This is a genomic window from Bradyrhizobium icense, from assembly GCF_001693385.1.
GTDB lineage: Bacteria > Pseudomonadota > Alphaproteobacteria > Rhizobiales > Xanthobacteraceae > Bradyrhizobium > Bradyrhizobium icense.
In genome coordinates, this window is sequence record NZ_CP016428.1 from 3,563,837 (window position 1) to 3,619,123 (window position 55,287).

Below are 55,287 nucleotides of genomic sequence, written 5' to 3' on the forward strand. Positions count from 1 at the left end.
GCTGCGCGCGGTCGAAGGGCCAAATTCGAGAACAGCTACAATCCCGCCCGGGATCGAACTTCCCGAATGCAGGACGAAGCCTCGGGAGGCATTGGTGAAACCGTACGCAATGCTCGAAGCGCGGCTTCCGACACGATGGGGGATGCGGCGGATACGATAAGCGACCGGTTCGAGGAAGGTGTCTCCGGTGCGCGGGAAATGTGGGACCGGCTGGGCAGGGCCCTGCCGCGGAGGGAAACGCTTGCTCAGGCGCAAACCTCGCTTTCCGATCTCCTCGAACGGCAACCGCTGGTCCTCGGTGCCGTCGGTCTGGCGATCGGCGCCACCGTGGCCGGGGCGTTGGCGAAGTCCCGCGTTGAAGACGAATGGGTCGGCGACCTCAGCGATAGTCTGAAGGCGGACCTAAATACCCGCGCCGGCGCCGTGTCGCAAAGCGTGAGAGAGGCTTCCGACACGCTCAAGGCCGAGTTCTCGGATGCCGGTGCCGAACTGGTCGATCGGGTCCAACAGGCGGGTCACGATGCGATGGACGCCGCTCGAGAAAAAGCGGACACGACGTCCCGGTCGACCAGTATCGGTTAAAACGCTAGCAAAATCAGTGGCTTGTGAGAAATTCTGTCGCGTTCCCAGAACTAGCCGAAAAATGCGGTGAGGACTGCCATGTCCGATCTGGCGGGAGCCTCGCCCCGCAGGTCGGCGTCGATGACCCGGCGGCACGCATCTACGGTGAGAGTGTCGCCGAGATCGTTCGCAGCGTCCAGAATGGTCCAGGCGGTCTCGCCCGAAGGCCTTTCGTAGTCTTGACCCAACAGTGCCATGGTCGTCTCACTCCCCAGTGGAGCAAACAGGATACCCAAGAGCTTTTAAAATCAGGATCGCGGCCTTGTGTGCATTTGAGCCGACCCGGTACCGACGGTTAACCAATGGCTCCACCCCGTTTGAGCTGGCCGACGGGGGCGCGGCACCCCGTACCTTGACCTTTTGCCCGGCCGGCAGTAGATACCCGCCACCTGCTGCCGGCCCGTTAAATGCGGATATCCGGCGCGGCTTTGGATTCCCCCGAACAATCGAGCCCGCTTGGCGGCTCATCCTTCGAGAGAGGGCTGGGCACTAGAGGGCTGTTCGGATTCGCTTTAAATCACAATCGTCTCACGAAGGACGCGGTAACCAACGATGGCTTTCAGCCCGTTCAAATTCCTGCAGGAAGTGCGCTCGGAGACCGCCAAGGTCACTTGGCCGACTCGCCGCGAGACGACGATCACCACGATCATGGTGTTCGTGATGGTTGCCTTGGCTTCGATCTTTTTCTTCATATCGGATTTGATCATCCGCTACGTCGTCACCTTCCTGCTGGGCGTCCAATGATGAGCACCGGAACCCTTACGATGGACAAGCGCTGGTATATCGTTCACGCCTATTCGAACTTCGAGAAGAAGGTCGCGGAATCGATCCGCGAGCAGGCGAAGCAGCGCGGCCTCGAGGAACTGTTCGACCAGGTGCTGGTGCCAACCGAAAAGGTCACCGAGGTGCGCCGCGGCCGCAAGATCGACGCCGAGCGCAAGTTCTTCCCGGGCTACGTGCTGGTGAAGATGAAGCTCACCGACGAGGCGTTCCATCTCATCAAGAACACGCCCAAGGTGACCGGCTTCCTCGGCGCCGAAAACAAGCCGATGCCGATCTCCGAAACCGAGGCGATGCACATCCTGCAGCAGGTGCAGGAAGGTGTTGAGCGGCCGAAGGCCACGGTGTCGTTCGAAATCGGCGAGAATGTCCGCGTGGCCGATGGTCCGTTCGCGTCGTTCTCCGGCGTGGTTGAAGAAATTGACGAGGCGCGTTCGCGCGTGAAGGTCGCGGTGTCGATCTTCGGCCGTGCTACGCCGGTCGAACTGGAATTCGGTCAGGTCGAGAAGGTCTGATCGGAACGGCGCGAAGCCTGTCTTCGCGTCAACTAAGGCCGTGGAAGGGAGAAGGCGGTCGCCAACCGCGCTTCAACCGAACCACGGGCCCTGAAACCGCCGGCCCCGGCCGGCACAACAGGAGTGATACATGGCAAAGAAGGTGACCGGATACCTGAAGCTTCAGGTCCCGGCCGGTGCGGCAAATCCGTCGCCGCCGATCGGCCCCGCGCTTGGTCAGCGCGGCCTCAACATCATGGAATTCTGCAAGGCGTTCAACGCGCAGACGCAGAAGGAAGAAAAGAACACCCCGATCCCGGTGGTGATCACGATCTACGCCGATCGTTCGTTCACCTTCGAGATGAAGACCCCTCCGATGTCGTTCTTCCTCAAGCAGGCCGCCAAGATCCAGTCCGGTTCGAAAGCTCCGGGCCGCGACAAGGCGGGCCAGGTGACCAAGGCGCAGGTGCGCGAGATCGCCGAGAAGAAGATGAAGGATCTCAATTGTGATTCCGTCGAATCGGCCATGAAGATGGTCGAGGGCTCCGCCCGTTCGATGGGTCTGGAAGTTGCGGGGTAACGGGCCATGGCAATCGGAAAACGTTTGAAGAAGGTCCGCGAGGGCATCGACCGCGAGAAGCTGTATCCGCTCGCGGATGCCATCAAGATGGTCAAGGAACGCGCCAAGGCGAAGTTCGACGAAACGATCGAGATCGCAATCAATCTCGGCGTCGATCCGCGTCATGCCGACCAGATGGTTCGTGGCGTCGTCAGCCTGCCGAACGGCACCGGCCGTACGCTGCGCGTCGGCGTGTTTGCCCGTGGCGCCAAGGCGGAAGAGGCCAAGGCTGCAGGTGCTGACGTCGTCGGCGCCGAAGATCTGGTCGAGAAGGTGCAGGGCGGCAACATCGATTTCGATCGTTGTATCGCCACCCCCGACATGATGCCGCTGGTTGGCCGTCTCGGTAAGGTGCTCGGCCCCCGCGGCATGATGCCGAACCCGAAGATCGGCACCGTGACCATGGACGTCGCTACCGCCGTGAAGGGCGCCAAGGGCGGCTCGGTCGAATTCCGCGTCGAGAAAGCCGGCATCGTGCAGGCCGGCGTCGGCAAGGCGTCGTTCTCCGAGGAAAAGCTGGTGCAGAACGTGAAAGCGCTTGCGGATGCGGTGGCGAAGGCAAAGCCCGCCGGCGCCAAGGGCACCTACATCCAGCGCGTGGCGGTCTCCTCCACCATGGGCCCGGGCGTCAAGGTCGAGCCGGGCACGCTGCTCGGCTAGTCCGTGACGGTTTAAGTGAATTGCAGGGGGCGGAATCGGGTGACCGATTCCGCCCTTTGCGTTTGACGTCGCGTTTTCGTAGTCGTTGCGCCGCCGGACTTGGCAAGAAGGAAAAAGAATGCCCGAGAAAGTCCTGATCTATTCGCGTTTTCCCAAAGCGCAGATGGAACGTTTTGGCGAACGCTTTGAGTTGTTGAACGCCGCGGGCAAGCCGCCCAACGAGGTGTTCTCGGCCGATCAACTCGCCGATATTCGCGCGCTGATCACGGCGGGCGGGACGCCGCTTCGCAGCGATGCTATGGACATGATGCCGACACTGGGCGCGATCATCTGCTACGGCACCGGTTATGACGGCGTCGACCTCGACGCTGCGGCGAAGCGCAATATCGCCGTGGCTCACAGCCCCGGCGCGAATGCGGCATCAGTCGCCGATATCGCTGTCACCCTGATGCTGGCCGCCACGCGACGGCTGCTCGTGGCCGACGATTACGTGCGGGGCGGGAGTTGGGCAGCCGCAAAGCCGTCGCCGATGATGCGCCCGCAAGCGGGCATGCTTGGTCGCAGAATCGGTGTCTACGGAATGGGGGAGATCGGCCGAAAGATCGCCGCACGCGTCGCCGCCTTCGAGACCGAGGTCGGCTATTTCAGCCGGCGCCAGCACGATGTGCCGTATCGGTATTTTCCGAGCCTGGATGCGCTGGCCGAATGGTGCAGCGTCCTGATGATCGCCGTGCGGGCAGGGGCGGATACTCATCACGCGGTGGACGCGAATATTCTGCAGAAGCTCGGCAAGGACGGTTACGTCGTCAACATTTCACGGGGCTCGGTGATCGACCAGCCTGCGCTAATCGCGGCGCTGACCGATCAGACCATCGCCGGCGCCGGCCTCGACGTATACGCAAAGGAGCCGCATACGCCGGACGCCCTGACGGCGCTGCCCAATGTCGTGCTCTCGCCGCATATCGGTGGCCATACGCTGGAGTCGCATGTGGCGATGCAGAACTGCGTACTCGCCAATCTCGACGCGTTCTTTGCCGGCAGGCCGTTGCCGTACAAGGTGCCGTAGTTCACACCACGGCTGATTCAGCCGTTCATGATCACGGCGCGGGTTCGCCGCGCGGCATCGTGCTCGCCGACGAGCGCGGCGGGGTCGGTCGCCAACACCGCTTCGGGCAAGGCCAGCGGCTCGATGCCTGCGAAGCGGCGATAGGCGGCGCCCATGATGGCAGCGGCAACGACGACCAGCGCCAAGAGGGGTGTTGGAAACAACATCAGCAGCGCAACGCAGGCAATCACGCCGACAACGGCGCCGATGATGGCGTAGTCCATTCCAGCCGTGCGCCGGAAAGCGCGGGCGGCGGCGTGTGTAACGCTGACAATGATGGCCGACGGGATGGCCGTTGCGAGCAGGGTTGCCATGAAGAAATAGGCCGGTAGCGCCATTTGCGAAATCTGGTTGGCCCAGGCCGGATTCTGCGAACCACCGGTGTCCCATTGCGTCAGAAAGAACGTCACGAAGGGAATTGTGATCAACGCTACCAAGGCGGCCGGCACCATCGAGGCGATGGCGGTTGCAGCCATCGAGGTGCGGACCTGAACCGGTCCATCGAAGTTTGCGGGAATGGCCGGTGTGAGTGCGGCATCGGCAATTGCAGTATCGCCGTGACGGCCCCGGAGCATTTCGCGGCCGGCAAACTGGGCGTACAGAGTTGCGCTGATCATGCCGACGATGATCGGCAATATCGATGCGGTGAGGTGAGTGCCGTCCAGCGCCGGCGCGATATTGAGGTCTTGCGACAACGCAAAGGCATAGCCGACCGCTGCGGCGGCGCCGCCCATCAGCCCATAGACCATGCGCGTGGCGAGGCCGAACGAACGCAGCAGCCAGTGCCCGGCGGCAAGCAGGACGGCATCGACCGCGACGCGTGTCACGAAAATCTGAAATGCGCGGTCCGGAGAGGGCGGTTCGAGCTTGTTGGCCAGGAATACGCCAAGACCAAGCACCGACATGATGCCGTGGAATATGACGAGCACGATCAGTGCCGCGATAAAAGCACGGGCGGAATTACGGATAACGGGCATGGCGACGCTCTCCCTAGCGCGACAACGGAAGGGGGCGTCCGGCGCAGCTCGGTCTGAAACTGCAGGCGAGCGGTTGTGCTGCGGTTAACGCACGACCTCAGCGCTGCAGATCTGAACGGCGACATTAGGAGGCGGTTAGCGCAATTGTTAAATTTGCTTTCAGTGCATCCCGGCTGCCGGCGAAGACGAGCGAGACGACCCCGTGTGACGGAACCGGCCAAAGAAAATTCGGAAGCTATTTTCTGACCAAATTTTGTGGGCAAGGCTGCCTGCCAACTGGTCTGAATTTTGCTCTTGGCAAGCCGGGAAAGACTCGGTAAACAATGGCTTCCGGGCGTGCTAGCCGTTGCTGGCACGTCCGTGCTCGCATTCCGAAAACCCGATACGGTAGGAGATCATTCCTTTCAGGACATCCGCATGGATTGCTCGAAAGGAAGGAAAACTCATCGCTTCGGTCGAGTGCGGCAGGGGTCCTTCGGCTTGCCGGAAGGCCTCGATCCTGTCCGAGACTGCAGGCGCCCGCGAAGGAATTCAAGTTTCTTCAATGGCTTAATCTTTACAGCCTGCATAGACGGGTGAAGACCGGATTTCGCTTTAACGCCGCTTTGCAGCGGCGCCAGGGCTGATTTGGTTCGAACCTCGACACCCCGCGCCATCTGGTTCGGGAGGGCAGGCTTTTCAAATGTCGTCTGCCCGGCGTGTCCTTGAGACTGGTGTCTAGAGGTCAGGTTTGGGTGAGACGATGGGTGCAACCCGGTGGTCTCGCTCGTAAGCGAAGGCCGCCAACCGGAGAGAGCTTGCTGTGGAAAGAGCGGCAAAAAAGGACGCGGTTGAGGCGCTGAACGAGGTCTTCAAGACCACGAGCGTTGCAGTCGTCGCCCATTATTCCGGCCTCACCGTGGCCCAGATGCAGAAGCTGCGTACGCAGATGAAGCAGGCGGGGGCGTCGGTGAAGGTCTCGAAAAACCGTCTCGCCAAAATTGCTCTTGAAGGCACGGACGTCGTTGCCATCGGTTCCCTGCTGAAGGGGCCGACCGTGATCGCGACTTCAAACGATCCGGTAGCGGCGCCGAAGGTTGCCATGGAGTTCGCCAAGACGAACGAAAAGTTCGTCATTCTCGGCGGCTCGATGGGTAAGACCGTCCTGGATGTGAACGGCGTGAAGGCGCTTGCCTCGCTGCCGTCGCTGGACGAACTGCGCGGCAAACTCGTTGGCCTCATCGTGGCGCCGGCGACCAAGATCGCGCAGCTTTCCACCGCGCCCGCGGCCAAGCTCGCGCGCGTTGTCCAGGCATATGCCTCAAAGGGCGAAGCGGCCTGACCCTTCGCTAATCTCAAACCTGGTTCGAAACCAAACGTTTAAGGAAATAGATCAATGGCTGACTTGCAGAAAATCGTCGACGACCTCTCGAGCCTCACGGTGCTCGAAGCTGCCGAGCTCGCGAAGCTCCTCGAAGAAAAGTGGGGCGTTTCCGCCGCTGCCGCCGTTGCGGTTGCCGGCCCCGCCGCTGGCGGCGCTGCCGCTGCTCCGGCTGAAGAAAAGACCGACTTCACCGTCGTTCTCGCCGCTGCCGGCGACAAGAAGATCGAAGTCATCAAGGAAGTCCGCGCCATCACCGGCCTGGGCCTCAAGGAAGCCAAGGACCTCGTCGAAGGCGCTCCGAAGCCGCTGAAGGAAGGCGTGAACAAGGAAGAAGCCGACAAGATCAAGGCCCAGCTCGAAAAGGCTGGCGCCAAGGTTGAACTGAAGTAACGCAAGTTGCTTCGGCGAAATCCCCGGACAGCGAGGCGTCAGCCGAGCGCGATCCGGGGATCTGCCAAGGACGTGGATGGCCGGGGAAAGCCCCGGCTATGGCGGAGGCGGTAGAATTCAGTGCAAAAACTGGCGCGATGGGGTAACCCGGAGCACTACGTACACAGAAAAGTGTGGGGATTCGCGGAGTTAGCTCCTCGAATCTCCACGTTTCCGCCCCATATCAGGGCGGCAGCAGGAAAAGGCGGTAGGCGGCGGGACGGCAGGGTTCCCGGCGTAAGCCGTTGGGAGACAGTCAGATTTCGGGCTTTTTCAGTCCGTGAAGCAACCAGTTGTGACGGGCGGGTGCAGTCATGCGCCCCGCGCGTCGTTTTGCGTTTTGAAGGTCTAAAGTGCGGGTTCAGGATTTAATTCCTGAAAGTGGGCTTTGTTCCTTTTGAGCGATTCGACAATTCAACCCGGGGGCGATGGCAGTCGCGCTTCGGAAGGTTCGCCTACCAAGGCGACGAAAATGAGAGGCCACGATGGCGCAGCAGACATTCACCGGTCGCAAACGGGTCCGCAAGTTTTTCGGACACATCAAGGAAGTCGCCGAGATGCCGAACCTGATCGAGGTTCAGAAGGCGTCCTACGACCAGTTCCTGATGGTCGACGAGCCGGTCGGCGGACGACTGGACGAGGGCCTGCAGGCGGTGTTCCGATCGGTATTCCCGATCTCGGACTTCTCCGGCACCTCGATGCTGGAATTCGTCCGCTACGAATTCGAGCCGCCGAAATACGACGTCGACGAGTGCCGTCAGCGCGGCATGACCTATGCTGCGCCGCTGAAGGTGACGCTGCGCCTGATCGTGTTCGATATCGATGAGGAAACCGGCGCCAAGTCGGTGAAGGACATCAAGGAGCAGGACGTCTACATGGGCGATATCCCGCTCATGACGATGAACGGCACCTTCGTCGTCAACGGCACCGAGCGCGTCATCGTTTCCCAGATGCACCGTTCGCCCGGCGTGTTCTTCGACCACGACAAGGGCAAGACCCATTCCTCCGGCAAGCTGTTGTTTGCCGCGCGCGTGATTCCGTATCGCGGTTCCTGGCTCGACATCGAGTTCGACGCCAAGGACATCGTGTTCGCGCGCATCGACCGCCGCCGCAAGATTCCCGTGACCTCGCTGATGTACGCGCTTGGTCTCGACGGCGAGCAGATCCTTTCGACCTTCTACAAGAAGATCAATTACAAGCGCGCCAAGGACGGCTGGCGCGTGCCGTTCGACGCCACCCGCTTCCGCGGCTACTCCACCATCAACGATCTGATCGACGCCGACACCGGCAAGGTGGTGCTCGAGGCCGGCAAGAAGCTGACCGTGCGCGCGGCGCGCCAGTTGCAGGAAAAGGGCCTGAAAGCCCTGCGCCTGTCGGACGAAGAGCTGATCGGCAATTATCTCGCCGAGGATCTCGTCAACCCGAAGACCGGTGAAATCTACGCCGAGGCCGGCGAGGAGCTCACCGAGAAGTCGCTGAAGGCGCTGAACGAGCAGGGCTACAAGGAGCTGCCGCTGCTCGACATCGACCACGTCAATGTCGGCGCCTACATCCGCAACACGCTGCATGCCGACAAGAACATGACGCGTGAAGACGCGCTGTTCGACATCTATCGCGTGATGCGTCCGGGCGAGCCGCCGACCATCGACTCGGCACAGACCATGTTCCAGTCGCTGTTCTTCGACGCCGAACGTTACGACCTCTCCGCGGTCGGCCGCGTCAAGATGAACATGCGCCTCGAACTCGACGCGCCCGACACCCATCGCACGCTGCGCAAGGAAGACATCCTGGCCGTCATCAAGACGCTGGTCGACCTGCGCGACGGCAAGGGCGAGATCGACGACATCGACCATCTCGGCAACCGCCGTGTGCGTTCGGTCGGCGAATTGATGGAGAACCAGTACCGCATCGGCCTGCTTCGCATGGAGCGCGCGATCAAGGAGCGCATGTCGAGCGTCGACATCGACACCGTGATGCCGCAGGACCTGATCAACGCCAAGCCGGCCGCCGCCGCGGTGCGCGAGTTCTTCGGCTCCTCGCAGCTCTCGCAGTTCATGGACCAGACCAACCCGCTGTCGGAGATCACCCACAAGCGCCGTCTCTCGGCGCTTGGACCGGGCGGTCTGACCCGCGAGCGCGCTGGCTTCGAGGTCCGCGACGTGCATCCGACGCATTACGGCCGCATCTGCCCGATCGAGACGCCGGAAGGTCCGAACATCGGCCTGATCAACTCGCTGGCGACGTTCGCGCGCGTCAACAAGTACGGCTTCGTCGAAACGCCCTACCGCAAGGTGAAGGACGGCCGCGTCACCGACGAGGTCGTGTATCTCTCGGCGATGGAGGAGGGGCGTTATCGCGTGGCGCAGGCCAACGTGCCGCTCGACGCCAAGGGCCGCTTCACCGAGGACCTGATCGTCTGCCGTCACGCCGGCGAAGTGCTGCCGATCACGCCCGACAAGGTCGACTATATGGACGTGTCGCCGAAGCAGCTCGTCTCTGTCGCCGCGGCGCTGATCCCGTTCCTCGAGAACGATGACGCCAACCGCGCGCTGATGGGCTCGAACATGCAGCGCCAGGCGGTGCCGCTGGTCCGCGCCGAGGCGCCGTTCGTCGGCACCGGCATGGAAGGCGTGGTGGCCCGTGACTCCGGTGCTGCGATCGCCGCCCGCCGTTCCGGCGTGATCGACCAGATCGACGCCACCCGCGTCGTGATCCGCGCTACCGAAGATCTCGATCCCACCAAGTCGGGTGTCGATATCTACCGGCTGATGAAGTACCAGCGCTCCAACCAGTCGACCTGCATCAACCAGCGTCCGCTGGTGAAGGTCGGCGACATCGTCAAGAAGGGCGACATCATTGCCGACGGTCCGTCGACCGATCTCGGCGAACTCGCGCTCGGCCGCAACGTGCTGGTCGCGTTCATGCCGTGGAACGGCTACAACTTCGAAGACTCGATCCTGCTCTCCGAGCGGATCGTGAAGGACGACGTCTTCACCTCGATCCACATCGAGGAGTTCGAGGTGATGGCCCGCGACACCAAGCTCGGACCTGAGGAAATCACCCGCGACATTCCGAACGTTTCGGAAGAAGCGCTGAAGAACCTCGACGAAGCCGGTATCGTCTATATCGGCGCCGAAGTCCGTGCCGGCGACATCCTGGTCGGCAAGATCACGCCGAAGGGCGAAAGCCCGATGACGCCGGAAGAAAAGCTTTTGCGCGCCATCTTCGGCGAAAAGGCTTCCGACGTCCGCGACACCTCGCTGCGCGTGCCTCCGGGCGTGCAGGGCACGATCGTGGAAGTGCGCGTGTTCAACCGGCACGGCGTCGACAAGGACGAGCGTGCACTGGCGATCGAGCGGGAAGAGATCGAGCGTCTGGCCAAGGACCGTGACGACGAGCAGGCGATCCTTGACCGTAACGTCTACGGCCGACTTGCGGAGCTGCTGGAAAACCGCCAGGGCATCGCGGGTCCGAAGGGCTTCAAGAAGGACACCAAGATCACGCGCGCCGTGCTCGAGGAGTATCCGAAGTCGCAGTGGTGGATGTTTGCGTCACCGAACGACAAGCTGATGGCCGAAATCGAGGCGATGCGGAAGCAGTACGACGAATCGAAGAAGGGCCTTGAACAGCGCTTCCTCGACAAGGTCGAAAAGCTGCAGCGTGGCGACGAGTTGCCGCCCGGCGTGATGAAGATGGTCAAGGTCTTCGTCGCGGTGAAGCGCAAGATCCAGCCCGGCGACAAGATGGCCGGCCGCCACGGCAACAAGGGCGTGGTGTCCAAGATCGTTCCGATCGAGGACATGCCGTTCCTCGAGGACGGTACGCACGCGGATATCGTGCTCAATCCGCTCGGCGTGCCCTCGCGTATGAACGTCGGCCAGATTCTGGAGACGCATCTCGGCTGGGCCTGCGCCGGCCTCGGCAAGCGCATCGGCCAGACCATCGACGGCTATTATCAGAAGCAGGACCTCAAGCCGCTGCGCGAGACCCTGAAGAAGATCTATGGCGACGATGAAACCATCAAGACGCTGAACGACAACGAGCTGATGGAGCTGGGCCGCAATCTGAGCCACGGCGTGCCGATCGCGACGCCGGTGTTCGACGGCGCCAAGGAAGCCGACATCGAGGAGATGCTGAAGCTCGCAGGCTTCGACGCCTCCGGCCAGTCGACCGTCTATGACGGCCGCACCGGCGACGCCTTCGACCGCAAGGTGACGGTGGGCTACATCTACATGCTCAAGCTGCACCATCTGGTCGACGACAAGATCCACGCGCGTTCGATCGGTCCGTACTCGCTCGTCACCCAGCAGCCGCTGGGCGGCAAGGCGCAGTTCGGCGGCCAGCGTTTCGGCGAAATGGAGGTGTGGGCGCTGGAAGCTTACGGCGCGGCCTACACGCTGCAGGAAATGCTGACCGTGAAGTCGGACGACGTCGCCGGCCGTACCAAGGTGTACGAGGCGATCGTGCGCGGCGACGACACGTTCGAGGCGGGTATTCCGGAATCGTTCAACGTGCTGGTCAAGGAAATGCGCTCGCTCGGCCTCAACGTCGACCTGCACAATTCCAAGATGGGACCGGCGCCGACGTCCGAGGCGGCCGAGTAACGCTTGAGATTCCATGTCCGGCCCAAAGCGCGAGGCAAGCCTTTCGCGCAAAAGGGCCGGGCATTTGCGCTCCTCTCGGACGTTGAGCGGGGCGCGCACCAAATATGGGTTTCGAATTTGCTGCCGGTGACGACCGGCACGCGAGGAGAAGACGATGAACCAAGAAATTATGAATCTCTTCAATCCGACGACCCCGGCCCAGGTCTTCGACCAGATCCGGATCTCGATTGCGTCCCCGGAGAAGATTCTGTCCTGGTCCTACGGCGAGATCAAAAAGCCGGAGACCATCAACTACCGGACCTTCAAGCCGGAGCGCGACGGCCTGTTCTGCGCCCGCATCTTCGGGCCGATCAAGGACTACGAGTGCTTGTGCGGCAAGTACAAGCGGATGAAGTACAAGGGCATCATCTGCGAAAAGTGCTCGGTCGAAGTGACGCTGTCGCGCGTCCGGCGCGAGCGCATGGGCCATATCGAACTGGCGGCGCCCGTCGCCCACATCTGGTTCCTGAAGTCGCTGCCGTCCCGTATCGGCCTTCTGCTCGACATGACGCTGAAGGATCTCGAGCGGATCCTGTACTTCGAATACTACGTCGTGCTGGAGCCGGGCCTGACCGCGCTCAAGGACCGTCAGCTCTTGTCGGAAGACGAGTACCTGAAGGCGCAGGACGAGTACGGCCAGGATTCGTTCACCGCCATGATCGGCGCGGAAGCGATCCGCGAGCTGCTGAAGGGTCTCGAGCTCGAAAAGCTCGAGCAGTCCCTGCGTGCCGAGATGCAGGAGACTGAATCCGACATCAAGCACAAGAAGCTCGCCAAGCGCCTGAAGATCGTCGAGGCGTTCCGCTATTCCGGCAACAAGCCGGAGTGGATGATCCTGACCGTGGTGCCGGTGATCCCGCCGGACCTGCGTCCGCTGGTGCCGCTCGACGGCGGCCGCTTCGCGACCTCGGACCTCAACGACCTCTACCGCCGCGTCATCAACCGCAACAACCGCTTGAAGCGGCTGATGGAGCTGCGCGCGCCCGACATCATCATCCGCAACGAAAAGCGCATGCTGCAGGAGGCTGTCGACGCGCTGTTCGATAACGGCCGCCGCGGCCGCGTCATCACCGGCGCCAACAAGCGCCCGCTGAAGTCGCTGGCCGACATGCTCAAGGGCAAGCAGGGCCGCTTCCGGCAGAACCTGCTCGGCAAGCGCGTCGACTATTCGGGCCGTTCGGTGATCGTGGTCGGTCCCGAGCTGCGGCTGCATCAATGCGGCCTGCCGAAGAAGATGGCGCTCGAACTGTTCAAGCCGTTCATCTATTCGCGGCTCGACGCCAAGGGTCTGTCCACCACCGTGAAGCAGGCGAAGAAGCTGGTCGAGAAGGAGCGTCCCGAGGTCTGGGATATTCTCGACGAGGTGATCCGCGAGCATCCGGTGCTGCTCAACCGCGCGCCGACGCTGCATCGCCTCGGCATCCAGGCGTTCGAGCCGGTGTTGATCGAAGGCAAGGCGATCCAGCTCCATCCGCTGGTTTGCGCGGCGTTCAACGCCGACTTCGACGGCGACCAGATGGCCGTGCACGTTCCGCTGTCGCTGGAAGCGCAGTTGGAAGCGCGCGTCCTGATGATGTCGACCAACAACATCCTGCATCCCGCGAACGGCCAGCCGATCATCGTTCCGTCGCAGGACATCGTGCTCGGACTCTATTATCTCTCGATCATGCGCGAAGGCCTGCCCGGCGAGGGCAAGATCTTCGGCGACATGGCCGAGCTCGAGCACGCCCTGCATTCGAAAGTCATCCACCTCCATACCAAGATCAAGTACCGGTGGGAGGGTACCGACGAGGACGGCAAGGCGACCAAGCGCTGGATCGAAACCACCGCGGGCCGCGTCATGCTCGGCAATGTGCTGCCGAAGAACGCGAAGATTTCGTACGACATCATCAACAAGCTGATGACCAAGCGCGAAATCTCCGGCGTGATCGATCAGGTCTACCGCCACTGCGGCCAGAAGGAGACGGTGATCTTCTGCGACCGCATCATGGCGCTCGGCTTCTACAATGCGTTCAAGGCCGGCATCTCGTTCGGCAAGGACGACATGGTGGTGCCGCACAGCAAGTGGAAGATTGTCGACACCACCCGTACGCTGGCGAAGGATTTCGAGCAGCAGTACAACGACGGCCTGATCACCCATGGCGAGAAGTACAACAAGGTGGTCGACGCCTGGTCGAAGGCGACCGAAGAAATCGCCAAGGAGATGATGAAGGAAATCTCCTCGACCAAGAAGACGCCGAAGGGTGCCGACGCCGACATCAACTCGATCTACATGATGGCGCATTCGGGCGCGCGCGGTTCGCCGGCGCAGATGCGTCAGCTCGCCGGTATGCGCGGCCTGATGGCGAAGCCGTCGGGTGAGATCATCGAGACGCCGATCATTTCTAACTTCAAGGAAGGTCTGTCGGTGCTCGAATACTTCAACTCGACCCACGGCGCCCGCAAGGGTCTCGCGGATACCGCGTTGAAGACCGCGAACTCCGGTTACCTGACACGCCGCCTGGTCGACGTGGCGCAGGACTGCATCATCACGCAGGACGATTGCGGCACCAAGCTCGGCATCAAGATGCGCGCCATCGTCGACGCCGGTACGGTGGTCGCTTCGCTGGGTTCGCGTATTCTCGGCCGCGTCGCGGGCGAGGATCTGCGCGATCCCGCGACCAACAAGGTCGTGGTCAAGCGCGGCACGCTGATGGAAGAGTCGCATGTCGACGCCATCCAGCAGGCCGGCATCCAGGAGGTGAAGATTCGCTCGGCGCTGACCTGCGAACTCGTCAACGGCATCTGCGGCAAGTGCTACGGCCGCGATCTGGCCCGCGGCACGCCGGTCAACCACGGCGAGGCGGTCGGCGTCATCGCCGCCCAGTCGATCGGTGAACCCGGCACGCAGCTCACGATGCGCACGTTCCACATCGGCGGCGCGGCGCAGATCAACGAGCAGTCGTTCGTCGAATCGAACTTCGAGGGCAAGGTCACCATCAAGAACAAGTCCATCGCCCGAAACAGCGAAGGTCACTTGATCGCGATGGTGCGCAACATGGTCGTTGCGATCGTCGATGCCGACGGAACCGAGCGTGCGACTCACCGCATTCAGTACGGCGCGCGCATGCACGTCGACGAGGGCGACATGGTCAAGCGCGGCCAGCGCATCGCGGAGTGGGATCCGTACACCCGTCCGGTTCTCACCGAAGTCGAGGGCACCATCGGGTTCGAGGACCTGGTCGAGGGGCAGTCGATCTCGGAAACGCTCGACGAATCCACCGGTATCGCCAAGCGCGTCGTCATCGACTGGCGTGCGTCGCGCGGCGGGGCCGATCTGCGTCCGGCCATCGTGGTCAAGGGCAAGGACGGCAAGGTGCTCAAGCTCGCGCGTGGCGGCGATGCCCGCTACATGCTGTCGGTCGACGCCATCCTGTCGGTGGATACCGGCGCGAAGGTCAAGGCCGGCGACATCCTGGCGCGTATCTCGACCGAAAGCGCCAAGACCCGCGACATCACCGGCGGTCTGCCGCGGGTGGCCGAGCTGTTCGAGGCCCGCAAGCCGAAGGACGCGGCCATCATCGCGGAAATCGCTGGCACGATCCGCTTCGGCCGCGACTACAAGAACAAGCGCCGCATCTCGATCGAGCCGATGGACAAGACCGAGGAGCCACGCGAGTACCTGATCCCGAAGGGCAAGCACATCCATCTGCAGGACGGCGACATCGTCGAAAAGGGCGATTTCATCGTCGAAGGCAATCCGGCGCCGCACGACATCCTGGCGATCAAGGGCATCGAGGAACTCGCTGCCTATCTGGTCAACGAAATCCAGGAGGTCTACCGGCTGCAGGGCGTGCTCATCAACGACAAGCACATCGAGGTGATTGTCCGTCAGATGCTGCAGAAGGTCGAGATCACCGACCAGGGCGACACCGACATGATCTCGGGCGAGCAGGTCGACAAGATCGAGTTCGACGCGCTCAACCTGAAGGCAAAGGAAGAGGGCAAGAAGCCCGCCACGGGAACGCCGGTTCTGCTCGGCATCACCAAGGCGAGCCTGCAGACTCGCTCGTTCTTCTCGGCGGCCTCGTTCCAGGAGACCACCCGCGTGCTCACCGAAGCCGCCGTCAACGGCAAGGTGGATCCGCTGGAAGGCCTCAAGGAAAACGTCATTGTCGGCCGGCTGATCCCGGCGGGCACCGGCGCCTCGATGGCCAAGATCCGCGAAGTCGCCGTCAAGCGCGACAAGCTGATCCTGGACGAACGCGAGAAGCAGGCGGCGATCGTGCCGACCGCTCCGGAAGCGGAACCGCTGGCGCTGCCGCCGGCGGAGTAAGAATTCCGCTCAAATCAATAAGAAAGCCGGCTGTGAAGCCGGCTTTTTGTTTTGCGAACAAGGATATGGTGCTTCACCCGGACGGGTGATCGCTGCTATCAAGTCAGGAAATGGCGTCCTGCCTTGAAGGTAAGATTTGCAATTCCCATGAGCGAGTCGGCTCATCTTGAACCCCTGATCGACCGCATCTACGAGGCGGGGCTCATTCCGTCGCTTTGGCCGGCTGTGCTCGGCGAACTCAGTGCCGCGATCGGCGGCAACGGCGGCTTTCTGTTCGGCGTGCGCGATGGCTACACGAGCGCGGTCAATTCTGCCGAATATGATCAGCTCATGCCGGTTTTCTTGAGAGACGGATGGAGCGAACGCGATCCAAATCTGCCGCGCGCCATTGCCCTCAATCATGCAGGCTTCGTCACTGACTATGATCTCCTCTCGGAGGAGGAGATTGCGACCAACGACGTCTATTGCAACTTTTACCGCAAACACGGCCTTGGCTACCGCGCCGGAACGATCATTCCGATGCCGAGCGGCGATTCAATCGCGATCGTGATGCCGCGGCATCAGGATCATGGCCCGGTGCCGCAAGATGTCGTCAAACTGCTGGATGGGCTGCGGCCGCATCTGGCCCGGGCCTCCCTTGCAGCAAACCGCATTGGCTTCGAGCGCGCACGCGCTCAGGCCGACGCGTTGCAGGTGCTTGGCCTGCCGGGCGCGGTGTTGCGCGGGCGCGGTCGGGTCTTTGCGGCAAACGGCTTGTTCGAAGCGCTAGTCCCTTCGTTGTTTCAGGATCGTATCGAGCGTGTGACGATCACTGATGTCACGGCAGACGCGCTGCTTGCGGAAGCGCTCGGTCCGCGGTCTCTTGCCGATGGTCGAACCGTCAAGTCGATACCGGTCGCTGCGACGGCAATCCGCGTGCCGATGGTGCTGCATGTCGTCCCCGTGCGCGGCGATGCGCGCGATATCTTCACCCAGGCCACCGCGCTGTTGGTGGTGACGCCGGTCGATCGCGCTGCGGTGCCGACGGCGGAAGTCCTGCAAGGCCTGTTCGACCTGACGCCGGCGGAGGCGCGCGTGGCGCGAGGTATCGGCCAGGCTGTAACCATCGATGCGCTTGCGGATGCGACCGGCGTCAATCGGGAGACGGTGCGCAGCCAGCTCAAAGCGGTGCTATCGAAGACCGGCCTGTCACGCCAGCAGGAGCTTGTCAGCCTGCTCGCCGGCAAGGCGTTCCGTGGCGGATAAACAACCGTGCCGTGCAGTAGTGCCGTCGAAACGGCCGACCGTGCCGCTGCTAGAATAGCACGCCCGCAAGAATACGGTGCGAAGACAAAAGGTCGGCGCAAGCCGGCCTTCTTGCTGCTTTCTTTCATTGCTGCGTTGCGAGGGCCTGCTTTGTTCATCTTCCCTTCAGGGTGAAAAGGGCTTTTGCTAGCGGTTCAGACCGGCTGATGTCCTATAGGCAGGGGAGCCGGAGGGCGACGGAAAAGAAATGTTGGATCTTGCAATTGTAGGGGGCGGCCCAGGCGGCTTGATGAGCGCCTGGTACTTGAAGAAAAAGCTTGGCGATCTCTGCCGTGTCACGATTTACGAGGCGTCCGACCGCGTCGGGGGCAAGATTGTCTCGCGCAAATTCGATTCCGCGCCGGCGATGTATGAGGCCGGCGTCGCCGAAATCTACGATTATTCGATGACCGGCCCGGATCCCTTGCGGGAACTGATCCAGCATTTCGGCTTGCAGACGATACCGATGGACGCCGAGCAGGTGCACCTCGACGGCGTGCTGCTCAACGATGTGCCGGGCATGCGCCGCAAGTATGGCGAGAAGACCGCGGCCGCGATCGAGGCGTTCCGCAAGCGCTGCGCCGACTTGGTGTCGCCGATCGAATATTACGAAGGTGTCGGCGCCCACGACAACGAGCATCCATGGGCCTACATGACCTGCGAGGAAGTGCTCGACAAGGAAGTCGACGATCCCACGGCCAAGCGCTTCTTCAAGGTGATGGCGCGCTCGGATATCGCAACGGAGGCGCACAACACCAATGGCCTGAATGCGCTGAAGAACTTCGTGATGGATATCGACGGCTATATCGGCCTGTACTCGATCCAGAACGGCAATGAGCAGTTGATTGAATGCCTGCGCTCGGAAGTCGATGCTGAAATCCAGCTCAATCACCGCGTGCTGAAGGTCGGAAAAACCGCTTCCGGCCGCTATCAGCTCAACATGATGAACGGGAAGGGGCCCGAGACACGGGATTTCGATCTGGTGCTGATGTGCCTGCCGCATTCCTGGCTCGCCACCATGAGCTGGGATGGCGAGGAGCTGCGCAAGTCGATGGTCAAGCACGTCGCTTACTTCGACCGTCCGGCGCATTACTTGCGGATTTCGATCCTGTTCGATGAACCGTTCTGGGGCGAGAAGATCCCCGGCGCCTGGTTCATGTCGGAAGCGTTCGGCGGCTGCTGCGTCTACAATGAGGGCGCCCGCCACGACGTCGGCAGGCATGGCGTGCTCAACTGGTTGATCGCGGGCTCGGATGCGCTGGCATTTGCCAATCTCAGCGATCAGGAACTGATCGACGCCGCGCTCAAATCATTGCCGCCGTCTCTCGGCAATGCCCGCGACTATTTCCTGGAAGGCAAGATTCACCGCTGGCTGTCCTCGGTGAACGCGCTGCCGGGCGGCCTGCCGGTGCGCGACGTCATGACCAACCATCGCCCGGAGCCGAAAGAGCATCCGGGAATCGTGGTGGTCGGCGACTATCTTTTCGATTCGACGTTGAACGGGCTGCTCGACTCCTCCGACGCCGCCACCGACATCATTCTGACCGAGATGATGCGGCTGCGCCGCGCCCGCGCGCAACAGGGCGAGGTGTCGTCCGACAAGATCGACCGCAGCTATTTCGAGAATTACCGTGGGCTGGGCCCCTACAGCGAAGTCTGGAGCCAGTTTACCGACCCGGCCTATCTAACGGATCTGATCAAGATCGTCTGGAACAGAGCCAAGGGTTACAAGCTGCTCGTTGCCGGCTCGGCCAGCGGCGAGCTGGTCGGCGCGCTGCGCGAACGTGGCATCGATGCCTGGGGTATCGAAAACAACAAGGCGATCCACGCCAGCACACCGAAGGCGCTGAAGAAGTTCAACAAGCTCGGCTCGATCGTCGACATACCCTTCAAGGACGACGAGTTCGATTTCGTGTTCGAGACCAGCCTGTGTCACGTTTCCGAAAAGCAGGTCCCGCGGGCGGTGCGCGAACTGAACCGCGTCGTGAAGACCGGCCTGGTGTTCGGATCGGTGACATCGGACATGGCCCCCGCACTGATCGACCGTTACGACCTGCTGCGCGGCGTGAAGAAGCTCGGTACCTGGTGGGAATGGTCCGAATTGTTCTTCGGCAACGGATTCGACCTCTCGATGCACCGGCGCGACTGCACCGACGCGTTATGGGCCGCGACGCTGGCCGCCAACAAGGGGCCGGGGCAGTGGTACGCCGACGCCGACAGCCTGCGCTATTCGTTTTTCGACAAGGTCGAATCGGAAGATTGAGCTCCGACTGGTTGTATTGAGCGTGACCGCTCCGCTGAAGCGGAGCCGGTTACGCCAAACGTTTGCCGAATTCATCCCAATCGCATAGAATCTTTGCGGTAGCGTCCGCCGCTGCCGCGTTCGATTTGCGGTCATGCCGGCCGTGCAGCATCGGTTGGTTTCATGGCGCCCAAGCCTCCGTCCTCGGATGATCAGAATCCCGCGCCGGCGGACGATCCCGAGTTCGCGAAGAAGCTCGCGGCCGGGCCTGCCGCTACGACCGTCGCCGGTGGGAAGGCGGCCGGCATCCCCCCCGACGCTGACAAGGACGACGAAGAGGACGAGATCGAGCTCGACGACGATGATGATGACGAGGATCTCGTCGTCTTCACCGCCAAGGAAGCCGCCGGCGCGATGGCGACCATCTACGGCTTCGTCAAGCCGTATCTGGGCAATTACAGGAAACTGCTCGTCTTCGTGACCTTCGGCGTTCTCGTCGAGACGCTGTTCAACGTCATCATGCCGCTCAGCCTGAAATTCCTGATCGACGATGCGCTGGGCGAAGAGGATTTTCAGGCGCTCTACAAGATCCTCGGCGTGCTCGCGGTCGCCGGCATCGTCACCTCGATCATTGCGGTCTGGTACGAGCGCTGGGATGCGCGGCTGGCGGCGTCCATCATTGCCGACGTGCGGACGCGGCTGTTCGAGCACGTCCAGAACCTGCCGGCGTCATATTTTGTCCGTACCAAACGCGGCGAAATCCTCTCGCGCTTCTCGATCGACCTCGCAGCCTTCGAGGGCTCGGTCAAGACGTTCGCCAACAGCGCCGCTTTACCGTTCCTGGAATTGATCGCCGGCATCATCCTGATGCTGTTCTTGAACTGGCAGCTCGCGGCGGTCGCCCTCCTGGTATTCCCGATCACGCTGATCGGGCCGCGGATCCTGACGCCGAAGGCGGTGCAGGCGAATTATGAGCAGAAGCTGAATGAAGCGGCGCTGCTCGGCACGGTGCAGGAAAACGTGGCGGCGCAGGCCGTGATCAAGGCGTTCAGCCTGCAGCGCCGCACGCTTGGCTGGTTCACCATGCGCAACCGGGATGTGCGCATCAAGACCGCGTCCGCCGTGTTCCTGTCCACCATGGTGGAGCGCACTGTCACCATTTCGGTGCTGCTGCTGCATCTCGTGGTGCTGGCGATCGGCGCCTATCTCGCCACCAAGGGCCAGATCACCATCGGCACCTTCGTCACCTTCGAGAGCGCGTTCTGGGAGGTGTCCTACAACATCGCCCATTTGATGCATTTCATCCCGGTGTCGATCCAGTCGGCGGCGGCGGTGCGGCACATGCAGGAACTGCTGGATGAGCCGACCCGCGGCGCCGACCGGCCGGGCGCGCCGGATTTGCCGCCGATCACCAACGACATCACCTTCGACCGCGTCACCTTCGCCTATGAAGGCAGCGAGATGCCGGTGCTCGACAATTTCAGCCTCAAGCTCGATGTCGGCAAGCGCATCGCGATCGTCGGGCCGAGCGGCTCCGGCAAAAGCACGCTGCTCAACCTGATCCTGCGTCTTTACACGCCGGACGAGGGGCGGGTGGCGATCGACGGCGTCGATATCCGCCGCGTAACGCGCGAATCGTTGCGCCGAGGCATGGCCATCGTGTTCCAGGAGAACATGCTGTTCAACATGTCGATCCGCGAGAACATCCGGCTTGGGAAGGAAGGCGCCACCGATGAGGAGGTCGAGGAAGCCGCGCGCAAGGCCGAGATTCACCGCTACATCATGAGCCTGCCGCAGAAATACGACACGCCGGTCGGCGAGCGCGGCGACACGCTGTCGGGTGGCCAGCGTCAGCGCATTGCGATCGCGCGCGCGATCATCCGCAATCCGTCGCTGCTATTGCTCGATGAAGCGACCTCGGCACTCGACCAGACCACGGAAGCCGCGATCAACCGCACGCTTCTGAAGGTGGCGCAAGGGCGCACCATGATCTGGTCGACCCACCGCCTGACATCGGTGGTCGAGATGGACGAGATCATCGTGATTTCAGGCGGTAAGGCGATCGAGCGCGGCTCGCATGCGCAGTTGCTCGCGGCCAACGGCGTCTACCGCAAGCTCTGGGACGACCAGGGCCATACGCCGTACAACGCCGCCGCTCAGGCCGACGACGACAACGAAGATGACGACGACGATGAGGATGAAGACGAGGAGTGAGCGGAGCGGTTCGATCTCGCGCTGAGGCGCAGGCAGCCGGATCGCGCGATCCAGTTTTCGCCGTCATGGGTGGCCGAGCGCAGCACCGAATCGGCGATTCCGGTCTGGTAGAAGCGGCAGAGCTGCCCGTCGCCGTTGATTTTTTCGACGCGGAAGCCGGATGGATAGACCTGATGAGGGTCGATCGGGACAGTCGGAATTCACGCACGTCCGAGCATCGCGGCCGCGGTCGAGCTGGCTCTACCGCCCCGGATGATTTCATCCGGAATTTCAGCCGGGGTGCGACACTTTTGCACCCGGAAAAGGCAAATAAAGGCTTAGTCTGGCGATCGGCTCTGGATCGAAAGCCACGAGAATGCTGTTCCGATATATCTACCCGGATAAAAATGGCGACTCGGGCGGCTCAGGGCACGGCGGAATATTGCCCATTTCGGACTTCCCGAATTCATGCGAAGCGCTGAATCCACAGACGCCATAGGCATTTCCAGCGTTCTCCTTTTGCTTGACTTAGCTATCCACCGCTTATAGAAGACGGCCACTTAACGACAGGCGGTGAGCTACGCCAGCGTCGGAACGGACCACCCTTTCAAATCCTTATTGGACTGAGACGGGCACCAACCTCGACGAATGCCGCTCAAACGCTGTCGATCATACTGCTAGGCAATGCCAGGACGATTTTAGTTCTCTTGAGCACGTCCTCTTGAGAGTTAACTCGGATGCATGATCTCGGTGGCGGGCCGGACAGCGAACGCTGATCGGCCTTAACTCGCGGTCCTCTGTGGCGTCGAAGCGCTTTCCGCTCAGCAATGGGTGGTTGGCGCGATTTCGTTTTGCGTGAAGGTTTTTCGCGTGAGGCGGGCCGAACGGAACGGCTAGTTCCGAGAAGAATTTTGCGAAAGCCATTCAAGGTTTCGCGCGAACTAAAGGGTGAAGGCTGACATGCCGACGATCAACCAGCTGATCGCAAAACCGCGTACCGTACAGAAGTCGCGCAAGAAGGTGCCGGCGCTGCAGCAGTCGCCGCAGAAGCGCGGCGTGTGCACGCGCGTCTACACCACGACCCCGAAGAAGCCGAACTCGGCGCTTCGTAAGGTTGCCAAGGTGCGCCTGACCAACGGCTTTGAGGTGATCGGCTACATCCCGGGTGAAGGCCATAACCTTCAGGAGCACTCGGTGGTGATGATCCGCGGCGGCCGCGTCAAGGACTTGCCCGGCGTGCGCTACCACATCCTCCGCGGCGTCCTCGATACCCAGGGCGTCAAGAACCGTAAGCAGCGTCGTTCGAAGTACGGCGCGAAGCGTCCGAAATAAGCGGGAACAGACAAGATGTCTCGTCGCCATTCTGCCGAAAAGCGTGAAGTCAACCCGGATCCGAAGTTCGGGAACGTCATCATTACGAAGTTCATGAATTCGATCATGTACGACGGCAAGAAGTCTGCTGCCGAAAACATCGTCTATGGCGCGCTCGCCATGATCGAGGCCAAGACCAAGCAGGGGCCGCTCACCGTGTTCGAGCAGGCGCTGGAAAACGTCATGCCGACCATCGAAGTGCGGTCCCGCCGCGTCGGTGGCGCCACCTACCAGGTGCCGGTCGAAGTGCGTTCGGTCCGCCGCCAGGCGCTGGGGATTCGCTGGCTGATCACGGCCGCGCGCGAGCGTAACGAAAAGACGATGACGGAGCGGCTCTCGGCCGAGCTGCTCGATGCGTCAAACAACCGGGGGAACGCCGTCAAGAAGCGTGAAGACGTGCACCGCATGGCGGAAGCCAACCGCGCCTTCTCGCATTATCGCTGGTAACGGCGAAGAACGGATTTAAGGAACAAGCCCATGCCCCGCCAACATGCCATCGAGGACTACCGTAACTTCGGTATCATGGCGCATATCGACGCCGGCAAGACCACGACCACCGAGCGCATCCTTTATTACACCGGCAAGAGCCACAAGATCGGCGAAGTGCACGAAGGTGCCGCGACGATGGACTGGATGGAGCAGGAGCAGGAGCGTGGCATCACGATCACCTCGGCTGCGACCACCGCGTTCTGGAACGGCAAGCGCCTGAACATCATCGACACCCCCGGCCACGTCGACTTCACCATCGAAGTCGAGCGTTCGCTGCGCGTGCTCGACGGCGCGGTATGCGTGCTCGATTCCAACCAGGGCGTCGAACCGCAGACCGAAACCGTCTGGCGCCAGGGCGACAAGTACAAGGTTCCGCGCATCGTCTTCGCCAACAAGATGGACAAGACCGGCGCCGACTTCTTCAAGTGTCTCGCCGACATCGTCGACCGCCTCGGCGCCAAGCCGATCGCGATCCAGCTCCCGATCGGCGCCGAGAACAACTTCAAGGGTCTCGTCGACCTCGTGAAGATGCAGGGCATCATCTGGAACGATGAATCGCTCGGCGCCAAGTTCGACTATGTCGACATCCCGGCCGACCTCGTCGACCAGGCCAAGGAATACCGCGAGAAGATGGTGGAAGCCGCCGTCGAGCTCGACGACGACGCCATGGCCGCCTACCTCGACGGCAAGGAGCCGGACGAGGCGACGCTGAAGCGCTTGCTCCGCAAGGCCGTGCTGACCGGCGCCTTCTATCCCGTGCTGTGCGGCTCGGCGTTCAAGAACAAGGGTGTGCAGCCGCTGCTCGACGCCGTCGTCGACTATCTGCCGTCGCCGATCGACGTGCCCGCGATCAAGGGTACCGACGATGACGGCAATGAAGTGGTGCGCAAGGCCGACGACAAGGAGCCGCTGGCTCTGCTCGCGTTCAAGATCATGGACGACCCGTTCGTCGGCACCATCACCTTCTGCCGCATCTATTCGGGCATTCTGCAGTCGGGCACCGGGGTCATCAATTCGACCCGCGAGAAGAAAGAGCGTATCGGCCGCATGCTGTTGATGCATGCGAACAACCGCGAAGACATCAAGGAAGCCTATGCCGGCGACATCGTCGCGCTGGCGGGCCTGAAGGAAGCGCGCACCGGTGATACGCTGTGCGATCCCGACAAGCCGGTGATTCTGGAAAAGATGGAATTCCCGGAGCCGGTGATCGAAATCGCGATCGAGCCGAAGTCGAAGGCCGACCAGGAAAAGCTCGGCGTAGCACTGGCGAAGCTCGCTGCAGAAGATCCGTCGTTCCGCGTGTCGACCGACCAGGAGTCCGGCCAGACCATCTTGAAGGGCATGGGCGAACTCCATCTCGACATCAAGGTCGACATCCTCAAGCGCACCTACAAGGTCGATGCCAACATCGGCGCACCGCAGGTGGCGTTCCGTGAGCGGGTCACCAAGCGCGCTGAAGTCAAGTACACGCACAAGAAGCAGACCGGCGGTACCGGTCAGTTCGCCGAAGTGTCGCTCATCGTGGAGCCGAACGAGCCCGGCAAGGGTTACGAGTTCGAGTCCAAGATCGTCGGCGGCGCGGTGCCGAAGGAATACATCCCCGGCGTCGAAAAGGGCCTCAACAGCGTGATGGGCTCGGGCGTCGTCGCCGGCTTCCCGGTGGTCGACGTCAAGGTTCAACTGGTCGACGGCAAGTACCACGACGTCGACTCGTCGGCGCTGGCCTTCGAAATAGCATCGCGCGCGGCATTCCGCGAAGCGCTGCAGAAGGGCAAGTCTGTTCTGCTCGAGCCGATCATGAAGGTCGAAGTGGTGACCCCGGAAGACTATACCGGTTCGGTCATCGGCGACCTGAATTCCCGGCGCGGCCAGATCCAGGGTCAGGACATGCGGGGCAACGCCAACGTCATCAACGCGATGGTGCCGCTCATGAACATGTTCGGGTACGTGAATAACCTGCGCTCGATGAGCCAGGGACGCGCGACCTTCACGATGCAATTCGATCACTACGCTGAAGCGCCGGCGAACGTGTCGGCAGAAGTCCAGAAGAAGTTTGCCTGATTGTCGTTGGTTGCAAGCTAACGATTGAACGGAGAGTCAAATGGCCAAAGCAAAGTTTGAACGTACTAAACCGCACTGCAACATCGGAACCATCGGTCACGTCGACCATGGCAAGACATCGCTGACCGCAGCGATCACCAAGGTGCTGGCTGAAACCGGCGGTGCAACGTTCACGGCGTACGACCAGATCGACAAGGCGCCGGAAGAGAAGGCGCGCGGCATCACCATCTCGACCGCTCACGTCGAGTATGAGACGAAGAACCGCCACTACGCCCACGTCGACTGCCCCGGCCATGCCGACTATGTGAAGAACATGATCACCGGCGCCGCTCAGATGGACGGTGCGATCCTGGTCGTGTCGGCCGCCGACGGCCCGATGCCGCAGACCCGCGAGCACATCCTGCTCGCCCGTCAGGTCGGTGTTCCCGCGCTCGTCGTGTTCCTGAACAAGTGCGACATGGTCGACGATCCGGAGCTGCTCGAGCTCGTCGAGCTCGAAGTTCGTGAACTGCTCTCGAAGTACGAATTCCCAGGCGACAAGATCCCGATCATCAAGGGCTCGGCGCTCGCCGCCCTCGAAGACAAGGACAAGACGCTCGGCCACGACGCGATCCTCGAGCTGATGCGCAATGTCGACGAATACATTCCGCAGCCGGAGCGTCCGGTTGACCAGCCGTTCCTGATGCCGGTGGAAGACGTGTTCTCGATCTCGGGCCGCGGCACCGTCGTCACCGGCCGTGTCGAGCGCGGCATCATCAAGGTCGGCGAGGAAATCGAAATCGTCGGTCTGCGCGACACCCAGAAGACCATCGTCACGGGCGTCGAAATGTTCCGCAAGCTGCTCGATCAGGGCCAGGCCGGCGACAACATCGGCGCGCTGCTCCGCGGCACCAAGCGCGAGGAAGTCGAGCGTGGCCAGGTGCTGGCGAAGCCAGGTTCGGTCAAGCCGCACACCAAGTTCAAGGCTGAGGCCTACATCCTGACCAAGGAAGAGGGCGGTCGTCACACCCCGTTCTTCACCAACTACCGGCCGCAGTTCTACTTCCGCACCACCGACGTGACCGGCGTCGTGCACCTGCCCGAAGGCACCGAGATGGTGATGCCGGGCGACAACATCGCGATGGAAGTGCACCTGATCGTGCCGATCGCGATGGAAGAAAAGCTGCGCTTCGCGATCCGCGAAGGCGGCCGCACCGTCGGCGCCGGCGTCGTCGCCGCCATCATCGAATAAGGAAGCGAATAGGGATTGGCGAGTAGCGAATGGCACCATTCGCTATTCGCTATTCGCCACTCACTAAAGAAAGACAACGGCAATGAACGGCCAAAATATTCGCATCCGTCTCAAGGCGTTCGACCATCGAATCCTCGATACGTCGACCCGCGAGATCGTGAACACGGCGAAACGTACCGGTGCCCAGGTTCGCGGACCCATTCCGCTACCCACCCGCATCGAGAAGTTCACCGTCAACCGTTCGCCGCACGTCGACAAGAAGAGCCGCGAGCAATTCGAGATGCGCACCCACAAGCGCCTTCTCGACATTGTCGACCCGACCCCGCAGACCGTCGATGCTTTGATGAAGCTCGACCTGGCCGCCGGTGTCGACGTCGAGATCAAGCTCTAAGATTTTCAGGATCGTCCGACGTTAGCGGACAGAAAGAACAGGAAGCACGCCGATGCGCTCCGGAGTGATCGCACAAAAGGTCGGGATGACGCGGGTCTTTACGGAGGCCGGCGAACATATCCCTGTGACCGTGCTGAAGCTGGGCAATTGCCAGGTGCTGGGCCACCGCACGACCGAAAAGAACGGTTACGTCGCGCTGCAGCTCGGTTCGGGTACCCGCAAGACCGTGTATCTGCCCAAGGCGGAGCGCGGCCAGTTTGCCACGGCCAAGGTCGAGCCCAAGCGGAAAGTCGCCGAGTTTCGCGTCTCGGAAGACGCGCTGATTCCGGTTGGCGCCGAGATCCAGGCAGACCATTTCGTGGTCGGCCAGTTCGTCGACGTCACCGGCACCTCGGTCGGTAAGGGTTTTGCCGGCGGCATGAAGCGCTGGAATTTCGGCGGTCTGCGCGCCACCCACGGTGTGTCGGTTTCGCACCGTTCGATCGGTTCGACCGGCGGTCGTCAGGATCCCGGCAAGACCTTCAAGAACAAGAAGATGCCCGGTCACATGGGTGTCGATCGCATCACCACGCTCAATTTGCGTGTGGTGCAGACCGACGTCGAGCGCGGCCTGATCCTGGTCGAGGGCGCCGTTCCCGGCTCCAAGGGCGGCTGGATCTCGGTGCGCGACGCCGTGAAGAAGCCGTTGCCGAAGGATGCTCCGAAGCCCGGCAAATTCAAGGTCGCCGGCGGCGAGCAGGCTGCTGCTGCACCGGCCGAGCAGGAGGGCGCGTGAGATGGAACTGAAAGTCACGACCCTTGAAGGCAAGGAAGCTGGATCGGTCCAGCTCTCGGACGCGATCTTCGGTCTGGAGCCGCGTGCCGACATCATCCAGCGCTGCGTGCAATGGCAGCTCAACAAGCGCCAGGCCGGAACGCACAAGGCAAAGGGGCGCGCCGAAATCTGGCGCACCGGCAAGAAAATGTACAAGCAGAAGGGCACCGGCGGCGCCCGTCACGGCTCGGCCCGCGTGCCGCAGTTCCGCGGCGGTGGCCGAGCGTTCGGTCCGGTGGTTCGCTCGCACGCGACCGACCTGCCGAAGAAGGTGCGCGCGCTGGCGCTCAAGCATGCTCTGTCGGCGAAGGCCAAGGATGGCGGCCTGATCGTGATCGATAGCGCGCAGGTCAAGGAAGCCAAGACCAAGGCGCTGGTCGGTCACTTCTCCGGGCTTGGGCTCACCAATGCGCTGATCATCGACGGTGCCGAGCTCAACAACGGTTTCGCGACCGCGGCCCGCAACATTCCGAATATCGACGTGCTGCCGATCCAGGGCATCAACGTCTACGACATTCTGCGCCGTCAGAAGCTCGTGCTGACGAAGGCGGCAGTGGATGCGCTGGAGGCGCGCTTCAAATGAAGAATATCGATCCGCGCCATTACGACGTGATCGTAGCCCCCGTCGTCACCGAAAAGGCGACGGTTGCGTCCGAGCACAACAAGGTCGTGTTCAAGGTCGCCGGCAAGGCGACCAAGCCGCAAATCAAGGAAGCCGTCGAGAAGCTGTTCGACGTCAAGGTGAAGAGCGTGAACACGCTGGTCCGCAAGGGCAAGACCAAGGTGTTCCGCGGCAATTTCGGTTCGCAGTCGGACTCGAAGCGGGCTGTCGTGACCCTCGAAGAGGGCCACCGCATCGACGTCACCACCGGACTATAAGGCGACACAGCGATGGCATTGAAAACATACAATCCGACGACGCCGGGCCAGCGCCAGCTGGTGATGGTCGACCGTTCGGCGCTCTACAAGGGCAAGCCGGTGAAGGCGCTGACCGAGGGCAAGCTCGGCAATGGCGGCCGCAACAACACCGGCCGCATCACCGTGCGCTTCCGCGGCGGCGGCCACAAGAAGGCCTACCGTTTGGTGGACTTCAAGCGGAACAAGGTCGACGTTCCCGCCGTCGTCGAGCGGCTGGAATACGATCCGAACCGCACCGCGTTCATCGCGCTGATCAAGTATCAGGACGGTGAGCAGGCCTACATCCTGGCGCCGCAGCGGCTGGCCGCGGGCGACACCGTGGTTGCCGGCAACTATGTCGACGTGAAGCCGGGCAATGTCATGCCGCTCGGCAACATGCCGGTCGGCACCATCGTCCACAACATCGAGATGAAGATCGGGAAGGGCGGCCAGATCGCCCGTTCCGCCGGCACCTACGCCCAGATCGTCGGCCGCGACCAGGATTACGTCATTCTGCGCCTGAACTCGGGCGAGCAGCGCCTGGTGCACGGCCGTTGCCGCGGCACTATCGGTGCGGTGTCGAACCCCGATCACATGAACATTTCGATCGGCAAGGCCGGCCGCACCCGCTGGCTAGGCTGGCGTCCGCATAACCGCGGCGTCGTCATGAACCCGATCGATCACCCGCACGGCGGCGGAGAAGGCCGCACCTCGGGCGGCCGCCACCCGGTCACCCCGTGGGGCAAGCCGACCAAGGGCAAGAAGACCCGGTCGAACAAGTCGACCAACCGATTCATCCTCCTAAGCCGCCACAAGCGGAAGAAGTAAGGAACGCCGGACATGGTTCGTTCAGTCTGGAAAGGCCCGTTTGTCGAGGCGTCGCTGCTCAAGAAGGCAGATGCGGCGCGTGCGTCCGGCCGTCACGACGTCATCAAGATCTGGAGCCGCCGCTCGACCATCCTGCCGCAATTCGTCGGCCTGACGTTCGGCGTCTACAACGGCCAGAAGCACGTGCCGGTTTCGGTCAACGAGGAAATGGTGGGTCACAAGTTCGGCGAGTTCTCGCCGACCCGTACCTTCCATGGCCATTCTGGCGACAAGAAAGCCAAGAAGGCTTGAGGAATAGACGATGAGCAAACCAAAGCGCGAACGTAGCCTCGCGGATAACGAGGCCAAGGCAGTCGCCCGGATGCTGCGCGTCAGCCCGCAGAAGCTCAATCTTGTCGCGCAACTGATCCGCGGCCGGAAGGCGTCGGCTGCGCTCGCCGACCTGCAGTTCTCGCGCAAGCGGATCGCGGTCGACGTCAAGAAGTGCCTGGAATCGGCGATCGCGAACGCCGAGAACAACCATGACCTCGAGGTCGACGATCTTGTCGTCGCCGAGGCCCATGTCGGCAACGGCATCGTCATGAAGCGTTTTTCGCCCCGCGGCCGTGGCCGCTCGGGTCGTATCTACAAACCGTTCTCGCACCTGACCATCGTGGTTCGTCAGGTCGAGGCCGAGGCAAGCGCTTAAAGCGGCGCGGGAGAAAACGATGGGTCAAAAGATCAATCCAATCGGACTGCGTCTCGGCATCAACCGCACGTGGGATTCGCGTTGGTTCGCCGGCAAGAGCGAATACGGCAAGCTCCTGCATGAAGACGTCAAGATCCGCGAGATCCTGCACAAGGAACTCAAGCAGGCGGCCGTCGCCCGCATCGTGATCGAGCGTCCGCACAAGAAGTGCCGCGTCACGATCCATTCGGCGCGTCCGGGCGTCGTGATCGGCAAGAAGGGTGCCGATATCGACAAGCTGCGCAAGCGGGTTGCCGACATCACGGCTTCCGACGTCGTCATCAATATCGTTGAGATCCGCAAGCCCGAGCTCGACGCCACCCTGGTTGCCGAATCGATTGCGCAGCAGCTCGAGCGCCGCGTCGCGTTCCGTCGCGCCATGAAGCGGGCGGTGCAGTCGGCGATGCGTCTTGGCGCCGAAGGCATCCGCATCAACTGCTCGGGTCGTCTGGGCGGTGCCGAAATCGCGCGCATGGAGTGGTACCGCGAGGGCCGCGTGCCGCTGCACACGCTGCGCGCCGACGTCGATTACGGCGTGGCGACCGCGTTCACGACGTTCGGCACCTGCGGCGTCAAGGTCTGGATCTTCAAGGGCGAGATCCTCGAGCACGATCCGATGGCCCAGGACAAGAAGATGGCCGAAGGCGATACCGCGCGTCCGCGCCGCGACGCCGCCGCAGCGTGAGACATTAGGAAGGTTTGAGGGCTCAAAGCCATGATGCAACCAAAGAAAACGAAGTTCCGGAAGGCGCATAAGGGCCGTATCCACGGCGTTGCGACTTCGGGTGCGACGTTGTCGTTCGGCCAGTTCGGCCTGAAGGCGATGGCGCCCGAGCGCGTCACCGCCCGCCAGATCGAAGCCGCGCGCCGCGCGCTGACCCGCCACATGAAGCGCGCCGGCCGCGTCTGGATCCGCGTGTTCCCGGACGTGCCGGTGTCGAAGAAGCCCGCCGAAGTCCGCATGGGCTCCGGCAAGGGCACGCCGGAACTGTGGGTGGCGCGGGTCAAGCCGGGCCGGGTGATTTTCGAGATCGACGGCGTCAACGTGCAGACCGCGAAGGAAGCGCTCACGCTCGCCGCCGCCAAGCTGCCGATCAAGACGCGTTTCGTCGCGCGCATTGCGGAGTAACGGTCATGGCCCCGATGAAAGTTGAAGACATCCGCGCGATGAGCGACGACCAGAGGGAGGACGCCGTCCTCAATCTGAAGAAGGAGCGTTTCAATCTGCGTTTCCAGCGCGCCACAGGGCAGCTGGAAAACACCTCGCGGCTGCGCGAAGCCCGCCGCGACATCGCCCGCATCAAGACCATCGCCGCGCAGGTTCGCGCGAAGAAGAAGTAAGAGGCCGTATTATGCCGAAACGTACCCTTCAGGGCGTGGTCGTGAGCGACAAGCAAGCCAAGACGGTGGTGGTGCGCGTCGATCGCCGCTTCACCCATCCGATCTACAAGAAGACGATCCGCCGCTCCAAGAACTACCACGCGCACGACGAGAACAGCGAGTTCAAGCCGGGCGACATGGTGTGGATCGAGGAAAGCAAGCCGATCTCGAAGTTGAAGCGCTGGACCGTGGTCCGGGGCGAACAGAAGAAAACCGCCTGAGATTCATTCGGCCTGGCCGGATGAGTAATCGGGAAAATTTTAGGCGCTAATTCGAGCGCATCAGAAAGAGGACGAGGTGCATCAATGATTCAGATGCAGACCAACCTCGACGTGGCCGACAATTCAGGCGCACGCCGTGTCATGTGCATCAAGGTGCTGGGGGGCTCCAAGCGCCGCTATGCCACCGTGGGCGACGTTATCGTCGTGTCGATCAAGGAAGCGATCCCGCGCGGCAAGGTGAAGAAGGGCGACGTGATGAAGGCCGTCGTGGTGCGGGTCCGCAAGGACATCCGTCGCGCCGACGGCTCGGTCATCCGCTTCGACCGCAACGCCGCGGTGCTGATCAACAACCAGTCGGAGCCGGTCGGCACCCGTATCTTCGGGCCCGTGCCGCGCGAGCTTCGCGCCAAGAACCACATGAAAATCATCTCGCTTGCGCCGGAGGTGCTGTGATGGCTGCCAAGATCCGGAAAGGTGACAAGGTCATGGTGCTGACCGGTCGCGACAAGGGTCGCACCGGCGAAGTATTCGAGGTCCGCCCCGCCGAGAACAAGGCGCTGGTGCGCGGCGTCAACATGGTGAAGCGTCACCAGAAGCAGACCCAGAACCAGGAAGGCGGCATCATCTCAAAGGAGTCGCCGATCGACCTGTCCAACATCGCCTATGTCGGCAAGGACGGGAAGCCGACCCGCATAGGGTTCAAGATTCAGGCTGATGGCAAGAAGGTACGCGTTGCCAAGAGCTCGGGAGCAGAGATCGATGGCTGATACCGCTTACGTGCCGCGCCTCCGCGCGGAGTATGACAAGAGCATTCGCGGCAAGCTGACCGAGCAGTTCGGCTACGCCAACGTCATGCAGGTGCCGCGGCTGGACAAGGTCGTGCTCAACATGGGCGTCGGCGATGCGGTCAACGACCGCAAGAAGGCCGAGACCGCGGCTGGCGAACTGACGCAGATCGCCGGCCAGAAGGCGATCGTGACCTATTCGCGGATCGCGATCGCGACCTTCAAGCTGCGCGAGAACCAGCCGATCGGCTGCAAGGTCACGCTGCGGAAAGCACGCATGTACGAGTTCATCGACCGCCTCGTGAACGTGGCGCTGCCGCGCGTGCGCGATTTCCGTGGCCTCAATCCGAAGAGCTTCGACGGTCGCGGCAACTACTCGCTCGGCCTCAAGGAGCACATCATTTTCCCCGAAATCGACTTCGACAAGGTTTCGGAAGCCCGCGGCATGGACATCACCGTCTGCACCACGGCGAAGACCGACGACGAGGCGCGCGCCTTGTTGACCGCTTTCAATTTCCCGTTCCGGCAGTGAGACGCAAGTAAAGCCTCTCAAACGCGGAAACCCAGGAGCCAAGCATGGCAAAGAAGAGTTCGATCGAGAAGAACAACCGGCGCAAGCGGATGGCCAAGAACGCCGCGCCTGCGCGCGCGAAGCTGAAGGCGATCATCGCCGACAAGACCAAGCCGATGGAAGAGCGGTTTGCGGCGACCCTGAAGCTCGCCCAGATGCCGCGCAACTCGTCGACGACGCGCATTCGCAACCGCTGCGAACTGACCGGTCGCCCGCGCTCGAACTACCGCAAGAACAAGCTTTCCCGCATCGCGCTGCGTGAACTCGGCTCCAAGGGTCTGGTTCCCGGGCTCGTGAAGTCGAGCTGGTAAGGAGGGTCGTCAGATGTCAACGCACGATCCGATCAGCGATCTCATCACCCGCATCCGCAACGCGCAGATGCGTTCGAAGTCCAAGGTCTCGACCCCGGGCTCGAAGATGCGCGCCAGCGTGCTCGAAGTGCTGAAGGCCGAGGGCTACATCCGCGGCTATGCCAGCGTGGAGCATGCTTCGGGCCGCAGCGAACTCGAGATCGAGCTGAAGTATTTCGACGGCGAGCCCGTCATTCGCGAGATCGAGCGGGTCTCCAAGCCCGGCCGCCGGGTTTACGCCTCGGTGAAGAACCTGCCGCGCGTGAACAACGGTCTCGGCATTTCGGTGTTGTCGACGCCGAAGGGAATCATGGCCGACCACGCCGCGCGAGACGCGAATGTGGGCGGCGAAGTTCTCTTCACGGTGTTCTGAGGAAGGATTTTTAGCCATGTCACGTGTTGGCAAACGGCCTGTGGTGGTTCCGTCCGGTGTGACGGCGACCGTCGAGGGACAGACCGTCAAGATGAAGGGGCCGAAGGGCCAGCTTCAGTTCGTCGTGCATGACGACGTCGAGGTGAAGTTCGAGAGCGGTGCGGTCAAGGTCGCGCCGAAGTTCAAGACCAACCGCGCCCAGGCCATGTACGGCACTGCGCGCGCGCAGGTCGCGAACCTGGTCGAGGGCGTCACCAAGGGCTTCGAGAAGAAGCTCGAGATCACCGGCGTCGGTTACCGCGCCGCGATGCAGGGCAAGAACCTGCAGCTCGCGCTCGGCTACAGCCACGACGTGGTCTATGCGATCCCGGAAGGCATCACCATCGCGGTGCCGAAGCCGACCGAGATCACGATTTCGGGCACCGATTCCCAGCGCGTCGGTCAGGTTGCCGCCGAGATCCGCGCCTACCGTCCGCCGGAGCCCTACAAGGGCAAGGGCGTGAAGTACGCCAACGAATTCATCTTCCGCAAGGAAGGCAAGAAGAAGTAACGGAGCCGGTCATGTCACTCAAGGTCACGAATGCCCGGCGCAAGCAGCGCGTGCGCAACTCGCTGCGCCGGTCTGCCAATGGACGCCCGCGTCTGTCGGTATTCCGTTCGTCGAAGCACATCTACGCCCAGGTCATCGACGACCTGAAGGGCGAGACGCTGGCTTCGGCCTCGTCGCTGGAAAAGACCATGCGCGAGGCCGGCAACACCGGCGCCAACATCGATGCGGCCAAGGCCGTCGGCAAGCTGCTGGCGGAACGCGCCGTAAAGAACGGCGTCAAGGAAGTGGTGTTCGATCGCGGCAGCTATCTCTACCACGGGCGCGTCAAGGCGCTCGCGGACGCCGCCCGCGAAAGCGGACTGAGCTTCTAACGAACCGGTTTTGGATAATTACGAGGACAGGGGCTTTCTTCCCCTAAAGATTGGAAAACACCATGGCAGGTGAACGCGAACGCGGCGGACGCGAACGGAGCAGGGATCGCGAGGAGCGCGACAGCGAGTTCGTCGACAAGCTCGTCCACATCAATCGCGTGGCGAAGGTCGTCAAGGGCGGCAAGCGCTTCGGCTTTGCGGCGCTGGTCGTGATCGGCGACCAGAAGGGCCGGGTCGGTTTCGGCCACGGCAAGGCGCGCGAAGTGCCCGAGGCGATCCGCAAGGCGACCGAATCGGCCAAGCGCAACCTGACGCGCGTGGCGCTGCGCGAAGGTCGCACGCTGCATCACGACATCGCCGGCCGCCACGGCGCCGGCCGCGTCTACCTGCGCGCCGCTCCGGCCGGTACCGGCATCATCGCCGGCGGCCCGATGCGCGCGGTGTTCGAGACGCTCGGCATCCAGGACGTGGTGGCGAAGTCGATCGGCTCGTCGAATCCCTACAACATGGTTCGCGCGACCTTCGACGCGCTGAAGCATCAGGATTCGCCGCGTTCGGTGGCGGCACGCCGCAACATCAAGGTGTCCACGCTGCAGTCGCGCCGCGTCGGTGGCGACGCCGAAGTGGTGGCTGAATAACCGGCGCGAACTTTAAGCGCTATTTGGAGTTAAGACGATGGCCAAGGCCGCAAAGACGATCAAGGTCGAGCAGACAGGCAGCGCGATCCGCCGCCACCACTCGCAGCGTTCGACGTTGATCGGCCTCAAGCTCAACAAGATCGGCCGGGTTGCCGAGCTGCAGGACACCCCTGAAGTTCGTGGCATGATCAGCAAGGTTCAGCATCTCGTCCGTATCGTCGGCGAGAAGTGAGAAAACAAGGAGACAGGGCGATGAAGCTCAGCGATATCGCCGACAACGCCGGCTCGCGCAAAAAGCGCATGCGCGTCGGCCGTGGCATCGGTTCGGGCAAGGGCAAGACTTCGGGCCGCGGCGGCAAGGGCCAGACCGCGCGTTCGGGCGTGCGCATCAAGGGCTTCGAGGGCGGCCAGATGCCGCTGCATCGCCGCCTGCCGAAGCGTGGCTTCAACAACATCTTCCGGCTCGACTTTGCCGAGATCAATCTCGACAGGCTGCAGGAGGCGATCGACGCCAAGCTGGTCGATACCAAGGAAACCGTCACGGTCGAATCGCTGGTGAAGGCCGGTGTGATCCGCCGCGCCAAGGACGGCCTGCGGCTGCTCGGCCGCGGCGAACTCAAGGCCAAGCTCGCGATCGAGGTGTATGGCGCCTCGAAATCCGCCATCGAAGCGGTCGAGAAGGCCGGCGGCTCGGTGAAGATCCTGGCCCCGGCCAAGAAGGAAGAAGGCGAGGCGGCGTAACATCTGCGTCATGCCCGCCCGATCGCGGGCATAGACCGATGGACTTATCGAAGCCGAGCACCAAATAATGTCCGGCGTCTGCCGATTGCCCCGTCCGGGGCGTCGGCCTTCGAGGCGGCGGGAGAAAGCCTGAACATGGTCTCAGCAGCAGAACAACTCGCGGCAAACCTCAATTTCGGCGCTTTGGCCAAAGCCGACGAACTGAAGAAGCGCATCTGGTTCACGCTGGGTGCGCTGCTTATTTATCGGCTCGGCACCTATATCCCGCTGCCCGGCATCGATCCCGCGGCCTGGCAGCAGGTGTTCCAGTCGCAGGCTGGCGGCATCCTCGGCATGTTCAACATGTTCGCCGGCGGCGGCATCAACCGCATGGCGATCTTCGCACTGAACATCATGCCGTACATCTCGGCATCGATCATCATCCAGCTCCTGACCACGGTATCGCCCAAGCTCGAAGCGCTGAAGAAGGAAGGCGAGGCGGGCCGCAAGACGCTGAACCAGTATACCCGCTACCTCACGGTGATTCTCGCCACGTTCCAGGCCTACGGCATCGCCGTTGGCCTCCAGGGTGCCGGCAACGTGGTCAGCGAGCCCGGGATGTTCTTCCTGCTCTCCACCACGATCACGCTGACCGGCGGCACCATGTTCCTGATGTGGCTGGGCGAGCAGATCACCTCGCGCGGCATCGGCAACGGCATCTCGCTGATCATTATGGCCGGCATCGTGGCCGAGCTGCCGTCAGCTCTCGCCAACATGCTGGAACTGGGACGCCAGGGCGCGCTGTCGACCGGCCTGATCCTGCTCGTGATCGTGATGGCGATCGCCGTGATCGCCTTCATCGTGTTCATGGAGCGCGCGCAGCGGCGGCTTCTGATCCAGTATCCGAAGCGTCAGGTCGGCAACAAGATGTTCGAGGGCCAGTCCTCGCATCTGCCGCTCAAGCTCAACACCTCAGGCGTGATCCCGCCGATCTTCGCCTCGTCGCTGTTGCTGCTGCCGGCGACCGTCGCAAACTTCAACGCCGGCCAGGGCCCGGAATGGTTCCAGTGGCTCAACACCCAGCTCAGCCACGGCCGTCCGCTGTTCTTGATCCTCTATCTGAGCCTGATCGTGTTCTTCGCGTTCTTCTACACCGCGATCGTGTTCAACCCGACCGAGACCGCAGACAATCTGAAGAAGCACGGCGGCTTCATCCCGGGCATTCGTCCGGGCGAACGCACCGCCGAATATATCGATTACGTGCTGTCGCGTGTCACCGTGGTGGGCGCGATCTATCTGGCGATCGTGTGTTTGATTCCCGAAATCCTGATTTCCTACGCCTCGGTGCCGTTCTATTTCGGCGGAACCTCGCTTCTGATCGTCGTCAGCGTGACCATGGATACGGTGGCGCAGGTGCAGGGTTATCTGTTGGCCCATCAGTATGAGGGGCTGATCCGGAAATCGAAGCTCAGGGGCCGCCGCCGCTAACCAGCGGACACGCGTGGTCTGAAATTCAAGACAAGGTGTGCGGCGACTCGCTCACCAAGCCGGGGGGCGAATAGTCATGAGATTGATCCTTTTGGGTCCGCCGGGCGCGGGCAAGGGGACCCAGGCCCAGCGGCTGGTCCAGAAGTACGGCATCGTGCAGCTCTCAACCGGCGAGATGCTGCGTGCTGCGGTCGCCGCCGAAACGCCGATCGGCCTGCAGGCCAAGGACATCATGGCCAGCGGCGCGCTGGTGCCGGATGAGATCGTGATCGGGATCATCTCCGACCGTCTCGACCAGCCCGACATGAAGAAGGGTTTCATCCTCGACGGGTTTCCGCGCACCGTGCCGCAGGCCGCAGCCCTCGACGAGCTCCTGAAGAAGAAGCACATCAAGTTGGATGCCGTCATCGAACTGCGTGTCAACGAGAGCGCGCTTCTCAATCGCGTCGAGACGCGGGTTGCCGAGATGCAGGCCCGCGGCGAGGAAGTGCGAATCGACGATACCCCGGAAGTGCTGTCGAAGCGGCTGGCGAGCTACCGTTCGATGACCGAGCCGCTGATCCACTATTATTCCGAGCGCCGGAAGCTTGCCACCGTCGACGGTATGATGACCATTGAGCAGGTCACGCGGGAAATTAACCGGATCCTGTCCGCCGTTGGCGCGGTGGAACCCAAGGCCGCGAGGTCGGCAGCGCCGGCCAGGAAGACCAAGGCGGGCACGAGGAAGAGCGCGAAGCCCGCAGGTAAAAAAGCCGGCAAAACCGCCGGGAAGGCGGCCAAAACGGCTGGAAAGGCCAAGAAAGCGGCCTCCAGGGGGACTGGGAGGGCGACCCGCAAGGCCGCCTCGACTGGCAGGGGGGCTGCTAAAGGGCGGACCGCCGGCAAGGCCAAAAAGGCCGCCAGGAAGACCGTTCGGAAGGCGGCCAAAAAGGTCACGAAAAAGCGAGCTAAGCGGTAGAGGCGGTTGACGAAACCGAGTTGAATCCTTTAATAAGCCCCGCATCCAAGTCGGATAGTTTTTTGACGATGCCGGGCCCCGAAAGAGATGAGGGGAAGGGCGTCGTGTTCGCGTTTGCGGACACCTGCCCGAGTTAGCAAGAACATGGTCCGGTCCATAGGGGATCGGCGACAGGAGAGAAGTCCGTGGCCCGTATTGCCGGCGTGAATATCCCGACCAACAAGCGCGTTCTGATCGCGCTCCAGTACATCCATGGCATCGGCCAGAAGAACGCGTCCGAGATCATGGAGAAGGTCAAGATCCCGGCTGATCGTCGTGTCAGCCAGTTGAGCGACCAGGAAGTCCTGCAGATCCGCGAAGTCATCGACCGCGACTATCTCGTCGAGGGCGACCTTCGCCGCGAGACCGGTATCAACATCAAGCGGCTAATGGACCTCGGCTGCTATCGCGGCCTGCGTCATCGCCGCGGCCTGCCGGTGCGCGGCCAGCGCACCCACACCAATGCGCGCACGCGCAAGGGCCCGGCCAAGTCGATCGCCGGCAAGAAGAAGTAATTTAGCGAATAGCGAACGGGGAGTAGCGAATGGTTCTATTCGCCATTCGCCACTCACCATTCGCTTCTTAGGTGTAGCCGCTGGCAGTACGGCGGCGTTTGAGATCACAGGAAGGTTTTAGGTAATGGGCAAGGAAGCCACCCGCGTACGCCGCCGCGAACGCAAGAATATCGCATCCGGCATTGCACACGTAAATTCGTCCTTCAACAACACAACCATCACCATCACCGACGCGCAGGGCAACACCATTGCCTGGTCCTCGGCCGGCACGATGGGCTTCAAGGGCTCGCGCAAGTCGACCCCCTATGCCGCGCAGGTCGCGGCCGAAGACGTTTCCAAGAAGGCGCAGGAACACGGCATGCGCACCCTGGAAGTGGAAGTTGCCGGCCCCGGTTCGGGCCGCGAATCGGCGCTTCGCGCGCTGCAGGCGGCGGGCTTCACCGTCACGTCGATCCGCGACGTGACCACGATCCCGCACAATGGTTGCCGTCCGCGCAAGCGCCGGCGCGTTTGATGTCTGGTCGCGGGCGGTTTTGCCGCTCGCGATTGCTTTTGGAATTTTCCGCGGACTGATTCCCGCGATCTCCAACGCCAGTGATCTGAAGGCGGATCGACTGGCCCGGTCTATTGACCCGAAGGGGTGACAAAGTGACGATCCAGAAAAATTGGCAAGAACTCATTCGACCGAACAAGCTGCAGGTAACGCCGGGCGGCGATGCGACCCGGTTTGCGACCGTCGTCGCCGAGCCGCTTGAGCGCGGCTTCGGCCAGACGCTCGGCAACGCGCTGCGCCGCATCCTGTTGTCATCGCTGCAAGGCGCCGCCGTGCAGTCGGTGCACATCGACGGCGTGCTGCACGAGTTCTCCTCGATCGCGGGCGTTCGCGAGGACGTCACCGACATCGTGCTCAACATCAAGGACATCTCGATCAAGATGCAGGGCGAAGGCCCCAAGCGCATGGTCGTGAAGAAGTCGGGTCCGGGCGTCGTCACTGCCGGCGACATCCAGACCGTCGGCGACATCGTCGTGCTCAATCCCGACCTGCAGCTCTGCACGCTGGACGAGGGCGCCGAAATCCGCATGGAGTTCACGGTTGCCGCCGGCAAGGGCTACGTCGCCGCCGAGCGTAACCGGCCCGAGGACGCGCCGATCGGCCTGATCCCGGTCGACAGCCTGTTCTCGCCCGTGCGCAAGGTCTCCTACAAGGTCGAGAATACCCGCGAGGGCCAGATCCTCGACTACGACAAGCTGACCATGACGATCGAGACCAACGGCGCAATCTCGCCGGAGGACGCGGTGGCCTATGCGGCGCGCATCCTCCAGGATCAGCTCAACGTGTTCGTGAACTTCGAAGAGCCGCGCAAGGAAGTCGCGCAGGAGATCATCCCCGATCTCGCCTTCAACCCGGCGTTCCTCAAGAAGGTCGACGAACTCGAACTGTCGGTGCGTTCGGCAAACTGCCTGAAGAACGACAACATCGTCTACATTGGCGACCTCGTGCAGAAGTCGGAAGCGGAAATGCTCCGTACCCCGAACTTCGGCCGCAAGTCGCTGAACGAAATCAAGGAAGTGCTGGCCCAGATGGGTCTGCATCTCGGCATGGAAGTGCCGGGCTGGCCGCCGGAGAACATCGACGAGCTCGCCAAGCGCTTCGAGGATCACTACTGAGCGAATAGGGAGTGGCGAATAGCGAACAGAGAAGAACTATTCGCTACTCACCATTCGCTAATCGCTACCCAGGGCGAACGCAGGCAGCCCACCTGAGCAACATGTCCGACGAACCGTCGCGACGAGGACAGACCAAGGAATAGATCAATGCGTCACGGCAAGGTTCATCGAAAGCTCAACCGCACCGCCGAGCATCGCCGCGCGATGTTCGCCAACATGTGCGCCGCGCTGATCAAGCACGAGCAGATCGTCACCACGCTGCCGAAGGCCAAGGAGTTGCGCCCGATCGTCGAGAAGCTCGTCACCCTCGGCAAGAAGGGTGGGCTGGCCATGCGCCGCCAGGCGATCTCCGAGATGCGTGACAAGGACCAGGTCAAGAAGCTGTTCGACACGCTGGCGCCCCGGTACAAGGACCGCCAGGGCGGCTACACCCGCATCATCAAGGCCGGCTTCCGCTACGGCGACAATGCGCCGATGGCCGTGATCGAATTCGTTGACCGCGACGTCGACGCCAAGGGCCAGGATTCCGGTCCGGTGGAAGAGAAGTCCGCCGAAGCGGCGTAACTCGTCCAAATCTCAGTTTTCAAAAGCGGCGCCAAAAGCGCCGCTTTTTTGTTGCCCGGCGCGGTCGCGATCGCGGCCGGCGCGTGACTTCACAGGAACCGTCCCGGGCCATCAACGTTGACAGGCATGAGTAGGGCGTTCGTCAAGGAACCAGAGGACGTCGAAGGTCTGCCTGACCGGCCAATCTCCGATCTTCCGAATGATGTGACGGCCGAAGGTCTTCGCCGCATCGAGCAGGCGTTGGCCGCAGCCCAGGCTGCGGCGCAATCCACCCGCGATCGCGAGGCGCTGGCTAGTGCCCGCCGCGACTTCCGCTATTGGAATGCCCGGCGCGCCACGGCAAGGGTGGCCCCCGAGCCATCAGACAATTCCGTCGTGCGCTTCGGCCACACCGTCACCATCGTGCGCGAGGATGACCGGCGACAGACGTTCCGGATCGTCGGCGAGGACGAGGCCGAGCCAGCGCACGGGACGATCTCGCACGCCTCGCCGCTGGCGCGCGCGCTGTTCGGCAAGGGTGTCGGCGAGGTCGCCGTCATCGCCGGAGGCGAAGCGGAGATCGTCGAAATCAGGTGATCAATCCCATCGCGCGAGGTGAAGATGTCAGCCTATGTCATTTCCGAAGTCGATGACGTGCGCGATCCGGCAGAGTTCGAAGCTTATCGAAATATCGCCGCGAGGACGATTGCGCAGTATGGTGGGCGCTACCTGGTCCGTGGCGGCGCCGCAGATTTGATCGAAGGCAGCCCGCCGCCGAAAACCATCATCGTCGTCGAATTTCCGTCGATGGAGCGCTTGCGCGAATGGTACGCCTCACCGGAGTATGCGGAGGCATCTTGGGATGCGGCAGGCCGCGTTCGATCGCCGGCTGATCTTGGTTGAGGGTGTCTCGCCGGCTTGAACGCAATGTGGCTTGAGCTTGCAATGCAATGCCGCGATGCGAGCGCGCGCATCGACGGGAATATCGTTGCACATTTGACGGGTTGCGGTGCCGAATTCCCAGCGGAACAAGAGGCTAAAAAATCTGTTTTCTCGATAGCCGCACTGATGCGGTTTGAGGAGGAACTAGATGAAGAAGCTGTTCATACTTGCGACGGCAGCGTCGCTGGTTGCGACCATGGCCAATGCGCAAACCACCGTAGTTACTCCCGGAACGACCACCGGAGCTGCGGGCGCCACGATTCAGATCGAGCCGGAATATCGTACGAAGATCAAGAGCTATGTCACCGAGAAGAGGATCCGTCCGGTGGAGACACGGGAAAGGATCGTGGTGGGCGCCAAGGTGCCGACCGAGGTCGAACTCGAGGCGGTGCCTTCGGATTGGGGCCCGACGGTGACGAAGTATCGCTATGTGTATTCGAACAACCGCGTGATGCTGGTCGATCCGGGCACGCGTACCGTGGTGCATGAGATCGACTGAGGTGCTTCTCGTCGCTCTATGCAAAGAGGGCCGCCAGTCGGGCGGCCCTTTTCATTTGCAGGATTACCAGCGACGCCAGTGACGGTGGTAATACCGCGCACCATAGAATCGCGGACCGCCATAGAATCGCGGACCGCCATAGTAGGCGTACGCCGGGCGGATCACGCGGCGATAGCGAACGACGGGGTAGTAGGGCTCGTTGTAGTATCCGCCGTAGTAGGCCGGCGCGTAACCACCGTAGTACCCGCCGTAATAGCCCGGGTACCCGCCGTAATATCCGTAGCCCGGACCATAGGCGTAGGCGTTCGAAGCCAGTCCGCCGATCACCGCGCCCGCAATCAATCCGCCAGCCACGGCCGGGAAAAATCCTCCTCCGCGCCAGTGGGCCTCCGCCGGCGAGGGTGCCGTGACCGCCGTCAAGCCCAAGACCGCCGCTGCGGCTAAGGCCAAAGGTGCCTTCTTCATGGACCACTCCTTTTCCGTAAATCAGACACCCGATCAACACATTCGAGTGAAGTTCGTTGCCTGAGCTGCCAGTTTCCAAATACTTCCCGGCAGATTTAACTTTCATGAACAGGTGTTCAGGACGGCGCTGAACCGCGTCGCCGCATGAAGGATCGTCAATTTCTTTCCGGTTTGGAACTCAAGGCTCCGTGAGCTTGTGGTCCCTCTAACGCAAGGGAGCTGAGATGAATCCGCCCTTGCCAGCCGGCCGGCGCACCGGCATCGCGCCTCCCGGCGGCTACCATCCCTCCAGCACGATCTTGCCGCGCGACTTGCCGCTCTCCAAGAGCGCATGCGCCCGTTTCAGATTGGCGGCGTTGATGGTGCCGAACGTCTGGTCGAGCGTGGTGCGCAGCACGCCCTTGTCGAGGAGGTCAGAGACGTCGTTCAGGAGATGGTGCTGGGCGATCATATCTGGCGTCTGGAACGACGAGCGCGTGAACATCGATTCCCAGTGGATCGAGACCGCCTTGCCCTTGAAGGCCGAGACGGTGAATTCCGGGGGATCGTCGATCAGGCCGAACTTGCCTTGCGGCGCGATGAAATCGGCGATCGCCTTGTAGTGCTGGTCGGTGAAGGTGAGGCTCGCGACCAGCGCGACGGGCGGCACCTTCAACTTTTCGATCTGCTCCTTCATGGGCTGAGAGTGGTCGATCACGGCATGCGCGCCGAGATCGCGACACCATTTTTGCGATTCGGGACGCGTGGCGGTAGCGACCACCGTCAGCCCGGTCAGGCGGCGCGCGAGCTGGATCAGAATCGAGCCGACGCCACCGGCGCCGCCAGTGATCAGCAGCGTGCGCGGATCGAGGCTCTTGCCGGGCACGGCGCCGAGCCGGTCGAATAGCAATTCCCAGGCGGTGATCGAGGTCAGCGGTAGCGCGGCGGCCTGCGCGAACGACAAGGATTTCGGCTTCTTGCCGACGATCCGCTCGTCGACCAAATGAAATTCCGCATTTGTGCCCTGGCGCAGGATCGAGCCGGCGTAGAACACTTCGTCACCCGGTTTGAACAGCGTGACGTCCGGGCCGATGGCATCGACGATGCCGGCAGCGTCGTAGCCCAGGATCTTCGTCTCGCCCTCGGGCGGGGCGGCGCGCTTGCGGACCTTGTAATCGACCGGGTTGGCCGAGATCGCCTTGACGGCGACGCGGATGTCGCGACCCGTCGGTTCCGGCTTGGCGGCTTCAAAGTCGATCAGCGCATTCGCGTCCTCGATGGGGAGCGATTTTTTGTATCCGACGGCCTTCATGTCCGAGCCTCCTCCATGTTTGACAGGTTGCTTGCCTAACTGTCGCTCTGGCATCTACTTGGCAAGTACTGTAATTTTGGGGAACTAGTCCCCGTTTGGATACTATTGGGGAAACTCCAGGAAAATCTCATGAAACGGCGAAATTTTGCCCGTCGGCCGGGCTGCGCGGTTGAAGCGACGCTCGATCTGATCGACGGCAAGTGGAAAGGCGTGATCCTGTTTCACCTGCAGGCCGGCACCCAGCGCTTCGGGGAGTTGCGGCGGCGGATGCCCGGGATTACCCAGCGCATGCTGACCAAGCAGCTTCGCGCGCTCGAGGACGACAAGCTCGTGATCCGCAAGGTCTATGCCGAGGTGCCGCCGCGGGTCGAATACACGCTGTCGGAGGTCGGCGAGAGCCTGCGGCCGGTGATCGAGACGCTCAAGGCATGGGGCGAGGGCCATCAGGAAAGGCTATCCTGTGCGCCGGCCTCCGACACCGTCAAAGCGTCCGATCGCGCGGCCTGACCGGCAGTAGTGCGTACCGCCTTAACTTTTCTCGTTGCCGCCTCGCATCTATATGTGAGGCGCAAAATTCCGGGATTTTCGAGATGAATTTGATCCGCTCCTTCACCCTGCTGCTGGTCTCAGTAGTCGTTGCAACGCCGGCGCTGGCGCAGGATCGGCGCGTGCCGACCTCGGGCGCCGAGCTGCGGCTGTCGTACGCGCCGATCGTGCAGCGCGCGCAGCCGGCGGTGGTGAACGTCTATGCCGCCAAGACCGTGCAGAATCGTAATCCGCTATTGGACGATCCGATCTTCCGCCGCTTCTTCGGTGTCCCGGGCATGCAGCCCGAGCAGATGCAGCGCTCGCTCGGATCGGGCGTGATGGTCGATGCCTCGGGGCTCGTGGTCACCAACAACCACGTCATCGAGGGCGCCGATCAGGTGAAAATTTCGCTCGCCGACAAGCGCGAGTTCGAGGCCGAGATCGTGCTGAAGGACAGCCGCACGGATCTGGCCGTGCTGCGCGTGAAGGACGGACGAGAGAAGTTTGCGACGCTGGACTTTGCCAATTCCGATGAATTGCTGGTCGGCGACGTCGTGCTCGCGATCGGCAATCCTTTCGGCGTCGGTCAGACCGTGACCCATGGTATCGTCTCGGCGCTGGCCCGCACCAAGGTCGGCGTCACCGATTACCAATTCTTCATCCAGACCGATGCGGCGATCAATCCCGGCAATTCCGGCGGCGCGCTGGTCGACATGACCGGCAAGCTCGTCGGCATCAACACCGCGATCTTCTCGCGTTCCGGCGGCTCGCAGGGCATCGGCTTTGCGATTCCCGCCAACATGGTGCGCGTTGTCGTGGCCTCCGCCAAGAGCGGCGGCAAGGCGGTCAAGCGGCCGTGGCTGGGTGCGAAACTGCAGGCGGTGACGCCTGAAATCGCCGAGACGCTGGGGCTGAAACTGCCGAACGGCGCATTGGTCGCCAATGTCGCGCCGAACAGTCCGGCCGCCCGCGCCGGGCTGAAACCGTCCGATCTGATCGTCGCCATCGAAGGGCAGACGATCGACGATCCCAACGCATTCGACTACCGCTTCGCCACAAGGCAGCTCGGCGGCGCCGCGCAGATCGACGTGCAGCGTGGCGGAAAGACCGTCAAGGTCACAGTGCCGCTGGAGACCGCCCCCGACACCAACCGCGACGAAATCGTGCTCACCGCGCGCTCGCCGTTCCAGGGCGCCAAGGTCGCCAATATCTCGCCGGCGGTTGCCGATGAGTTGCACCTGGATTCCCAGGCCGAGGGCGTCGTGGTGATCGATCTCGCCGACGGCGGCACGGCGGCAAGCGTCGGCTTCCAGAAGGGCGACATCATCCTGGCGGTCAACAATCAGAAGATCAGCAAGACCAGCGATCTCGACAAGGCTTCGAAAATTTCATCCAGGCTCTGGCGCATCGTCGTGGTGCGCGGCGGCCAGCAGATCAACGTGACGCTCGGCGGATGAGCCCGAAGAAACCCCGGGAGGCTGCCAACCTCTTTGCCGCGGCAGGGATGGAAGAGGATGCGCCGCGTCCGCTTCCAGACCGGCTGCGGCCGCGTTCGCTCGCCGATGTCGTCGGACAGGATCACATACTTGGCCCCGACGGCGCGCTGACGCGGATGCTGGAGACGCGCACGCTGGGCTCGCTGGTGTTCTGGGGACCGCCCGGCACCGGCAAGACCACGGTGGCGCGGCTGTTGGCGGATACCACCGAACTGCATTTCGAGCAGATTTCCGCGGTGTTTTCCGGCGTCGCCGATTTGAAGAAGGTATTCGACGCGGCGCGCGCCCGGCGCGAGATGGGCAAGGGCACGCTGTTGTTCGTCGACGAGGTGCACCGTTTCAACCGCGCGCAGCAGGATTCGTTTCTGCCTGTCATGGAAGACGGCACCGTGGTGCTGGTCGGCGCCACCACCGAAAACCCGTCATTCGAACTCAACGCCGCGCTGCTGTCGCGCGCACGCGTGCTGGTGTTTCATTCGCTCGATGCTGCCGCGATCGAAAAACTCTTTGCCCATGCCGAGAAGGTCGAGGGCCGAAAATTGCCGCTCGATGCCGAGGCGCGCGCCGTGCTGGTGCGGATGGCCGACGGCGACGGCCGCGCCGCGCTGACGCTCGTCGAAGAGGTCTGGCGCGCCGCGCGCACGGACGAAATCTTCAACGCCGCCCAGTTGCAGGAAATCCTGCAGCGCCGCGCGCCGATCTACGACAAGTCCGCCGACGGCCATTACAACCTGATCTCGGCGCTGCATAAGTCGGTGCGCGGCTCGGACCCCGACGCCGCGCTGTATTACCTCGCGCGCATGCTGGACGCCGGCGAGGACCCGCTGTTTTTGGCGCGGCGCGTGGTGCGCATGGCGGTGGAGGATATCGGCCTTGCCGATCCGCAGGCGCTGGCGATCTGCAACGCCGCCAAGGATGCCTTTGATTTTCTTGGGTCTCCCGAGGGCGAGCTCGCGATCGCGCAGGCTGTGATCTATCTCGCCACCGCGCCGAAATCGAACGCCGCCTACAAGGCCTTTGGCGCGGCGATGCGCACGGCGAAGGAGGGCGGCTCGCTGCTGCCGCCGAAACATATTCTCAATTCGCCGACAAAATTGATGAAGTCAGAAGGCTATGGCTCCGGCTACGAATACGACCACGACGCGCCGGATGCCTTCTCCGGACAGGACTACTTTCCGGAAGCGCTGGGGCGGCAGACGTTTTACGATCCGCCCGATCGCGGCTTCGAGCGCGAAATCCGCAAGCGGCTGGATTACTGGGCGAAGTTGCGTAGGGAGCGAGGCCAGCGCGAATGAAGAGTTTCGGGAAGTATTTTAGGCGGGCGGTCGGGGCTATTGCCTTCGTGACGCTGGCGTCGACGCTACCTGTGGCGGCGGAGACCGTCGAGGTTGCACCCGGCGTGCAGGTGACGAAGCGGACCTATGCAGCAGCGCCGACCAACGAGCAGCCGTTTTTCGGATTTGCAGTCAAGAATGCGGAGGAAAAGGCCGCCGACGAGAAATTCGTAAGCGCCATCATCGGGGCGACAGGCTCTCGCGAAAAAGCCTTTGAGGAAATAACGCTGCGTGGCTGGCGGGCCGTAAATACCGGCAAGATACGTGAGGCCGCGCTGCGGTTTAACCAGGCGTTTCTCATTTCACCGGAGCAGAGCGCCGTCTATCACGGCCTCGCGGTGGTCGCGCAATTTCGCTTCAATGATCTCGACGCCGCCGACGAACTGTTCAGGATCGCGCTCAAACAGCCCAATCCGGTGAAGGCGCTCAGGGCCGACTATGGCCGCATGTTGCTGATCGCGAAGCGCCCGCGCGATGCGCAGCCCGTGCTGGAGCAGGCGGTCAAGGATGCGCCGGATTTCGGCGACGCCTGGACCAATCTCGCCATCGCGCGCTTCCAGAACGGTGACGCGGCGGCCTGCGCTGCAGCGGATGAAGCCGCCAAGAAGCGTCCGTCGAACAATTCCGGGGCCGACCTGACCGCGGTGAGAAACGCCGCGCAGTGCAAATAGCGCCGGTGGTCTTCCGCGTCAGCCCGACCTTACTTCGTAGACTCGAATGCTCGAAATGAAAGGGTTGCCCTGCGCCATCTTCTCGGCGTCGTCGAGGCTTGCCGCGTTGACGATCGTGAAGCCGGTGATGGAGTCGGGTCCGAGCGGAAGGTCCTTCGTTCCGCCCTTCGAGATTTCGCGACCATTGCCGAAGCCGCCCATGTCCACGGCATGCGGCTTGGTGGCCTCGAACCATTTGCCCCAGGCGGCCATGATTTCCGGAGTGGGCTTTTCAAACCCGTAATGCAGCAGCACAAACTTCTTCATGTTCGACTCCTTTTCACCGATCTGGGCGATTGCTTGTTCTTTGGAGACGTCGCCTTCGCCGCGATTGCCTCGGCATACTTCAGCGAAAGATTGATCCAGAATGCGCGCTGGCCCGCGTCGGCCAGTAGCTCCTCGGGCAATCGCACATATTCGCGCATCGGCCGACCTTTCATCGGCTCGAAGGTCCGTTCGCCAAATTCGGCGGTGAAACGAGCGCGATCCTTCTCCGAGAGCCGCATGACGAAATCGTTCTGGTGCAGCCCGATGAAGAGATTTCCGTTGGCGAAGGCCGCCGGGTAGCCGAACATCTTGCGGCGGGAGATATTTGCGCCTGACGGAACCGACTGGTCGAACAGGTCGATCAGCGACTGCGGTGATTTCGTCCAGGCCACCGGCGCCTCCCGTCAGTTTGCAGCGGGCGTCATGCGCCGGCGTTCGGCAAGGTCGAACAGAAGGGGGAGCTTGCGGACGAGCGCCATCGAGCCGCTTACGCTGGCGCGCTTCGCATCGATCGCGTCCTGAACGGACACGCTCGTCCCGACAATCTGGAGCACCGCGTCGAACGGGGCTTCCAGCGTCCCCTTGCAATCGGTGATGCCTCTTTCAATAGCCGTCCCGACGCCGCTGCCTGCGACGGTGAAGCCTGCCGATTTCCTGCCATGGGTGACCACAAGACCGACCCTGATTTCCGGCACGGGTGAGCGCTTCGCAATGGCATCGAGGCCCAGCAGCACCCAATCCGGCTCGAACATGTCGCCCGGCACCGGCGGGAACAGGAAGCGGCCGCCCCAGCGGATCAACTCCCGGATCGCGGGCTGAATTTCCCGGCCGATCTCGGTCAATTCGTACACCTGCGCATTGGCCGGCGGCGGCAAGGCGGTGCGCCGCACGACGTTGCATTCGATCAGGGCGGTGAGGCGCGTGGTCAGCAAGGTGGGACTCATGCCGTCAAGATGATCCAGGAGATCGCCAAATCGCTTCGGCCCAAGAAGAAGCTCGCGGATGATCAGGAGGGTCCAACGCTCGCCGATGATCTCCGCCGCGCGGGCGAGTGCGCAGAATTGCGGATAGTGAAGATTGCTCATGCCGTCGAGCTTGTTTCCTCCGCATCATGTCGGTAGGCGAGGGCGATCAACGGCCCCACAATGGCGAATTGCAGGATCGTAAACGCGGTTTCGAGCAGCACGTAGTCCGGCACTGAAACCATCACATTCTTGGCTGCGACCGCGAGCGTTGTGAACGACCATGACAGCAGGCCAGCGCCAAGTCCGTACAGGAGCCCGTCCTTCAGAAACGAGCCGCTACGCTGTGGGAATACGCGCGGGAACAACCACGAGAATATCGCGCCCTGGATGATCATCGAACCCAGTCCGAAGGCGATCACCGGCTCGTCGCGATAGATCTGGAGCGCGTGGTACTTCTGCTCGAACAGGACGAGGTGCCAGACATAGGCGATCGGAAAGGATGGCAGCAGGTAGGCGGCGAAGCCAAGCCAAAAGCCGCGGGCGCCGGTTGGACGGGCAACGTCGGAAGTTGCTGACATCGGGCAACAGCTCCATCGTACTACATTTTTTATAGTACAAAGTCCAAAATCTGGAGTCAAGTGTTTCCGAGGATCGGCTGCACCTTCGCACGGACAAACTTGCGGGGCTCTGCTTCGTTGTTGTTTTTAGTGTGTTGCTTGGCGGTGTTCTTGAAAACCGCGTCGTTCTTACGGGTGCAACGCTTGGTATCATCACTCTCGAGCGAGACACTTCACCGCTTAATTCATTGAAGTGACGGCGAGCGCACCGCTGGCTATTTCCCTGTCGTGACGAAGCCCAGGATCTGATCGGTCAGACGCGTGTCGGCAGTGTTGATCGAATACACCTCCGACATGTGACTGTGCTGCGGCAGCAGGATAGCGCGTGCGCATCCGCTGGTCCGTTTGCATGAGGCTCGCCTCCCGAGATCGAGCTGCACCACGAATCCTTCCGGATCCAGTTCGGCGGCAACCATCATCAGCGGAATGTCGGTCGTCGCCAGACCCCTCGATGAGGATCGTTCGGCATAGCGCGCGGCATCGTTACCAAAATAGGCGCGCTGGGTATCGGCGAGTGGCATTGCGGTCAGGTCGTAAATGCCCGAGATCATGATCGCGCCGGCGAGGCCGCCGCCCTTGATCTTGTGAAGTTCGGGATGTGAAACATAGGTCGCGACGTGAACCGCGCCCGCGGAGTGCCCCATCAGAAAGATACGCGCACCATTGCCGCCGCGCTCGCCGATATTGTCCGCAACCCACTGCACCGCGGTGGCCAGATCCTCGGCGCCCGCCGGCCAGGGTGCTTGCGGTGCGAGGCGATAGGTCACGTTCACCCCGACAAAGCCGTTCTTTACCGCCCACAGCATGATGTTGTCATAGAATGGGCTGGTCGGCGTCGTGCGCTTGTTGCCACCCACATACGCGCCTGCATGTACATAGATCAGTACCGGCCGCGGAGATGCAGCCGTTTCCGGCATGAAAACATCGAGCAAGTTGCGGTCGGCCGGACCGTATTTGACGTCCCGCTCGACCCTGACACCTTGATAGGGCTCTTTTTCCTGCAGCGGCGCGTAGAGCGCGAAAGTCCTGGGCGGATCGATGACGCGGCCGAGTTCCAGCAGCGTCCGCGCGATATGCTCCGGCATCGGGCTCCGCTGCGCTTCGGCCGCGTTCGCGAACATTGCGGCCACAACGACCAAAACCAATCTTGCTAGGGCCATCCGGGCTCCCCGCGCATCGTCAAAACTGGCCTAGTCTGGCCGATCCGGCGCGGGATTGGCACCGAATTCACCGTGACGATTCGCTGCATTTGCGCTACCGAAAGGCTAACCTTTGGAGCCGAAATCAGATGAGCCGCCGCGACCGAAAACCGTTAGCCAAGTCGCGCCCGCAAGCCGATCGCGCCAAAGGACCTGCCAAGGGATTCGCCAAGGGAGCTTCGCCGTTTCGAGGCAAGAAGCAAGGCGAGCGGCCGGTGGGCAAGCCACCGCGGTTCACTGAACCGCGGCGAGAGAAGCCGTCCTATGTGGCGGCAGAGCCCGAGAAGACAAAAGCCGAACCGCCGCTACCGACCAAGGTTCAGACCGTCGTCGTCACGGCGGACGAGAACAACATGCGGGTCGACCGCTTCCTCGAGGCACGCTTTCCCGGCCTGTCGTTCTCCCACATCCAGCGCATCGTCCGGAAGGGCGAGCTGCGCGTCAACGGCAAGCGCGCCGACAGCAAGGACCGGCTGGAAGAAGGCCAGAGCGTTCGCATCCCGCCGCTGCGGCTCGATGCGCCGAAGGGCGCGGGTGCGCTCTCGGAAGCCGCGACCAAGACGCTGCAGGCGCTGAAGGAGATGACGCTTTACGAAGACGCCGACGTGCTGGTGCTGAACAAGCCGGCGGGGCTTGCGGTGCAGGGCGGGTCCGGCATCACGCGCAACGTCGACCAGATGCTGGAGGTGATGCGCGATGCCAAGGGGCAGAAGCCGCGGCTGGTGCATCGGCTCGACAGGGAAACATCGGGCTGTCTGCTGGTCGCCAAGACCCGCTTTGCTGCAACTGCCCTGACCGGGTCGTTCCGCCACCGCTCCGCGCGCAAGATTTACTGGGCGCTGGTGGCCGGCGTGCCGAAGCCGAAGCAGGGCCGCATCTCGACCTATCTCGCCAAGGAGGAAAGCGAGGAGGACAGCATCATGCGGGTCGCTAAACATGGCGACGAGGGCGCGAGCCACGCGGTGACCTATTACGCCGTGGTCGAGACCTCGGCGCAGAAGCTCGCCTGGGTGTCGCTGAAGCCGGTCACCGGGCGAACCCACCAGTTGCGCGCCCACATGGCGCACATCGACCACGCCATCGTCGGCGATCCCAAATATTTCAACAAGGAGAACTGGGATCTGCCGGGCGGGCTTCAGAACCGGCTGCATCTCTTGGCGCGGCGGCTCGTGATCCCGCATCCGCGCGGCGGCGTCATCGATGTCAGCGCGCCGCTGCCGCCGCACATGCTGCAGTCCTGGAACCTGCTCGGACTGGAGCATGATCGGTTCGATCCGATCGAGAACGCTCCGGAGGAGTAGCGGCGACGGCGATACCGGCGAGCGGAACCCGGCTTCAGCCGGTAGAACCGGCATCGCAGTTTGTCGGCCTAACGTCCTCATCGCCTTTATTTGCATCCACCGGCATCGTATTGTCAGGCTTGGATTATCCGACTGCTGGACACCGCATGCGTGAACTATTCGATGAAGTCGCTGGACAGTCTCCGCTCGATCCGCAGGAGTCGGTGCGTCGCGCCACCCGCGCGCCCCAGCGCAAGCGCTTCTACAGGGAAGCCGGCGTCGCGCCGGCCGATGGCGGGTTTGGCGTGACGCTGGACGGCAAGCCGATCCGCACGCCTTCCGGCCGCCAGGTCATAGCGCCAGCCGGCGCCATCGCCGAGCACATCGCTGCGGAATGGAATGCGCAAGGCGAGATCATCGATCCCCTGACCATGCCGCTGACGCGCTTCGCCAACTCTGTCGCAGAGGTCGCCGATCGCGTCGATGCCGTGGCGGACGATGTCGCAAAATATCTCGGCTCCGACTTGCTGTTCTATCGCGCCGGCCATCCCGAGGCGCTGGTCGCCCGCGAAGCGGCGCATTGGGACCCGGTGCTGTCATGGGCTGCGAACGAGCTCGGGGCTCATTTCATCCTGTCGGAGGGGATCGTGCATGTGACCCAGCCGGAGCAGGCGATCAAGGCTGCCCGTAGCGTGTTTCCGGCCGACCCCTGGGCAGTGGCGGCGCTGCATGTTGTGACGACGTTGACAGGCTCCGCGCTACTGGCGCTGGCGTTGCTGCATGGTGTCCGCGATCCCGATCAGGTCTGGGCGGCGGCCCATGTCGATGACGACTGGAACGCCGAGAAATGGGGCGTGGACGAGGAGGTGGCGGCTCGCCGGGCCGCCCGTCTGGTCGATTTCCGGGCCGCGGTGACCATTCTGGACGCCCTGAAGGCTTAAGCGCCGTCCGCCGCGGTTAAGGAGAGGTTTACGACGCCGGGTTAGCCTTCGCACCTGGGCCGAGACCTCAAGACATGGCGAATTCGATCAATCCCGTTCTGCCGGTGCTTGCCGCCCAAGAGGCTGGCGGCATTGCGCCTGAACTCGTGCTGCAGCCGGGCAGCGTGGTCAACGCCCAGGTCCTGAAAGTGCTGTCTGCCGATCTCGTGCGGATTGCGATCGCCAGCCTCTCGATCGACGTGGCCACGGAAATTCCGTTGCAGCAGGGCCAGAACCTGCAGCTCGCGGTATCGCAGACCAAGGACGGCATCCGCCTGGCCGTGGTCGGGCAGGGCAGTGATGCCGCCGGGGCATCCGCCGACGCCGTCACCTTGTCATCCAATGCGCTGGCCGAGGCCGCAGCCAATCGGCCGGCCATCGTCTCAGTGAAGAACGTGCTGACGCCGCTGGAGCGCGCGGCCGTCTCCGCCGCCGCCCAGGCCGCTGCGACCGAACAGGACAGCCTGGCGCCGTTGTTTGCCAATCTGGGGGCGGCGATTTCGTCCAGCAATCTGCCGCCGAAATTGCAAGCGGCGATCGCGCAGGTGCTGGCGCAACAGACCAGTCTCGATCAGAACCTCGATGGCGCCGACATCAAGACGGCGTTCCAGAAGTCTGGAATATTCCTCGAAACCTCGCTGGCGTCGGGCACGGTATCTCCAAGCGGCGTACCCGACTTAAAGGCCGCGCTGATCGTGCTGCGTCAGACGCTGCAGTCGGCGCTCGGCGTCAATTCGACGACCGCGCCGCCGGCGACACCGGCCGGGGCGCAACAGACTGCGCCGCCACAGGCCGTCGCGAGCCTCGCGCCGTCTTTGTCGCCCAACGTCGATGTGCCGGAAATCCTGCTGCCGCAGGCGCGATTGCTTGCAGCCGAAAATCTCGCGCTGCCGGCTCACGCCGCCCGAAGCCCGCTGGCGACCCCGCCTTCGGCCGGCGCAACGCTGAACCTTCTGCAGGAAGCGCTGCAGGAACTCGGCGTTCCCGTCAGGGCTGCCACCGCCGCGTCG

Annotated in this window: 62 protein-coding genes and 1 pseudogene (1 of these 63 running past the window's edge); 54 read left to right on the forward strand and 9 right to left on the reverse strand. The window is 62.5% G+C overall.

What is annotated here, in order from left to right:
- Positions 1-66 precede the first annotated feature (66 nt).
- A complete protein-coding gene (locus LMTR13_RS16645; RefSeq protein WP_335622089.1) occupies positions 67-582 on the forward strand; it encodes a hypothetical protein in 516 nt (171 codons plus the stop codon).
- Between the two features lie 50 nt (positions 583-632).
- Here LMTR13_RS16645 and LMTR13_RS16650 read toward each other — a convergent pair whose 3' ends face one another.
- Complete coding sequence (locus LMTR13_RS16650) at positions 633-818, reverse strand: hypothetical protein (RefSeq protein ID WP_065732747.1); 186 nt, start codon at positions 816-818, stop codon at positions 633-635.
- Between the two features lie 355 nt (positions 819-1,173).
- On the opposite strand from LMTR13_RS16650, the gene secE reads away from it, so the two are divergent.
- The 5 genes from secE (at position 1,174) to LMTR13_RS16675 (ending at position 4,240) form a co-directional block, all read left to right on the forward strand.
- On the forward strand, positions 1,174-1,365 hold the full coding sequence (gene secE, locus LMTR13_RS16655; protein ID WP_057849148.1) for a preprotein translocase subunit SecE: 192 nt from the start codon (positions 1,174-1,176) through the stop codon (positions 1,363-1,365).
- A 20-nt stretch (positions 1,366-1,385) separates the two neighbouring features.
- Positions 1,386-1,916, forward strand: coding sequence for a transcription termination/antitermination protein NusG (gene nusG / locus LMTR13_RS16660; RefSeq protein WP_065728803.1), 531 nt, complete (start codon positions 1,386-1,388; stop codon positions 1,914-1,916).
- Positions 1,917-2,046: 130 nt separating this feature from the next.
- The gene (gene rplK, locus LMTR13_RS16665) at positions 2,047-2,475 is read left to right on the forward strand and encodes a 50S ribosomal protein L11 (RefSeq protein ID WP_065728804.1); all 429 of its coding nucleotides are present in this window, start codon (positions 2,047-2,049) and stop codon (positions 2,473-2,475) included.
- A 6-nt stretch (positions 2,476-2,481) separates the two neighbouring features.
- The gene (gene rplA / locus LMTR13_RS16670; protein WP_065728805.1) at positions 2,482-3,174 is read left to right on the forward strand and encodes a 50S ribosomal protein L1; all 693 of its coding nucleotides are present in this window, start codon (positions 2,482-2,484) and stop codon (positions 3,172-3,174) included.
- Positions 3,175-3,292: 118 nt separating this feature from the next.
- Positions 3,293-4,240, forward strand: coding sequence for a 2-hydroxyacid dehydrogenase (locus LMTR13_RS16675; protein WP_065728806.1), 948 nt, complete (start codon positions 3,293-3,295; stop codon positions 4,238-4,240).
- A gap of 17 nt (positions 4,241-4,257) precedes the next feature.
- Here the strand turns inward: LMTR13_RS16675 and LMTR13_RS16680 are convergent, their stop codons facing one another.
- On the reverse strand, positions 4,258-5,256 hold the full coding sequence (locus LMTR13_RS16680) for a hypothetical protein (RefSeq protein WP_065728807.1): 999 nt from the start codon (positions 5,254-5,256) through the stop codon (positions 4,258-4,260).
- Positions 5,257-6,058: 802 nt separating this feature from the next.
- Between LMTR13_RS16680 and rplJ the strand changes: the two genes are divergently transcribed.
- From rplJ to LMTR13_RS16885, 41 genes and pseudogenes are all read left to right on the forward strand, one after another.
- Positions 6,059-6,577, forward strand: a complete 519-nt coding sequence (gene rplJ / locus LMTR13_RS16685) for a 50S ribosomal protein L10 (protein WP_065728808.1) — start codon at positions 6,059-6,061, stop codon at positions 6,575-6,577.
- A 54-nt stretch (positions 6,578-6,631) separates the two neighbouring features.
- Positions 6,632-7,009, forward strand: coding sequence for a 50S ribosomal protein L7/L12 (rplL, locus tag LMTR13_RS16690; RefSeq protein ID WP_016847588.1), 378 nt, complete (start codon positions 6,632-6,634; stop codon positions 7,007-7,009).
- A 524-nt stretch (positions 7,010-7,533) separates the two neighbouring features.
- Positions 7,534-11,652 carry a DNA-directed RNA polymerase subunit beta gene (gene rpoB, locus LMTR13_RS16695; RefSeq protein WP_065728809.1) on the forward strand — a complete coding sequence of 1,373 codons (4,119 nt, stop codon included), beginning with the start codon at positions 7,534-7,536 and terminating at the stop codon, positions 11,650-11,652.
- A gap of 154 nt (positions 11,653-11,806) precedes the next feature.
- Positions 11,807-16,006, forward strand: coding sequence for a DNA-directed RNA polymerase subunit beta' (rpoC, locus tag LMTR13_RS16700; RefSeq protein WP_065728810.1), 4,200 nt, complete (start codon positions 11,807-11,809; stop codon positions 16,004-16,006).
- Positions 16,007-16,153: 147 nt separating this feature from the next.
- Positions 16,154-17,251, forward strand: coding sequence for a helix-turn-helix transcriptional regulator (locus LMTR13_RS16705; protein WP_065728811.1), 1,098 nt, complete (start codon positions 16,154-16,156; stop codon positions 17,249-17,251).
- 247 nt (positions 17,252-17,498) lie between these two features.
- Complete coding sequence (locus LMTR13_RS16710; protein WP_065728812.1) at positions 17,499-19,553, forward strand: FAD-dependent oxidoreductase; 2,055 nt, start codon at positions 17,499-17,501, stop codon at positions 19,551-19,553.
- Between the two features lie 162 nt (positions 19,554-19,715).
- Positions 19,716-21,746, forward strand: coding sequence for an ABC transporter ATP-binding protein (locus tag LMTR13_RS16715; RefSeq protein ID WP_065728813.1), 2,031 nt, complete (start codon positions 19,716-19,718; stop codon positions 21,744-21,746).
- Between the two features lie 939 nt (positions 21,747-22,685).
- On the forward strand, positions 22,686-23,057 hold the full coding sequence (gene rpsL / locus LMTR13_RS16720) for a 30S ribosomal protein S12 (protein WP_057849132.1): 372 nt from the start codon (positions 22,686-22,688) through the stop codon (positions 23,055-23,057).
- 15 nt (positions 23,058-23,072) lie between these two features.
- Positions 23,073-23,543, forward strand: coding sequence for a 30S ribosomal protein S7 (gene rpsG, locus LMTR13_RS16725; RefSeq protein WP_065728814.1), 471 nt, complete (start codon positions 23,073-23,075; stop codon positions 23,541-23,543).
- 30 nt (positions 23,544-23,573) lie between these two features.
- On the forward strand, positions 23,574-25,646 hold the full coding sequence (fusA, locus tag LMTR13_RS16730; protein ID WP_065728815.1) for an elongation factor G: 2,073 nt from the start codon (positions 23,574-23,576) through the stop codon (positions 25,644-25,646).
- A 40-nt stretch (positions 25,647-25,686) separates the two neighbouring features.
- The gene (gene tuf, locus LMTR13_RS16735) at positions 25,687-26,877 is read left to right on the forward strand and encodes an elongation factor Tu (protein ID WP_065728816.1); all 1,191 of its coding nucleotides are present in this window, start codon (positions 25,687-25,689) and stop codon (positions 26,875-26,877) included.
- A gap of 82 nt (positions 26,878-26,959) precedes the next feature.
- Positions 26,960-27,268: a 30S ribosomal protein S10 gene (gene rpsJ, locus LMTR13_RS16740; protein ID WP_002712302.1), complete on the forward strand. Its 309-nt coding sequence runs from the start codon at positions 26,960-26,962 to the stop codon at positions 27,266-27,268.
- A gap of 52 nt (positions 27,269-27,320) precedes the next feature.
- Entirely contained in the window at positions 27,321-28,043 is a 723-nt protein-coding gene (gene rplC, locus LMTR13_RS16745) for a 50S ribosomal protein L3 (protein ID WP_065728817.1), read from the forward strand.
- 1 nt (position 28,044) lies between these two features.
- Entirely contained in the window at positions 28,045-28,665 is a 621-nt protein-coding gene (gene rplD, locus LMTR13_RS16750) for a 50S ribosomal protein L4 (protein ID WP_065728818.1), read from the forward strand.
- A complete protein-coding gene (locus LMTR13_RS16755; protein WP_065728819.1) occupies positions 28,662-28,961 on the forward strand; it encodes a 50S ribosomal protein L23 in 300 nt (99 codons plus the stop codon). The genes rplD and LMTR13_RS16755 overlap by 4 nt, the downstream gene beginning before the upstream one ends.
- 12 nt (positions 28,962-28,973) lie before the next feature.
- On the forward strand, positions 28,974-29,807 hold the full coding sequence (gene rplB / locus LMTR13_RS16760; protein ID WP_065728820.1) for a 50S ribosomal protein L2: 834 nt from the start codon (positions 28,974-28,976) through the stop codon (positions 29,805-29,807).
- Positions 29,808-29,819: 12 nt separating this feature from the next.
- Positions 29,820-30,098 (forward strand): 30S ribosomal protein S19, encoded by a 279-nt coding sequence (gene rpsS / locus LMTR13_RS16765; RefSeq protein ID WP_024509042.1) that lies wholly within the window; start codon positions 29,820-29,822, stop codon positions 30,096-30,098.
- 10 nt (positions 30,099-30,108) lie between these two features.
- Positions 30,109-30,495, forward strand: coding sequence for a 50S ribosomal protein L22 (gene rplV, locus LMTR13_RS16770; RefSeq protein ID WP_028349054.1), 387 nt, complete (start codon positions 30,109-30,111; stop codon positions 30,493-30,495).
- Positions 30,496-30,514: 19 nt separating this feature from the next.
- The gene (rpsC, locus tag LMTR13_RS16775) at positions 30,515-31,219 is read left to right on the forward strand and encodes a 30S ribosomal protein S3 (RefSeq protein WP_028349053.1); all 705 of its coding nucleotides are present in this window, start codon (positions 30,515-30,517) and stop codon (positions 31,217-31,219) included.
- A gap of 30 nt (positions 31,220-31,249) precedes the next feature.
- Positions 31,250-31,663 carry a 50S ribosomal protein L16 gene (rplP, locus tag LMTR13_RS16780; RefSeq protein ID WP_057843582.1) on the forward strand — a complete coding sequence of 138 codons (414 nt, stop codon included), beginning with the start codon at positions 31,250-31,252 and terminating at the stop codon, positions 31,661-31,663.
- 5 nt (positions 31,664-31,668) lie between these two features.
- Entirely contained in the window at positions 31,669-31,875 is a 207-nt protein-coding gene (gene rpmC, locus LMTR13_RS16785) for a 50S ribosomal protein L29 (protein WP_028349051.1), read from the forward strand.
- 11 nt (positions 31,876-31,886) lie between these two features.
- The gene (gene rpsQ, locus LMTR13_RS16790) at positions 31,887-32,135 is read left to right on the forward strand and encodes a 30S ribosomal protein S17 (protein ID WP_057843583.1); all 249 of its coding nucleotides are present in this window, start codon (positions 31,887-31,889) and stop codon (positions 32,133-32,135) included.
- An 84-nt stretch (positions 32,136-32,219) separates the two neighbouring features.
- Complete coding sequence (gene rplN / locus LMTR13_RS16795) at positions 32,220-32,588, forward strand: 50S ribosomal protein L14 (RefSeq protein ID WP_011473865.1); 369 nt, start codon at positions 32,220-32,222, stop codon at positions 32,586-32,588.
- Positions 32,588-32,902, forward strand: coding sequence for a 50S ribosomal protein L24 (rplX, locus tag LMTR13_RS16800; protein WP_065728821.1), 315 nt, complete (start codon positions 32,588-32,590; stop codon positions 32,900-32,902). The genes rplN and rplX overlap by 1 nt, the downstream gene beginning before the upstream one ends.
- Complete coding sequence (gene rplE / locus LMTR13_RS16805; RefSeq protein ID WP_057843585.1) at positions 32,895-33,452, forward strand: 50S ribosomal protein L5; 558 nt, start codon at positions 32,895-32,897, stop codon at positions 33,450-33,452. The genes rplX and rplE overlap by 8 nt, the downstream gene beginning before the upstream one ends.
- A gap of 44 nt (positions 33,453-33,496) precedes the next feature.
- Entirely contained in the window at positions 33,497-33,802 is a 306-nt protein-coding gene (gene rpsN / locus LMTR13_RS16810; RefSeq protein ID WP_065728822.1) for a 30S ribosomal protein S14, read from the forward strand.
- 13 nt (positions 33,803-33,815) lie between these two features.
- Positions 33,816-34,214 (forward strand): 30S ribosomal protein S8, encoded by a 399-nt coding sequence (rpsH, locus tag LMTR13_RS16815; RefSeq protein ID WP_028349046.1) that lies wholly within the window; start codon positions 33,816-33,818, stop codon positions 34,212-34,214.
- A 16-nt stretch (positions 34,215-34,230) separates the two neighbouring features.
- Positions 34,231-34,764, forward strand: coding sequence for a 50S ribosomal protein L6 (rplF, locus tag LMTR13_RS16820; RefSeq protein ID WP_065728823.1), 534 nt, complete (start codon positions 34,231-34,233; stop codon positions 34,762-34,764).
- 11 nt (positions 34,765-34,775) lie between these two features.
- A complete protein-coding gene (rplR, locus tag LMTR13_RS16825; protein ID WP_065728824.1) occupies positions 34,776-35,135 on the forward strand; it encodes a 50S ribosomal protein L18 in 360 nt (119 codons plus the stop codon).
- Between the two features lie 62 nt (positions 35,136-35,197).
- Positions 35,198-35,773 carry a 30S ribosomal protein S5 gene (rpsE, locus tag LMTR13_RS16830; protein WP_028349043.1) on the forward strand — a complete coding sequence of 192 codons (576 nt, stop codon included), beginning with the start codon at positions 35,198-35,200 and terminating at the stop codon, positions 35,771-35,773.
- Between the two features lie 37 nt (positions 35,774-35,810).
- Complete coding sequence (gene rpmD / locus LMTR13_RS16835) at positions 35,811-36,005, forward strand: 50S ribosomal protein L30 (RefSeq protein ID WP_028349042.1); 195 nt, start codon at positions 35,811-35,813, stop codon at positions 36,003-36,005.
- A gap of 20 nt (positions 36,006-36,025) precedes the next feature.
- Positions 36,026-36,514, forward strand: coding sequence for a 50S ribosomal protein L15 (gene rplO / locus LMTR13_RS16840; RefSeq protein WP_065728825.1), 489 nt, complete (start codon positions 36,026-36,028; stop codon positions 36,512-36,514).
- A 135-nt stretch (positions 36,515-36,649) separates the two neighbouring features.
- Positions 36,650-37,981, forward strand: coding sequence for a preprotein translocase subunit SecY (gene secY, locus LMTR13_RS16845; RefSeq protein WP_065728826.1), 1,332 nt, complete (start codon positions 36,650-36,652; stop codon positions 37,979-37,981).
- Between the two features lie 76 nt (positions 37,982-38,057).
- A complete protein-coding gene (locus LMTR13_RS16850; protein ID WP_065728827.1) occupies positions 38,058-38,939 on the forward strand; it encodes an adenylate kinase in 882 nt (293 codons plus the stop codon).
- A 185-nt stretch (positions 38,940-39,124) separates the two neighbouring features.
- Positions 39,125-39,493 carry a 30S ribosomal protein S13 gene (gene rpsM, locus LMTR13_RS16855; protein WP_028349038.1) on the forward strand — a complete coding sequence of 123 codons (369 nt, stop codon included), beginning with the start codon at positions 39,125-39,127 and terminating at the stop codon, positions 39,491-39,493.
- A 124-nt stretch (positions 39,494-39,617) separates the two neighbouring features.
- Positions 39,618-40,007, forward strand: a complete 390-nt coding sequence (gene rpsK / locus LMTR13_RS16860) for a 30S ribosomal protein S11 (protein ID WP_006021048.1) — start codon at positions 39,618-39,620, stop codon at positions 40,005-40,007.
- Between the two features lie 113 nt (positions 40,008-40,120).
- Positions 40,121-41,161, forward strand: a complete 1,041-nt coding sequence (locus tag LMTR13_RS16865; RefSeq protein WP_197521118.1) for a DNA-directed RNA polymerase subunit alpha — start codon at positions 40,121-40,123, stop codon at positions 41,159-41,161.
- Between the two features lie 147 nt (positions 41,162-41,308).
- The gene (gene rplQ / locus LMTR13_RS16870) at positions 41,309-41,725 is read left to right on the forward strand and encodes a 50S ribosomal protein L17 (RefSeq protein ID WP_065728829.1); all 417 of its coding nucleotides are present in this window, start codon (positions 41,309-41,311) and stop codon (positions 41,723-41,725) included.
- Between the two features lie 126 nt (positions 41,726-41,851).
- Complete coding sequence (gene greA, locus LMTR13_RS16875) at positions 41,852-42,301, forward strand: transcription elongation factor GreA (RefSeq protein WP_065728830.1); 450 nt, start codon at positions 41,852-41,854, stop codon at positions 42,299-42,301.
- Positions 42,302-42,325: 24 nt separating this feature from the next.
- A pseudogene (locus LMTR13_RS16880) lies at positions 42,326-42,626 on the forward strand (DUF1330 domain-containing protein).
- A 168-nt stretch (positions 42,627-42,794) separates the two neighbouring features.
- Positions 42,795-43,145, forward strand: coding sequence for a DUF1236 domain-containing protein (locus LMTR13_RS16885; protein ID WP_065728831.1), 351 nt, complete (start codon positions 42,795-42,797; stop codon positions 43,143-43,145).
- A 63-nt stretch (positions 43,146-43,208) separates the two neighbouring features.
- On the opposite strand, the gene LMTR13_RS16890 is transcribed toward LMTR13_RS16885, so the two are convergent.
- Positions 43,209-43,610, reverse strand: coding sequence for a hypothetical protein (locus LMTR13_RS16890; protein ID WP_065728832.1), 402 nt, complete (start codon positions 43,608-43,610; stop codon positions 43,209-43,211).
- A 277-nt stretch (positions 43,611-43,887) separates the two neighbouring features.
- Entirely contained in the window at positions 43,888-44,901 is a 1,014-nt protein-coding gene (locus LMTR13_RS16895) for a zinc-binding alcohol dehydrogenase family protein (protein ID WP_065728833.1), read from the reverse strand.
- Positions 44,902-45,030: 129 nt separating this feature from the next.
- Here LMTR13_RS16895 and LMTR13_RS16900 point away from each other — a divergent pair, with 129 nt between their 5' ends.
- The 4 genes from LMTR13_RS16900 to LMTR13_RS16915 all read left to right on the forward strand — a co-directional run bounded on the left by LMTR13_RS16900 (position 45,031) and on the right by LMTR13_RS16915 (position 48,930).
- Entirely contained in the window at positions 45,031-45,408 is a 378-nt protein-coding gene (locus tag LMTR13_RS16900) for a winged helix-turn-helix transcriptional regulator (protein WP_065728834.1), read from the forward strand.
- An 83-nt stretch (positions 45,409-45,491) separates the two neighbouring features.
- Complete coding sequence (locus LMTR13_RS16905; protein WP_065728835.1) at positions 45,492-46,886, forward strand: DegQ family serine endoprotease; 1,395 nt, start codon at positions 45,492-45,494, stop codon at positions 46,884-46,886.
- Positions 46,883-48,220 carry a replication-associated recombination protein A gene (locus LMTR13_RS16910; protein WP_065728836.1) on the forward strand — a complete coding sequence of 446 codons (1,338 nt, stop codon included), beginning with the start codon at positions 46,883-46,885 and terminating at the stop codon, positions 48,218-48,220. The genes LMTR13_RS16905 and LMTR13_RS16910 overlap by 4 nt, the downstream gene beginning before the upstream one ends.
- On the forward strand, positions 48,217-48,930 hold the full coding sequence (locus LMTR13_RS16915; protein ID WP_065728837.1) for a tetratricopeptide repeat protein: 714 nt from the start codon (positions 48,217-48,219) through the stop codon (positions 48,928-48,930). Before LMTR13_RS16910 ends, LMTR13_RS16915 begins: the two co-directional genes overlap by 4 nt.
- 18 nt (positions 48,931-48,948) lie before the next feature.
- On the opposite strand, the gene LMTR13_RS16920 is transcribed toward LMTR13_RS16915, so the two are convergent.
- The 5 genes from LMTR13_RS16920 to LMTR13_RS16940 all read right to left on the reverse strand — a co-directional run bounded on the left by LMTR13_RS16920 (position 48,949) and on the right by LMTR13_RS16940 (position 51,978).
- Complete coding sequence (locus LMTR13_RS16920) at positions 48,949-49,236, reverse strand: YciI family protein (protein ID WP_065728838.1); 288 nt, start codon at positions 49,234-49,236, stop codon at positions 48,949-48,951.
- Positions 49,233-49,628 (reverse strand): TfoX/Sxy family protein, encoded by a 396-nt coding sequence (locus LMTR13_RS16925; RefSeq protein ID WP_065728839.1) that lies wholly within the window; start codon positions 49,626-49,628, stop codon positions 49,233-49,235. The genes LMTR13_RS16920 and LMTR13_RS16925 overlap by 4 nt, the downstream gene beginning before the upstream one ends.
- Positions 49,629-49,640: 12 nt before the next feature.
- Positions 49,641-50,321 (reverse strand): winged helix-turn-helix transcriptional regulator, encoded by a 681-nt coding sequence (locus tag LMTR13_RS16930; protein ID WP_065728840.1) that lies wholly within the window; start codon positions 50,319-50,321, stop codon positions 49,641-49,643.
- The gene (locus LMTR13_RS16935) at positions 50,318-50,779 is read right to left on the reverse strand and encodes a hypothetical protein (RefSeq protein WP_065728841.1); all 462 of its coding nucleotides are present in this window, start codon (positions 50,777-50,779) and stop codon (positions 50,318-50,320) included. The genes LMTR13_RS16930 and LMTR13_RS16935 overlap by 4 nt, the downstream gene beginning before the upstream one ends.
- Positions 50,780-51,033: 254 nt before the next feature.
- The gene (locus LMTR13_RS16940; RefSeq protein ID WP_065728842.1) at positions 51,034-51,978 is read right to left on the reverse strand and encodes an alpha/beta hydrolase; all 945 of its coding nucleotides are present in this window, start codon (positions 51,976-51,978) and stop codon (positions 51,034-51,036) included.
- Positions 51,979-52,106: 128 nt separating this feature from the next.
- On the opposite strand from LMTR13_RS16940, the gene LMTR13_RS16945 reads away from it, so the two are divergent.
- The 3 genes from LMTR13_RS16945 to fliK form a co-directional block, all read left to right on the forward strand.
- The gene (locus LMTR13_RS16945) at positions 52,107-53,318 is read left to right on the forward strand and encodes an RluA family pseudouridine synthase (RefSeq protein ID WP_065728843.1); all 1,212 of its coding nucleotides are present in this window, start codon (positions 52,107-52,109) and stop codon (positions 53,316-53,318) included.
- A 146-nt stretch (positions 53,319-53,464) separates the two neighbouring features.
- Positions 53,465-54,238, forward strand: a complete 774-nt coding sequence (locus LMTR13_RS16950; RefSeq protein ID WP_065728844.1) for an ATP12 family chaperone protein — start codon at positions 53,465-53,467, stop codon at positions 54,236-54,238.
- Positions 54,239-54,312: 74 nt separating this feature from the next.
- Positions 54,313-55,287, forward strand: partial view of a flagellar hook-length control protein FliK gene (gene fliK / locus LMTR13_RS16955; RefSeq protein ID WP_065728845.1) — the 5' portion only. It continues 612 nt past the right edge of the window; 975 of the gene's 1,587 nt are visible here — the first part of the coding sequence; the start codon lies at positions 54,313-54,315; the stop codon falls past the right edge of the window.

Coding starts and splice junctions, on each gene's coding strand:
- LMTR13_RS16645 (WP_335622089.1), top strand. CDS start 67: ATGCAGGACGAAGCCTCGGGAGGCATTGGTGAAACCGTACGCAATGCT.
- LMTR13_RS16650 (WP_065732747.1), bottom strand. CDS start 818: ATGGCACTGTTGGGTCAAGACTACGAAAGGCCTTCGGGCGAGACCGCC.
- secE (WP_057849148.1), top strand. CDS start 1,174: ATGGCTTTCAGCCCGTTCAAATTCCTGCAGGAAGTGCGCTCGGAGACC.
- nusG (WP_065728803.1), top strand. CDS start 1,386: ATGGACAAGCGCTGGTATATCGTTCACGCCTATTCGAACTTCGAGAAG.
- rplK (WP_065728804.1), top strand. CDS start 2,047: ATGGCAAAGAAGGTGACCGGATACCTGAAGCTTCAGGTCCCGGCCGGT.
- rplA (WP_065728805.1), top strand. CDS start 2,482: ATGGCAATCGGAAAACGTTTGAAGAAGGTCCGCGAGGGCATCGACCGC.
- LMTR13_RS16675 (WP_065728806.1), top strand. CDS start 3,293: ATGCCCGAGAAAGTCCTGATCTATTCGCGTTTTCCCAAAGCGCAGATG.
- LMTR13_RS16680 (WP_065728807.1), bottom strand. CDS start 5,256: ATGCCCGTTATCCGTAATTCCGCCCGTGCTTTTATCGCGGCACTGATC.
- rplL (WP_016847588.1), top strand. CDS start 6,632: ATGGCTGACTTGCAGAAAATCGTCGACGACCTCTCGAGCCTCACGGTG.
- rpoB (WP_065728809.1), top strand. CDS start 7,534: ATGGCGCAGCAGACATTCACCGGTCGCAAACGGGTCCGCAAGTTTTTC.
- rpoC (WP_065728810.1), top strand. CDS start 11,807: ATGAACCAAGAAATTATGAATCTCTTCAATCCGACGACCCCGGCCCAG.
- LMTR13_RS16705 (WP_065728811.1), top strand. CDS start 16,154: ATGAGCGAGTCGGCTCATCTTGAACCCCTGATCGACCGCATCTACGAG.
- LMTR13_RS16710 (WP_065728812.1), top strand. CDS start 17,499: ATGTTGGATCTTGCAATTGTAGGGGGCGGCCCAGGCGGCTTGATGAGC.
- LMTR13_RS16715 (WP_065728813.1), top strand. CDS start 19,716: ATGGCGCCCAAGCCTCCGTCCTCGGATGATCAGAATCCCGCGCCGGCG.
- rpsL (WP_057849132.1), top strand. CDS start 22,686: ATGCCGACGATCAACCAGCTGATCGCAAAACCGCGTACCGTACAGAAG.
- rpsG (WP_065728814.1), top strand. CDS start 23,073: ATGTCTCGTCGCCATTCTGCCGAAAAGCGTGAAGTCAACCCGGATCCG.
- fusA (WP_065728815.1), top strand. CDS start 23,574: ATGCCCCGCCAACATGCCATCGAGGACTACCGTAACTTCGGTATCATG.
- tuf (WP_065728816.1), top strand. CDS start 25,687: ATGGCCAAAGCAAAGTTTGAACGTACTAAACCGCACTGCAACATCGGA.
- rpsJ (WP_002712302.1), top strand. CDS start 26,960: ATGAACGGCCAAAATATTCGCATCCGTCTCAAGGCGTTCGACCATCGA.
- rplC (WP_065728817.1), top strand. CDS start 27,321: ATGCGCTCCGGAGTGATCGCACAAAAGGTCGGGATGACGCGGGTCTTT.
- rplD (WP_065728818.1), top strand. CDS start 28,045: ATGGAACTGAAAGTCACGACCCTTGAAGGCAAGGAAGCTGGATCGGTC.
- LMTR13_RS16755 (WP_065728819.1), top strand. CDS start 28,662: ATGAAGAATATCGATCCGCGCCATTACGACGTGATCGTAGCCCCCGTC.
- rplB (WP_065728820.1), top strand. CDS start 28,974: ATGGCATTGAAAACATACAATCCGACGACGCCGGGCCAGCGCCAGCTG.
- rpsS (WP_024509042.1), top strand. CDS start 29,820: ATGGTTCGTTCAGTCTGGAAAGGCCCGTTTGTCGAGGCGTCGCTGCTC.
- rplV (WP_028349054.1), top strand. CDS start 30,109: ATGAGCAAACCAAAGCGCGAACGTAGCCTCGCGGATAACGAGGCCAAG.
- rpsC (WP_028349053.1), top strand. CDS start 30,515: ATGGGTCAAAAGATCAATCCAATCGGACTGCGTCTCGGCATCAACCGC.
- rplP (WP_057843582.1), top strand. CDS start 31,250: ATGATGCAACCAAAGAAAACGAAGTTCCGGAAGGCGCATAAGGGCCGT.
- rpmC (WP_028349051.1), top strand. CDS start 31,669: ATGGCCCCGATGAAAGTTGAAGACATCCGCGCGATGAGCGACGACCAG.
- rpsQ (WP_057843583.1), top strand. CDS start 31,887: ATGCCGAAACGTACCCTTCAGGGCGTGGTCGTGAGCGACAAGCAAGCC.
- rplN (WP_011473865.1), top strand. CDS start 32,220: ATGATTCAGATGCAGACCAACCTCGACGTGGCCGACAATTCAGGCGCA.
- rplX (WP_065728821.1), top strand. CDS start 32,588: ATGGCTGCCAAGATCCGGAAAGGTGACAAGGTCATGGTGCTGACCGGT.
- rplE (WP_057843585.1), top strand. CDS start 32,895: ATGGCTGATACCGCTTACGTGCCGCGCCTCCGCGCGGAGTATGACAAG.
- rpsN (WP_065728822.1), top strand. CDS start 33,497: ATGGCAAAGAAGAGTTCGATCGAGAAGAACAACCGGCGCAAGCGGATG.
- rpsH (WP_028349046.1), top strand. CDS start 33,816: ATGTCAACGCACGATCCGATCAGCGATCTCATCACCCGCATCCGCAAC.
- rplF (WP_065728823.1), top strand. CDS start 34,231: ATGTCACGTGTTGGCAAACGGCCTGTGGTGGTTCCGTCCGGTGTGACG.
- rplR (WP_065728824.1), top strand. CDS start 34,776: ATGTCACTCAAGGTCACGAATGCCCGGCGCAAGCAGCGCGTGCGCAAC.
- rpsE (WP_028349043.1), top strand. CDS start 35,198: ATGGCAGGTGAACGCGAACGCGGCGGACGCGAACGGAGCAGGGATCGC.
- rpmD (WP_028349042.1), top strand. CDS start 35,811: ATGGCCAAGGCCGCAAAGACGATCAAGGTCGAGCAGACAGGCAGCGCG.
- rplO (WP_065728825.1), top strand. CDS start 36,026: ATGAAGCTCAGCGATATCGCCGACAACGCCGGCTCGCGCAAAAAGCGC.
- secY (WP_065728826.1), top strand. CDS start 36,650: ATGGTCTCAGCAGCAGAACAACTCGCGGCAAACCTCAATTTCGGCGCT.
- LMTR13_RS16850 (WP_065728827.1), top strand. CDS start 38,058: ATGAGATTGATCCTTTTGGGTCCGCCGGGCGCGGGCAAGGGGACCCAG.
- rpsK (WP_006021048.1), top strand. CDS start 39,618: ATGGGCAAGGAAGCCACCCGCGTACGCCGCCGCGAACGCAAGAATATC.
- rplQ (WP_065728829.1), top strand. CDS start 41,309: ATGCGTCACGGCAAGGTTCATCGAAAGCTCAACCGCACCGCCGAGCAT.
- greA (WP_065728830.1), top strand. CDS start 41,852: ATGAGTAGGGCGTTCGTCAAGGAACCAGAGGACGTCGAAGGTCTGCCT.
- LMTR13_RS16885 (WP_065728831.1), top strand. CDS start 42,795: ATGAAGAAGCTGTTCATACTTGCGACGGCAGCGTCGCTGGTTGCGACC.
- LMTR13_RS16890 (WP_065728832.1), bottom strand. CDS start 43,610: ATGAAGAAGGCACCTTTGGCCTTAGCCGCAGCGGCGGTCTTGGGCTTG.
- LMTR13_RS16895 (WP_065728833.1), bottom strand. CDS start 44,901: ATGAAGGCCGTCGGATACAAAAAATCGCTCCCCATCGAGGACGCGAAT.
- LMTR13_RS16900 (WP_065728834.1), top strand. CDS start 45,031: ATGAAACGGCGAAATTTTGCCCGTCGGCCGGGCTGCGCGGTTGAAGCG.
- LMTR13_RS16905 (WP_065728835.1), top strand. CDS start 45,492: ATGAATTTGATCCGCTCCTTCACCCTGCTGCTGGTCTCAGTAGTCGTT.
- LMTR13_RS16910 (WP_065728836.1), top strand. CDS start 46,883: ATGAGCCCGAAGAAACCCCGGGAGGCTGCCAACCTCTTTGCCGCGGCA.
- LMTR13_RS16915 (WP_065728837.1), top strand. CDS start 48,217: ATGAAGAGTTTCGGGAAGTATTTTAGGCGGGCGGTCGGGGCTATTGCC.
- LMTR13_RS16920 (WP_065728838.1), bottom strand. CDS start 49,236: ATGAAGAAGTTTGTGCTGCTGCATTACGGGTTTGAAAAGCCCACTCCG.
- LMTR13_RS16930 (WP_065728840.1), bottom strand. CDS start 50,321: ATGAGCAATCTTCACTATCCGCAATTCTGCGCACTCGCCCGCGCGGCG.
- LMTR13_RS16935 (WP_065728841.1), bottom strand. CDS start 50,779: ATGTCAGCAACTTCCGACGTTGCCCGTCCAACCGGCGCCCGCGGCTTT.
- LMTR13_RS16940 (WP_065728842.1), bottom strand. CDS start 51,978: ATGGCCCTAGCAAGATTGGTTTTGGTCGTTGTGGCCGCAATGTTCGCG.
- LMTR13_RS16945 (WP_065728843.1), top strand. CDS start 52,107: ATGAGCCGCCGCGACCGAAAACCGTTAGCCAAGTCGCGCCCGCAAGCC.
- LMTR13_RS16950 (WP_065728844.1), top strand. CDS start 53,465: ATGCGTGAACTATTCGATGAAGTCGCTGGACAGTCTCCGCTCGATCCG.